Origin of the sequence: Amycolatopsis jejuensis (assembly GCF_000717335.1) — a bacterium.
GTDB classification, from domain to species: Bacteria; Actinomycetota; Actinomycetes; order Mycobacteriales; family Pseudonocardiaceae; genus Amycolatopsis; species Amycolatopsis jejuensis.
Window position 1 is genome coordinate 1 of the sequence record NZ_JNYZ01000048.1, and the last position, 51,649, is coordinate 51,649.

42 protein-coding genes are annotated in these 51,649 nt (G+C 69.3%); 25 read left to right on the forward strand and 17 right to left on the reverse strand.

The window, feature by feature from the left end; translation table 11 throughout:
* Positions 1-344 precede the first annotated feature (344 nt).
* The 6 genes from pyk (at position 345) to OO71_RS42165 (ending at position 8,308) form a co-directional block, all read left to right on the forward strand.
* Positions 345-1,769, forward strand: a complete 1,425-nt coding sequence (pyk, locus tag OO71_RS42140) for a pyruvate kinase (protein ID WP_033295692.1) — start codon at positions 345-347, stop codon at positions 1,767-1,769.
* Positions 1,770-1,803: 34 nt separating this feature from the next.
* Positions 1,804-2,706: an acyl-CoA thioesterase II gene (gene tesB / locus OO71_RS42145; protein ID WP_033295693.1), complete on the forward strand. Its 903-nt coding sequence runs from the start codon at positions 1,804-1,806 to the stop codon at positions 2,704-2,706.
* Positions 2,707-3,118: 412 nt separating this feature from the next.
* Entirely contained in the window at positions 3,119-4,033 is a 915-nt protein-coding gene (locus tag OO71_RS42150) for a helix-turn-helix domain-containing protein (RefSeq protein ID WP_033295694.1), read from the forward strand.
* Positions 4,034-4,046: 13 nt separating this feature from the next.
* Positions 4,047-4,256: a DUF397 domain-containing protein gene (locus OO71_RS42155; RefSeq protein WP_033295695.1), complete on the forward strand. Its 210-nt coding sequence runs from the start codon at positions 4,047-4,049 to the stop codon at positions 4,254-4,256.
* A 176-nt stretch (positions 4,257-4,432) separates the two neighbouring features.
* Entirely contained in the window at positions 4,433-4,642 is a 210-nt protein-coding gene (locus OO71_RS42160; protein ID WP_051793045.1) for a hypothetical protein, read from the forward strand.
* 648 nt (positions 4,643-5,290) lie between these two features.
* Positions 5,291-8,308: a helix-turn-helix transcriptional regulator gene (locus OO71_RS42165; RefSeq protein WP_033295697.1), complete on the forward strand. Its 3,018-nt coding sequence runs from the start codon at positions 5,291-5,293 to the stop codon at positions 8,306-8,308.
* A gap of 39 nt (positions 8,309-8,347) precedes the next feature.
* Here the strand turns inward: OO71_RS42165 and OO71_RS42170 are convergent, their stop codons facing one another.
* Both OO71_RS42170 and OO71_RS42175 read right to left on the reverse strand, forming a co-directional pair.
* Positions 8,348-9,961 (reverse strand): succinic semialdehyde dehydrogenase, encoded by a 1,614-nt coding sequence (locus OO71_RS42170; protein ID WP_033295726.1) that lies wholly within the window; start codon positions 9,959-9,961, stop codon positions 8,348-8,350.
* Between the two features lie 135 nt (positions 9,962-10,096).
* Positions 10,097-10,705 carry a TetR/AcrR family transcriptional regulator gene (locus OO71_RS42175; protein WP_033295698.1) on the reverse strand — a complete coding sequence of 203 codons (609 nt, stop codon included), beginning with the start codon at positions 10,703-10,705 and terminating at the stop codon, positions 10,097-10,099.
* Between the two features lie 97 nt (positions 10,706-10,802).
* Between OO71_RS42175 and OO71_RS42180 the strand changes: the two genes are divergently transcribed.
* Together OO71_RS42180 and OO71_RS42185 are read left to right on the forward strand one after the other, a co-directional pair.
* Entirely contained in the window at positions 10,803-11,954 is a 1,152-nt protein-coding gene (locus OO71_RS42180) for an acyl-CoA dehydrogenase family protein (RefSeq protein WP_033295699.1), read from the forward strand.
* 28 nt (positions 11,955-11,982) lie between these two features.
* On the forward strand, positions 11,983-13,125 hold the full coding sequence (locus OO71_RS42185; protein WP_033295700.1) for a CaiB/BaiF CoA transferase family protein: 1,143 nt from the start codon (positions 11,983-11,985) through the stop codon (positions 13,123-13,125).
* Here OO71_RS42185 and OO71_RS42190 read toward each other — a convergent pair.
* Entirely contained in the window at positions 13,099-13,650 is a 552-nt protein-coding gene (locus OO71_RS42190; protein WP_033295701.1) for a GNAT family N-acetyltransferase, read from the reverse strand. The genes OO71_RS42185 and OO71_RS42190 overlap by 27 nt on opposite strands.
* A gap of 212 nt (positions 13,651-13,862) precedes the next feature.
* Here OO71_RS42190 and OO71_RS51105 point away from each other — a divergent pair, with 212 nt between their 5' ends.
* The 5 genes from OO71_RS51105 (at position 13,863) to OO71_RS42210 (ending at position 16,813) form a co-directional block, all read left to right on the forward strand.
* Complete coding sequence (locus OO71_RS51105) at positions 13,863-14,018, forward strand: hypothetical protein (protein ID WP_162186176.1); 156 nt, start codon at positions 13,863-13,865, stop codon at positions 14,016-14,018.
* A gap of 312 nt (positions 14,019-14,330) precedes the next feature.
* Positions 14,331-14,813, forward strand: coding sequence for a helix-turn-helix transcriptional regulator (locus OO71_RS42195; RefSeq protein WP_033295702.1), 483 nt, complete (start codon positions 14,331-14,333; stop codon positions 14,811-14,813).
* A gap of 126 nt (positions 14,814-14,939) precedes the next feature.
* Positions 14,940-15,842, forward strand: coding sequence for a lytic transglycosylase domain-containing protein (locus OO71_RS42200; protein ID WP_033295727.1), 903 nt, complete (start codon positions 14,940-14,942; stop codon positions 15,840-15,842).
* Positions 15,843-16,055: 213 nt separating this feature from the next.
* Positions 16,056-16,436 carry a hypothetical protein gene (locus OO71_RS42205; protein ID WP_425388746.1) on the forward strand — a complete coding sequence of 127 codons (381 nt, stop codon included), beginning with the start codon at positions 16,056-16,058 and terminating at the stop codon, positions 16,434-16,436.
* 26 nt (positions 16,437-16,462) lie between these two features.
* Complete coding sequence (locus OO71_RS42210) at positions 16,463-16,813, forward strand: DUF3817 domain-containing protein (protein ID WP_033295704.1); 351 nt, start codon at positions 16,463-16,465, stop codon at positions 16,811-16,813.
* Positions 16,814-16,815: 2 nt separating this feature from the next.
* Here the strand turns inward: OO71_RS42210 and OO71_RS42215 are convergent, their stop codons facing one another.
* Both OO71_RS42215 and OO71_RS42220 read right to left on the reverse strand, forming a co-directional pair.
* Positions 16,816-18,414, reverse strand: a complete 1,599-nt coding sequence (locus OO71_RS42215) for a solute symporter family protein (RefSeq protein ID WP_033295705.1) — start codon at positions 18,412-18,414, stop codon at positions 16,816-16,818.
* A complete protein-coding gene (locus OO71_RS42220) occupies positions 18,411-18,851 on the reverse strand; it encodes a DUF485 domain-containing protein (RefSeq protein ID WP_033295706.1) in 441 nt (146 codons plus the stop codon). The genes OO71_RS42215 and OO71_RS42220 overlap by 4 nt, the downstream gene beginning before the upstream one ends.
* A 981-nt stretch (positions 18,852-19,832) precedes the next feature.
* Between OO71_RS42220 and OO71_RS42225 the strand changes: the two genes are divergently transcribed.
* From OO71_RS42225 to OO71_RS42240, 4 genes are read left to right on the forward strand one after another with little or no spacing between them, the layout of a single operon-like run.
* Positions 19,833-24,095 (forward strand): sensor histidine kinase, encoded by a 4,263-nt coding sequence (locus tag OO71_RS42225; protein WP_033295707.1) that lies wholly within the window; start codon positions 19,833-19,835, stop codon positions 24,093-24,095.
* Positions 24,092-24,544, forward strand: coding sequence for a roadblock/LC7 domain-containing protein (locus OO71_RS42230; protein WP_033295708.1), 453 nt, complete (start codon positions 24,092-24,094; stop codon positions 24,542-24,544). Before OO71_RS42225 ends, OO71_RS42230 begins: the two co-directional genes overlap by 4 nt.
* 7 nt (positions 24,545-24,551) lie before the next feature.
* Positions 24,552-25,319: a DUF742 domain-containing protein gene (locus OO71_RS52735; protein WP_245633954.1), complete on the forward strand. Its 768-nt coding sequence runs from the start codon at positions 24,552-24,554 to the stop codon at positions 25,317-25,319.
* Positions 25,300-25,914: a GTP-binding protein gene (locus OO71_RS42240; RefSeq protein WP_033295709.1), complete on the forward strand. Its 615-nt coding sequence runs from the start codon at positions 25,300-25,302 to the stop codon at positions 25,912-25,914. The genes OO71_RS52735 and OO71_RS42240 overlap by 20 nt, the downstream gene beginning before the upstream one ends.
* A 45-nt stretch (positions 25,915-25,959) precedes the next feature.
* Here the strand turns inward: OO71_RS42240 and OO71_RS42245 are convergent, their stop codons facing one another.
* From OO71_RS42245 to OO71_RS42255, 4 genes are all read right to left on the reverse strand, one after another.
* On the reverse strand, positions 25,960-26,520 hold the full coding sequence (locus OO71_RS42245; protein WP_033295710.1) for a dihydrofolate reductase family protein: 561 nt from the start codon (positions 26,518-26,520) through the stop codon (positions 25,960-25,962).
* 63 nt (positions 26,521-26,583) lie between these two features.
* Positions 26,584-26,868, reverse strand: coding sequence for a DUF899 family protein (locus OO71_RS49700; protein ID WP_425388747.1), 285 nt, complete (start codon positions 26,866-26,868; stop codon positions 26,584-26,586).
* A 120-nt stretch (positions 26,869-26,988) separates the two neighbouring features.
* Complete coding sequence (locus OO71_RS42250; protein WP_033295711.1) at positions 26,989-27,429, reverse strand: SRPBCC family protein; 441 nt, start codon at positions 27,427-27,429, stop codon at positions 26,989-26,991.
* Positions 27,426-27,770, reverse strand: coding sequence for an ArsR/SmtB family transcription factor (locus tag OO71_RS42255; protein ID WP_033295712.1), 345 nt, complete (start codon positions 27,768-27,770; stop codon positions 27,426-27,428). The genes OO71_RS42250 and OO71_RS42255 overlap by 4 nt, the downstream gene beginning before the upstream one ends.
* A gap of 125 nt (positions 27,771-27,895) precedes the next feature.
* On the opposite strand from OO71_RS42255, the gene icmF reads away from it, so the two are divergent.
* On the forward strand, positions 27,896-31,135 hold the full coding sequence (gene icmF, locus OO71_RS42260; RefSeq protein ID WP_033295713.1) for a fused isobutyryl-CoA mutase/GTPase IcmF: 3,240 nt from the start codon (positions 27,896-27,898) through the stop codon (positions 31,133-31,135).
* 3 nt (positions 31,136-31,138) lie between these two features.
* Here the strand turns inward: icmF and OO71_RS42265 are convergent, their stop codons facing one another.
* Entirely contained in the window at positions 31,139-31,834 is a 696-nt protein-coding gene (locus OO71_RS42265; RefSeq protein WP_033295714.1) for a class I SAM-dependent methyltransferase, read from the reverse strand.
* 107 nt (positions 31,835-31,941) lie between these two features.
* Between OO71_RS42265 and OO71_RS42270 the strand changes: the two genes are divergently transcribed.
* Entirely contained in the window at positions 31,942-32,772 is an 831-nt protein-coding gene (locus OO71_RS42270) for an LLM class F420-dependent oxidoreductase (RefSeq protein ID WP_033295715.1), read from the forward strand.
* A gap of 76 nt (positions 32,773-32,848) precedes the next feature.
* Here the strand turns inward: OO71_RS42270 and kstR are convergent, their stop codons facing one another.
* Positions 32,849-33,481, reverse strand: coding sequence for a cholesterol catabolism transcriptional regulator KstR (kstR, locus tag OO71_RS42275; RefSeq protein WP_033295716.1), 633 nt, complete (start codon positions 33,479-33,481; stop codon positions 32,849-32,851).
* A gap of 151 nt (positions 33,482-33,632) precedes the next feature.
* Between kstR and OO71_RS42280 the strand changes: the two genes are divergently transcribed.
* The 3 genes from OO71_RS42280 (at position 33,633) to OO71_RS42290 (ending at position 39,790) form a co-directional block, all read left to right on the forward strand.
* On the forward strand, positions 33,633-35,618 hold the full coding sequence (locus tag OO71_RS42280) for an acyl-CoA dehydrogenase family protein (RefSeq protein WP_033295717.1): 1,986 nt from the start codon (positions 33,633-33,635) through the stop codon (positions 35,616-35,618).
* Between the two features lie 291 nt (positions 35,619-35,909).
* Positions 35,910-38,633 carry a DEAD/DEAH box helicase gene (locus tag OO71_RS42285; protein WP_245633955.1) on the forward strand — a complete coding sequence of 908 codons (2,724 nt, stop codon included), beginning with the start codon at positions 35,910-35,912 and terminating at the stop codon, positions 38,631-38,633.
* Positions 38,633-39,790, forward strand: a complete 1,158-nt coding sequence (locus tag OO71_RS42290; protein WP_033295719.1) for an SWIM zinc finger family protein — start codon at positions 38,633-38,635, stop codon at positions 39,788-39,790. The genes OO71_RS42285 and OO71_RS42290 overlap by 1 nt, the downstream gene beginning before the upstream one ends.
* 484 nt (positions 39,791-40,274) lie before the next feature.
* On the opposite strand, the gene OO71_RS42295 is transcribed toward OO71_RS42290, so the two are convergent.
* Genes OO71_RS42295 through OO71_RS42315 form a run of 5 tightly spaced genes read right to left on the reverse strand, consistent with a single transcriptional unit; the run spans position 40,275 to position 42,909 of the window.
* Positions 40,275-40,610 (reverse strand): DUF1048 domain-containing protein, encoded by a 336-nt coding sequence (locus OO71_RS42295; RefSeq protein WP_033295720.1) that lies wholly within the window; start codon positions 40,608-40,610, stop codon positions 40,275-40,277.
* 1 nt (position 40,611) lies between these two features.
* On the reverse strand, positions 40,612-40,968 hold the full coding sequence (locus OO71_RS42300) for a DUF1048 domain-containing protein (protein WP_033295721.1): 357 nt from the start codon (positions 40,966-40,968) through the stop codon (positions 40,612-40,614).
* A 41-nt stretch (positions 40,969-41,009) separates the two neighbouring features.
* A complete protein-coding gene (locus tag OO71_RS42305; protein ID WP_033295722.1) occupies positions 41,010-41,777 on the reverse strand; it encodes an ABC transporter permease in 768 nt (255 codons plus the stop codon).
* Positions 41,774-42,577, reverse strand: a complete 804-nt coding sequence (locus OO71_RS42310) for an ABC transporter ATP-binding protein (protein WP_211260827.1) — start codon at positions 42,575-42,577, stop codon at positions 41,774-41,776. The genes OO71_RS42305 and OO71_RS42310 overlap by 4 nt, the downstream gene beginning before the upstream one ends.
* Before the next feature lie 2 nt (positions 42,578-42,579).
* Positions 42,580-42,909: a PadR family transcriptional regulator gene (locus OO71_RS42315; protein WP_033295724.1), complete on the reverse strand. Its 330-nt coding sequence runs from the start codon at positions 42,907-42,909 to the stop codon at positions 42,580-42,582.
* A gap of 127 nt (positions 42,910-43,036) precedes the next feature.
* Between OO71_RS42315 and OO71_RS52740 the strand changes: the two genes are divergently transcribed.
* Together OO71_RS52740 and OO71_RS42325 are read left to right on the forward strand one after the other, a co-directional pair.
* Positions 43,037-43,528, forward strand: a complete 492-nt coding sequence (locus tag OO71_RS52740) for a hypothetical protein (RefSeq protein WP_245633956.1) — start codon at positions 43,037-43,039, stop codon at positions 43,526-43,528.
* A complete protein-coding gene (locus OO71_RS42325) occupies positions 43,525-43,995 on the forward strand; it encodes a hypothetical protein (protein ID WP_033295725.1) in 471 nt (156 codons plus the stop codon). Before OO71_RS52740 ends, OO71_RS42325 begins: the two co-directional genes overlap by 4 nt.
* Positions 43,996-44,121: 126 nt before the next feature.
* On the opposite strand, the gene OO71_RS42330 is transcribed toward OO71_RS42325, so the two are convergent.
* Positions 44,122-45,717 carry a hypothetical protein gene (locus tag OO71_RS42330; protein WP_063740188.1) on the reverse strand — a complete coding sequence of 532 codons (1,596 nt, stop codon included), beginning with the start codon at positions 45,715-45,717 and terminating at the stop codon, positions 44,122-44,124.
* 297 nt (positions 45,718-46,014) lie between these two features.
* Between OO71_RS42330 and OO71_RS42335 the strand changes: the two genes are divergently transcribed.
* Positions 46,015-51,649: PA14 domain-containing protein (locus OO71_RS42335; RefSeq protein ID WP_245633957.1), on the forward strand; the 5,635-nt coding region annotated here is incomplete at its 3' end.

The following is a 51,649-nucleotide window of genomic DNA, read 5'->3' on the forward strand; positions in this document are numbered from 1 at the left end:
CCCCGCCCCGACCCGCCCCGACCGACCTGCCTGACCCGACCTGACTCGACCGACCCGACCCGACTCGGCCCGCCCCCGACCGACCTGCCCGACTCGACTCGACCTGCCTGCCTGCCCTGCCCGGCCCGGCCCAACCCGGTCTGCCCGCCCCAGCCAGCGCACCCCCGCCACCACGCCAACCCGCCCGCTCCATCCCACCCCCACGTGGCATGGTCCCCCACCCGAACCCGACACCCCCAACCCCGTAACACCGGTTACCTCAACTGAATCCTTCCCGAACTCTTCCCCCGGAGTTTCGGGATCGGTACAGACGTGGGCGCTCCGACCGACTACGCTCTCCTCACGTGAGCCGACGCGCGAAGATCGTTTGTACGCTGGGTCCCGCCACCTCCACGCCGGAGAAGATGCGGGCACTCGTCGACGCCGGGATGGACGTCGCGAGGATGAACTTCAGCCACGGCAGCCACAGTGACCACAAGCAGGTCTACGACCTGGTCCGGTCCGCGGCCGCCGAGAGTGGGCGGGCGGTGGGGATCCTCGCGGATCTCCAGGGTCCGAAGATCCGGCTCGGCACGTTCGCGAGCGGGTCGGCCGAATGGCACACCGGGGACGTCGTCCGGATCACCGTCGAGGACGTCGCCGGCACGCACGACCGGGTGTCGACCACGTACAAGGGCCTCGCCAAGGACGCCAAGCCCGGGGACCGCCTGCTGGTCGACGACGGCAAGGTCGGCCTCGTGGTCAAGGACGTCGAGGGCCAGGACGTCGTCTGCGAGGTCACCGAGGGCGGTCCGGTCAGCAACAACAAGGGCGTCTCGCTGCCGGGGATGGACGTCTCCGTTCCCGCGCTCTCCGACAAGGACATCGAGGACCTCGAGTTCGCGCTCCAGCTCGGCGTCGACTTCATCGCGCTGTCCTTCGTCCGCTCGCCCGCCGACATCGACCTCGTGCACCAGGTCATGGACCGCGTCGGCCGGGGGCGGCTGCCGGTCGTCGCCAAGATCGAGAAGCCGGAAGCGGTCTACAACCTCGAAGCCATCGTGCTGGCTTTCGACGCGGTGATGGTCGCCCGTGGTGACCTCGGCGTCGAGCTGCCGCTCGAGCAGGTGCCGCTGGTGCAGAAACGCGCCATCCAGATCTGCCGGGAGAACGCGAAGCCGGTCATCGTCGCCACGCAGATGCTGGAGTCGATGATCAGCAACTCCCGTCCCACGCGCGCCGAGGCCTCCGACGTCGCGAACGCGGTCCTCGACGGCGCGGACGCGGTGATGCTGTCCGGCGAGACGAGCGTTGGCCGGTACCCGATCGAGACGGTGCAGACGATGGGCCGCATCGTCGAGGCCGTCGAGACGGACTCGCCGGTGGTTCCGCCGCTGTCGCACGTGCCGCGTACCAAGCGGGGCGTGATCTCGTACGCCGCCCGCGACATCGGCGAGCGGCTCAACGCCAAGGCGCTCGTCGCATTCACCCAATCCGGCGACACTGTGCGCCGTCTCGCGCGGCTGCACACGCGGTTGCCGCTGATGGCCTTCACACCGGAGCAGAGCGTGCGCAGCCAGCTGGCGCTCACCTGGGGTACCACCACCCAGATCGTGCCGCGCGTGGACTCCACCGACCAGATGATCCAGCAGGTCGACCACGCGATGCTCGAGATGGGCAAGTACCAGCGCGGTGACCTCGTGGTGATCGTCGCCGGGTCCCCGCCCGGCACCGTCGGCTCCACGAACCTCATCCACGTGCACCGGCTCGGTGAAGACGACCACGCCTAGCCCTTTCCGGGAGCTGCCACGGTAGCTTCTCGGCATGACCGAAATGGCCAGGCAAGCCGCCACCGGATTCGACGCGTTCCCCGGTGGCGGCGGGCAGCCGGTGCTCGACAACCTCGTCGCCCTGCTCGACCTGGAGAAGATCGAGGAGAACATCTACCGCGGCGTCTCGCCAGCGCAGTCGCCGGTGCGGGTGTTCGGTGGGCAGGTCGCGGGACAGGCGCTCGTCGCGGCCGGGCGCACGGTGCCCGAGGAGCGGCGGGTCCATTCGTTGCACGCGTACTTCATCCGCGGCGGTGACCCGAGCGTCCCGATCGTGTACGAAGTGGACCGCATCCGCGACGGCCGCTCGTTCACCACCCGCCGCGTGGTCGCGGTGCAGCACGGCAAGGCGATTTTCTCGCTGTCGGCGTCGTTCCAGAAGGACGAGCCGGGCATCGACCACGCCGAGACCATGCCGGACGTCCCCGCGCCGGAGACGCTGCCCACCTTCCTCGAGCGCGCCGAGGGTTTCGGCCTGGAGCGCTTCACCGAACGCCCGCGGCCGATCGACGTCCGCTACATCGGCGAGCCGCCGTGGATCACCCGCTCCACCGGCGCACGGCCGACGAGCAGCCGCGTCTGGATGCGAGCCGACGGCACCCTGCCGGACAATCAGCTGCTGCACGTCTGCGTGCTCACCTACGCCTCGGACATGACGCTGCTCGACTCCGTGCTCGCGCGGCACGGCGTCTACTGGGACGTCGACCAGGTGCTCGGCGCCAGTCTCGACCACGCGTTGTGGTTCCATCGCCCGTTCCGCGCCGACGAGTGGTTCCTCTACGACAGCACCTCGCCGAGTGCTTCCGGCGCGCGCGGGCTGGCCACCGGACGGTTCTTCACCCGGGAAGGCACGCATATCGCCACTGTGGTCCAGGAAGGTCTGCTGCGCGTCCGCTAGAAGTGCCACTGAGAGTGGTTATCGGCCGGGAATGGGCGGGAAAAGGCCACGCTTTCGGGGAGAAATTGCGGCGGAAAAGCATGTCTGCGTAATGTTCGCGCGACGGGGAAGGTGCCCGGGACCGGTCGGGGGTCGGCCCCGGACACCGAGATCGCCCGTCGGCGCCGGTTCCCCGCGCGAGGCTCGGACGGTCGTCGTCTACGCTGCTCAGAGCCACCGGCACGACAGGATTCGCGACCGGGCCACCGCGATGTCAGAGTACAAGCGCACTCTGCACAATGCAGGTCGGGAACGCACGCCGGGAACCCCTTGCCGATCCGGCAGGAATTCCCCGGTGTTAATACTCCACTGACTAGTCGTGCAGCTGGTTAGATATGCAGTGCGGGCAACAACACGGACCGGAGGTGCTGCCGTGGCGAGAGGCCAGGGACCGACCGTTCGCCGCCGGCGCCTTTCGAGCGAGCTGAGGAGGCTGCGGGAAGCGGCCGACCTCACGATCGACGAGGTCGGCGAGAAACTCGAGTGCTCCGCGTCGAAAGTGAGCCGGATCGAGACCGGCCACGTCGGCGTCACCCCGCGCGATGCCCGTGACATGCTCGCGCTGTACGGGATCACCGGCGACGAGCAGGAAGCGCTCGTCCAGCTGGCGCGGGAAGCGCGCAAGCGTGGCTGGTGGCACGCCTACAACGAGGTTTTCACCGGCACCTTCGTGGGGCTCGAAGCAGACGCGACTTCGCTGCGGGCGTTCCAGGCGCTGCTGGTACCGGGGCTGCTGCAGACCGAGCGCTACGCGCATGCGGTGATCCGCGCGCTGCGTCCGGACGCCGAGGACGCCGAGATCCGCCGCCGCGTGGCTGCGCGGATGGCGCGTCAGCAGCTGCTGAACGAGAACCCGCCGCCGGAGTACTGGGCGGTCGTCGACGAGGCGGTGCTGCATCGCGTGGTCGACACTCCCGAGGTGATGGCCGAGCAGTTGTTCCGGATGACGGCCATGGCCGAGAAACCGAACGTGACCATCCAGGTGGTGCCCTTCGGCGCGGGGGCGCACCCCGGCATGGAGGGCCCGTTCCTCATCATGGGCTTCCCCGAGCAGGCCGACCCCGACGTGGTGTACGTCGACGACAGCACCTCCAGCGGCCTGTACCTCGAACAGCCCGACGACGTCCGGCGCTACGCGCTGATGTTCGACCATCTCCGCGCAGCCGCGCTGAAACCGGACGATTCGGTGGCGCTGATCACCGACGCAGCCGGCCGGTTCGCCGAACAGGCGGCCGGTTCTGCCGCGGTGCATCACCTGCCGAGGACCACGCAACCGAGAAAAGAGTGAGGAAGTGGGGACCATGATGCCGGACGCGGACCTTTCCCTGGCCCAGTGGCGCAAGAGCAGCTACAGCGGCGGCGGCAACGACTGCGTCGAGGTCGCCTTCGTCGAGGGCGGCGCCGCGGTACGCGACTCGAAGGACCCCGAAGGGGGTGCCTTCCGCCTGCCCGCATCGGGCTGGCAAGGCCTGCTGGACGCCGTCCGTGCCGACGGCCCGGCAGGCGCTTGAAACGCACGCCCGACTGAGACCCCTTACCCCCGCCGACCTGGCTTTCTCCGGCAGTCGCCGCGGGTAAGGGGTCTTTTCGCGCCCGGGTGTAGGTGATCACCTGATGCCGGGGGCGGGCCCTCAGCACGAAAGTGGACGTCACGAAGGAAGACGACCGGAGAGCTGGGGAGAAACCGATGAGCGACCTCAACTGGGACGCCACCCGCGCCGAGGTGGACTACCGCATGGCCGAACTCCGCCGCACCGCCCAGGCGGCCCGCATGAGCCGGGCGAACCGGGTGGTCCGCTGGGTCCGCGCCCACCGGATGACGAACGTCGAAGTACCGGAACAGGAACGCCGAACGGGGGCGGTGGTGCCGGAAGCCCGCGCACGGCACACCGCCTGACCCTGCTTGGTTCGGTGGGCTGGCCGGACGGTTGGGCCGGGGTTGGGCTGGCCGGACAGCTTGGGTTGGTGCCGGGAATGGCCGGGGCCGGTTGGGCCGGGGCAGGTCGGCTGCGGTTGGCGGATCGGGCCGGATGGCGCGGGGCTGCTCGCTAGCCTGGCCGAGCGGCTTGGGGTGGTGACCCCATCCCGGGCCGGGCGGAAGCTCGGCTGCCGGGCGGTGGCCGGGGCAGGGCAGTTGCCGGGTTGGGCTGCCGTGCCTGGCCGGAAAAGCCGGAACACGCGAGGCCGGACCGGGCGAGCCGGGGCCGACGGGCCACAAGGCAGCCAGCGCTCGCAGGGACCCCGCGGCTCGGCCTCGACCGGTTGATCGGCGGGCCACCTGCCCGAGCCGGTCGGCCAGGTCAAGCCCGCAAACCGCATCCCGCCCGACAGGGAACCCGAGCCGAACCCGAGCCGAACCAGAACCCGAGCCGAACCAGAACCCAAGCCCAAGCCGAACCGGGAACACCCCACCGAGCCACAACCACAACCAGCCCGCAAAAAGCCGTCAACTCGAGAAAAACCCGTCCCCACGCAGGAGATCACCCTCCTGGGCCCGGGGGCCGGAGCGAAATGGATGCCGGAACTGTCGGGGGTGTGAGTGAGAATGCATCTCGTGCCTCGTCTTGGTTCTGGTATTCCTCTCGTGGCCCGTACGCAGGAGATGCGGCGGCTGCGGGCGGCCTTCGCGCGTGCCGAGCGTGGGGAAGCCGCTGCGGTGCTGATCTCCGGTGATGCCGGGGTCGGCAAAACGCGGTTGCTCACTGCGCTTCGTGAGCACGTCACGGCCTGCGGTGGGCTCGTCCTCACCGGCGGGTGCATCGACGTGCGGGACGGCGGGTTGCCGTACCTGCCCTTCGTCGAGGCGCTCGGGCCGCTCGGGTCGGCGTCCGATCCGGCCGTGTCCGCTGCGGTGCGGGCCCGGCCTGCGCTCGGGATGCTGCTGCCGCAGAACGGGGAGCCGCAGCCGGTCGGGTACGGGGACCACGGGGAGGTCTCGGCGGGGGAACGGGAAGGCGTCCGCCGGGTGCGTCCTGAGCAGGATCTCGGTCAGCTCCAGCTGTTCGACGCAGTACTGGGGGTGCTGACCGAAGTCGGCCAGGCGCAGCCGGTGGTCCTCGTCCTCGAAGACCTCCACTGGGCCGACTCCTCCACCCGCAACCTGCTGTCGTTCCTGCTCAGCCGCCTGCGTGCGCAACGGCTCCTGGTGGTCTGCAGCTACCGCGAGGAGGACGTCCACCGGCGGCATCCGCTGCGTGGCCTGCTGTCCGAGCTGGTCCGGCTGGCCACGGTCGAACAGCTGCCGCTCGCGCCGTTCGGGCCTGCCGACGCGCGGGCGTTCGTCGCGGCGCTGTCCGAGGAACCGCTGGAGCCGGACGTCGTCGCGGACATTGCCGAACGGTCCGAGGGCAATCCGTTCTTCGTCGAAGAGCTGCTCGCCACCGGCGCCGACTGCCGGGACTTGCCTGCCGGCCTCGCCGAAGTCCTGCTCGCCCGGCTGGAACGCTTCCCGGCCGAGACGCGGCGCGTGCTGCGTGTCATTTCGGCAGCCAACGAATCGGTGTCGCACGCCGCGCTCGCGCAAGTGGCCGGCCTCGGCGAGCTGGAGCTCGACGAGGCATTGCGCGAAGCCGTGCAGCACCACGTCTTGGTGATCGAGCGCGGCTTCTACACGTTCCGCCACGCGCTGCTGCAAGAAGCGGTGTACGCAGATCTGCTACCCGGTGAGCGCACGCGGATGCATGCCGGGTACGCGGCGCGAATCCAGTCGATGCCGCAAGGCCGCGGCCACGACGCGAAGCTGGCGTTCCACAGCCTGGAGAGCCGCGACTTCGCGACGGCCTTGCCCGCGTTGCTGCGCGCGGCCGACGAGGCGGAGAAACTCGGCGCGCCGGGCGCTGCGTTGCGGCACATCGAGCAAGCCCAGTCCATTTGGGACGCCGTCGCGCCGGAACACCGGCCAGACGGGGTCGACGAGCTGAAGCTGCTCAGCGATGCGTCGTACTTCGCGGGCACCTCAGGCGAGCCGGAACGGGCGGTGGCGTACGCGCGGTCCGCCACCGAAGCGCTGGAGCCGGGCGCGCCGCCCGAGCGGGCGTCGAAGGTGTGGCGCCGGCTGGCCGAAGCGCTGCTGGCGCTGGAGGGCACGTTCGACGAGGCGGTACAGGCGATCGAGCGGGCTTGGGAACTGGTCGCCGACCAGGAGCCGAGCGGCGGCCGAGCCTGGGTGCTCGCCTCGCGTGCCGGGTTCCAGCGGCTGCTCGAAACGCCGGAGCTGGCCCTCGACAGCGCGCTCACCGCGGTCGCCGACGCCCGGGCCGCCGGGGCAGCCGGGGCGGAGGCATCGGCGCTCGTCACGCTCGGCACGCTGGCCGACAGCGCAGGCGACCCCGCACAGGCACGCGAGCGGTTGCGCGAAGCCGAGAAGAAAGCACATGACTCGGGAGCTCTCAACGTCGAGATCCGCGCGATGTACTTCCTCGCCCTCAGCTACGACGATCAGGCCGAAATGGACCTCGCCCTCGCGCATGCCGCGCGCGGCGTGGCGCGGGCCGAGGAAACCGGGCTCACCTGGAGTGCGTATGGGCTCGAGCTGCGCGCAAGACTGCTGTACCTGAGATACCTCACCGGAGACTGGCCGAAGGAGGACGCCGCAGGCCGAGCCGGGCGTGGCGTGTCCAGCGCGGTCGCCGCCCGGATCCTCGCCAACTGGGTGCTGTTCCTGGTGGCGCGGGGCCGATTCGACGACGCCGCAACGATTTTGCCCGGGCTCCGCGAGCAGTGGATGGTAGACGTCCAGATCGCGCTCGCCGCGGGCGACGCCGCCATCGAGCTCGCTGCCTGGCGCGGCGACCACGCCGAGGCACTGCGGGTCACCGAGGAACTGGTGGGGTGGCTGGAAAAGGTCGAGGCGTCGCTGCTCGGCGGAATCCGGATCGTGGCGCTGGCCATGCCGTCGATCGCCGCGCTGGCCGCCGAAGCGCGGGCGAAAGGCGACCAGGCCGCGGCGGACGCGTTCGTGGCCACCGGCCGCCGCTTCCTGGAGCACGGCCGCCGCTGCGCCGAGGAAGGACATCCCCGCTCCGGTACGGTCGGCCCGGAAGGCCGCGCGTGGCTGGCGCGGCTGGAGGCCGGTGCGTCCGGGCTCGAAGGGCCGGGCGACCCGGATCTGTGGGCCGCAGCCGTCGAGGCGTACGCATACGGGGCGGTTTACGAACAGGCGATGTGCCGCCGGTATCAAGCCGAGGCGCTGCTGGCCAGTGGACGTCCGGGCGCGGCAGAAGCATTGGAGGCAGCGCACGCTCTCGCGGTGAAGCTCGACGCAGTCCCGCTTCGCGACGCAGTACGCGACCTGGCGCATCGGGCCCGCGTTGACCTCGCTGGCGTCGACACCCCGCCGCCGCTGCGGGCCCAGCCGAACCCGCTCACCGACCGCGAACGAGACGTCCTGGAACGCGTCGCGCTCGGCCGCACCAACCGCCAGGTAGGCGAGGAGCTGTACATCAGCGAGAAGACCGTGAGCGTGCATTTGTCCCGGGTGATGGCGAAACTGGGCGCCAGCCGCCGCGCAGAAGCCGTGGCGATCGCGTACGACCGGGGGTTGCTCACGGCGCCATCGGAGTGATTGTCCGGCTCGCCGTGTGCCGGAGCCTCGTCAGCCGAGCTACCGCCCCGGAAGTCGTCGCAGCAGCTTCAGGCTTGACGTCATCAGGCGGGCCCACAGCGAACCCGGTACCCGCTTCGGCGGCCGCAACGCCAGCCCGCGCTGTACGGCGATCGCTTGCGGTTCCGTGTACTTCAACAGGCCCTCGGCGCCGTTACGTCGTCCCGCGCCGGATTCCTTCATGCCGCCCATCGGTACGCCCACCGTGCCGAACGTTGCGGCGTAACCCTCGTTCACGTTCACCGTCCCCGCCTTCAACCGGGCGCCGATTTCCCAGCCTGCGCGCCCATTCCGCGTCCACACGCTCGCGTTCAGCCCGAACAGTGTGTCATTCGCCCGCGAGATCGCGTCCGCAACGTCCGTGAAGCCGTACACCGACACCACCGGCCCGAAAGTCTCGTCCGCGAACGGCGCCATCCCCGGCCGTACGTCCGTGAGCACGGTCGGCTCGTAGAACAGCGGTCCGAGATCCGGGCGGGCCCGGCCGCCGGTCAGCACCCGCGCACCCTTCGCCCGCGCGTCCTCTACATGCGCCGACACCGTCTCCAGTTGACTCTTCGACGTCAGCGACCCCATCCCGGCGTGATAATCCAGCGCGCCACCCAGCCGTAAGGCGGCCGTTCGCGCCACGAACTCTCGCGTGAACTCCTCGCGGACGCATTCGTGCACGTAAATCCGTTCCACCGAAACACAAAGCTGCCCCGCGGACGAGAAACACGCCGTCACGGCACCGGCCGCGGCTTTGGCGACGTCGGCGTCCGGCAGCACGATCATCGGGTTCTTGCCGCCCAGCTCGAGCGAATAGCTGGTGAGCCGCCGCGCGATCCGGCCCGCGAGATCCTTGCCGGTCGGCGTGGACCCGGTGAAACACAGGTAATCGCATTCCTCCAGCAGTGCGTCGCCGATCCGCGCCCCGCGGCCCAGCACGACCTGCCACAACCCCGTCGGCAGCCCGGCCTCCTCGGCCAGTTCCTGCAGCCACAACGCCGAAAGCGCGGTCTGGTTGTCCGGCTTCTGCACCACCGCATTGCCCGCCACCAGCGCGGGGAACACGTCCATCGCGGTCAGCGCGAGCGGGTAGTTCCACGGCGAGATGATCCCGACGACCCCCTTGGGATGCCGCAGCTCACCCGCCCGCGTCAGCCCCGGGATCACCCCGGGCGCCCGCCGCGGGGACAGGATTTTCGCGCTGTGCCTGCCGTAGTACGCCGCGACCAGCGCGGTGGCGCTGACCTCGTCGAACGCGTCGATCCGGGCCTTGCCCGCCTCCACCTGCACGAGGTCGAGGACCTCCGCCTGCCGCGCGAGTACCAGGTCGTGCAGCCGGAGCAGGAACCGCTGCCGCTGCGCCACCGGCACCGTCGCCCACGCGCGCTGGGCCTCGCGGGCGGCGGAGAACGCAGCGCGTACCTCGGCGTCGTCGGCCTGGGGGAGCGACGCGATCGGCTCCCCGGTGAACGGCGCGGTCATCCGCACCGGCGCCGAATCGGCACCACCGGTCGCGCGTGCCACGAGCGCCGCCGCGCGAGCTGCGGACGGTGCGCCCGCCACCGCGCCGATCGTCGCAGGCAGGGGCTGGTCGGCAGGGAGCTTCGCCGGGGTCGTCCTCGTCACTGGGCGCACCTTCCTCGGTACCGGCCGGTTGTTACCGACGAGTACACCATACCGGCGGTATGGACACCACCGCGTCAGGTCCGTGAAGGGAACCTTCACGGAATCAGGTTCCGTGAAGGTGGCCTTCACGGAACGCTAGCCGCCCGAGTACAGCAGCACGGCAATCCGTTTCCACTCGTCCAGCAGCTGACGGCGCCGGCGGGGGTCGCCGCCCAGTTCGGCGTCGAGGGCGAGGCCGCGGGTGAGGTTCACAGTGAGCCAGAACAGCATTTCCGCCCGCTCTTTCGGCAGGTCACCGGCTACCTGGCGGATCTGCTCCAGAGTTGCCCGGCCCAGCGCGCGGTCCACCGGCCGGATCGCCGCGCGCAGCTCCGGGTCGGTGCGCGCGGCTACCCACAGCTCGGTGACGGCTGTGGACAACGTCCCCGAGTACCCGGTCCACAGCAGGTCGATCGCCGCCTCGACACCCGACGCCCCGCGCGGCAGCTCGCCGAGCGGGGCGGCGAGCTGCGTACGCAGCTTCGTGGTGAGGTGCTCGACGGCGGCCGCCATCAGCTCCGCCTTGGTCGCGAAGTAGTGCTGCACCGCCCCCTTCGACACCCCCGCACGGCTGCAGATCTCCTGCACCGACGCGCGGGAGTACCCGATCTCGACCAGGCAGTCGATCGTCGCGTCCAGCAGTGCGGTGCGCGTCTGCTCACGGCGTTCGGCCTGGGTGCGGTGCCCCCGGGCGACCTCGGTCATCGCAGCTCCTGCTTTACCTGCCGGACGGCTCGGATGTACATTCTGGATGTAACTTACCTGCCAAGCGTCATGTTTTCCAGCCGCGGGAGGCGTCGCCGTGCCGTTGCAGATCCAGAAGAGCTCGTGGAGCACCACCGAACTCGAGGACCTCCGGGAGCTCGCCCGGTCGTTCCTGCAGAAGGAGCTCGTGCCGCACCAGGAGCGCTGGGCGGCGGAGAAGAAGCTCGACCGGGAAGTCTGGACCAAGGCGGGGGAGCTGGGCCTGCTCTGCCTCTCGATCCCCGAGGAGTACGGCGGCGGTGGCGGCACGTTCGCGCACGAGGCCGTGCTGTACGAGGAGCAGGCGCGGGCGGGCGACAACGCGTGGGGTGTCACCGTCCACAGTGGAATCGTCGCGCACTACCTGCTGGCGTACGCGGCGGAGGAGAAAAAGCGCGAGTGGCTGCCGAAGATGGCCAGCGGGGAGTACGTCGGCGCCGTCGCGATGACCGAGCCGGGCACCGGATCGGACCTGCAGAGCATCAAGACCCGCGCGGTCCGCGACGGCGACCACTACGTGATCAACGGCGCGAAAACCTTCATCACCAACGGTTTCCACTCCGACCTCGTGGTGGTCGCGTGCAAGACCGACCCGGACGCGGGCGCGCAGGGCGTGTCGCTGATCGTGGTCGAGACCGACACGCCAGGCTTCCGCCGCGGCCGCGTGCTCGACAAGGTCGGGCTCAAGGGCCAGGACACCGCCGAGCTGTTCTTCGACGACGTCCGCGTGCCCGCCGCCAACCTCCTCGGCGACGCCGAAGGACAGGGTTTCGTCCAGCTGATGCTGCAGCTGCCACAGGAACGGCTGATCATCGCGGTGACCGCGGTGGCCGGTCTCGAAGCCGCGGTGAACCTCACCATCGACTACACCAAGGAACGCACGGCATTCGGCCGTCCGATCTTCAACTTCCAGAACACGAAGTTCAAACTCGCCGAAGCCGCAACGGAAGCCGCAGTTTCACGCGCATTCCTCGACCAGTGCATCGAACGGCATCTGCGCGGCGAGCTCGACGTGCAAGGCGCGGCCATGGCGAAGCTGTGGACCACCGAGCGCGTGAACAAGGTCGTGGACGACTGCGTACAGCTCTTCGGCGGCTACGGCTACATGACCGAGTACCCGATCGCGCGGGCCTGGGCGGACGTGCGGATCTCGCGGATCTTCGGCGGTACCAGCGAGATCATGAAGGAGATCATCTCCCGCACGCTCTGAAACCCCTTGCGGCGAAAGGATTTTTCCGGTGAAGCAAGGCCCACTGGGCGGACTGCGGGTGGTGGAGCTCGCCGGGCTCGCCCCGGCCCCGTTCGCCTGCATGATCCTCGCCGACCTCGGTGCCGACGTGATCCGCATCGACCGCGCGGCCCCGGGCGCCGACGTGCTCGGGATCCCCGGCGACCCGCTCGCGCGCGGGCGGCGCTCGGTCGGCGTGAACACGAAAACCGCCGAGGGCGTAGAGCTGGTCCTGCAGCTGGCCGAGCGCGCCGACGTGCTGATCGAGGGTTTCCGGCCCGGCGTCGCGGAACGCATGGGCCTCGGCCCGGAGACGGTGCACGCCCGCAATCCGCGGCTCGTGTACGGCCGGATGACCGGCTGGGGCCAGGACGGTCCGCTCGCGCAGGCGGCCGGGCACGACATCAACTACATCGGCGTCGCCGGTGCGCTCGAACCGATCGGCCGCGCCGGCGAACGTCCGGTACCGCCGCTCAACCTGATCGGCGATTTCGGCGGCGGTGGCCTGCTCCTCGCGATGGGCGTGCTGGCTGCGTTGCAGGAGCGCACGACCTCGGGGCTCGGACAGGTCATCGACGCGTCCATGGTGGAGGGTGCCGCGCTGCTCACCACGAGCCTGCACGGGATGCGCGCGGCGGGCGTGTGGCCGGGGGAACGCGGCGCGAACCTCCTCGACGGCGGCGCGCCGTTCTACGACACCTACGAGACGGCCGACGGCAAATACGTCGCCATCGGCGCGATCGAAATGCGGTTCTGGGCCGACCTGGTCAAGGTCCTCGGGCTCGACGGCGAAGACCTGCCGATGCACATCGACCAGACCCAGTGGCCGCGGCTGCGCAAGATCATCGCCGAAGCGGTCAGCCGGTTCACGCGCGACGAGCTGGTCGCCCGCGCCGACGGTACCGACGCATGTCTCACCGCTGTGCTGTCGCCGTGGGAAGCCGCTGCGCACCCGCAAAACGCAGCGCGCGGAACGTTCGTCGACATCGGTGGCACCGTGCAGCCCGCACCGGCGCCGCGGTTCGGCCGTACCCCGCCGGAGACACCCGAAGCACCGCACGAGAGGGGCGCCGACACCGCGGATGTGTTGGCAGAACTGGGATACGACCCCGCCGGAGTGGAAAACCTACGCGCGGCCGGTGCCATCGTCTGAAGCCAGGTCGGAGCGGACCACCGCGTAGAGGACGTGGTCGCGCCATTGGCCGTCGCGGAAGTCGAAGCCGCGCAGGATTCCTTCGCGCGTGAACCCGGCCTTCTGCAGTGAGCGTTCCTCGGCCCGGTTTCCGGCCTCGGTACTGGCTTCGACGCGGTTGAACTGCGTGTGCGCGAAGAGGTAGCGCACCAGCTGCCGTTGCGCCTCGGTGCCGAGGCCGTGCCCGCGTGCTTCGGGCAGCAGCACCATGCCGATGTTCCAGCAGTACGTGTGCGGGCCGGTGCGGGTGCGATGCCACGACACCATGCCGAGCGGGCGTTCGCCGAGCGTGGGGACGAGCATGCCGCCGTCGGTGGTGAGCATGCCGTTGTCGTGCCAGCGGCGCCGCAGGTAGCCGGGATCGTGCCAGCCGAACCACTGGTACTCGCCTGCCGTGTCCGGGTCGTTGGTGAGTGCCTCCAGCAAGTCCAGATCGGACTCGCGCACCGGGCGGAGGGTCACTGCACCGTCTGCGCCACCGTCCATCGCGGGAGCCTATCCGGGACGGCCGGGGCAGCGGCAGCCGTCACCCGATGGTGGATACCATCCCCCGGTCGTGATCTTTCCGGCTGGATCTTGCCCGGAAACGGGCCTTCCGGGCGCCGCGACACTACAGTGGGACGGGACCTTGCGGGGGCAGGGCCGGCGTCCGACCGGGCCGCCGGGGGAGCGGATCGGATGGAGCTATGTCGAGCGGCATGAAGAAGATCATCGTGGTCGGAGTGGTCGTGCTCGTGCTGTTCTTCCTGATCACGCAGCCCACCCACTCCGCGGACCTCGTGCACCGCGTGCTCGGCTGGCTCAAGGACGGCGCCGAGGCGATCGTCACCTTCTTCCGGAGCCTCTTCTCCTGATCTTCCCGGGCGGCTTCCGGCAGGGTAATCACGCACTGTCACCGGATCCCGGGATTCGGGCGCATCGCTCGACCATCCGGGTGGATTGCCCCCTGAAACCGCCTGGTCACGGAATTTCCGGGGTCCGGGGTATGGCGGAGAAACCCGGCTCCGCCCTACGGTGCTCACATTGCGTGATCAGCCGGTTCTCCGGTCCCCCGGGAACCGGGTCACGGCGGTCTTCCGCCCGGTCACGCGTGGGGTGCAAGTCGTGGACGCGCAGCGGGGCAGGCGGTCAGGGCCTGTCCGTCGGGGACCGATGAGGAGGCAGGGATGACCGGAGATCCCGGAGTGGACGCGTTGATCCGGCAGTGGGCGGCCGAGCGCGAGAAGACCCCCGAGGAGCAGGAGGTCGACCGCATCGCCTCCGCATGGCTCGCCGATGCGCCGGCCGCTCCGCCCGGCATTCCCGGCCAGCGTGCCCGGTCCGGACCCGCCCGCTGGGCGCCCGTGGAGGCCGCCGACCCCGGCTACCTCGACGCGATGCGCACCCGGCTGCCGGACGTCCCGGAGGAGCTGCTCGTCGCCGCCGCGGGCTGGTGGCAGATGGTCGGCGACGTCGCCGAGGCCGAGCAGTGGTGGGACGCCGGCCTCAGCCCGCTCGACCAGCGGGCACTCGACTACCGCGCCGCGGGGCTCGCGCCGTCGGACCTCGCGCGCCGGCTCGGCCCGATGACCGTGCTGCAGCACCTGCGCCGCGGCAGTGCGCCGGCGTGGTGCGTCGCGCGGCTCGCCCGGCAGCAGAAGTCCGCCTGACGGGATCTGCCTGACCCGGCCGGGTGAACCGGCGTGGCGGGGCTCATGACGAAGTACGCGTAACGCTAACCTGCGCGGGCTCGTTGTGTGATCGAACCCCAAGCCACGCTGGAGGACCGGAGTTCCGTGCCCGCCACCGGACAGACCCCCGACACTGCGCAGTCCGGGGACGAGGCGCCCGCCGCCCCGTCCCCCGCCCGGCGCGGACCTGCCGCCGCACTCGCGGTCCGGCTCGCCGTCGTCGTCGCAGTGCTGGCCGTCGCGGGTGGCGGAGTGTGGATCGTGACGCGGGCGGCGTCCCCGGACGCCAGCCCGACCACCACGGACATCCCCGCGCTGAGCGTCAAGGCGGCCGACGTCAAACCCGGTTCGATCGCGCCGGTGAACGCCGTGGCCGCGGGAGGCGCGGCCGAACAGGGCACCGCGCCGCAAGCGGCCCGCCCGTCCGGCGGCGACCCGCTCGAAGGCTGGGCGAACAAGGTCGCGGGCGTCACCGGGATCCCGGCGCGGGCGCTGCGGGCGTACGGCAATGCCGAGCTCGCGATGCGCTCCGCCGACGCCGGATGCCACATCTCCTGGGCCACGCTCGCCGGGATCGGCCGGATCGAGTCCAACCACGGCCAATACGGCGGAGCGGTCCTCGGCGCCGACGGCCGCCCGTCGAAACCGATCATCGGCGTCCCGCTCGACGGCTCGGCCGGGGTCCGCGCGATCAGCGACACCGACGGCGGCCGGTTCGACGGAGACCCGGTCGCCGACCGCGCGGTCGGTCCGATGCAGTTCATCCCGAGCACGTGGCGCAAGTGGGCGTCCGACGGCAACGGCGACGGCCTCGGTGACCCGCAGCAGATCGACGACGCCGCGCTGTCCGCCGCCCGTTATCTGTGCGCGGGCGGGCGGGACATGGCCAGCCCCGCCGGGTGGTGGGCGGGGATTCTGTCGTACAACAATTCGACGGAGTACGCGCAGAAGGTCTTCGGCCTTGCCGACGGGTACGCCAAGGCGGCTCGGCAAGTGCAGACCGGCTGACGCCCGCCCCGGGCACCTGGCCGGATCGGGCTGCCCGGGTGCGGCAAGGCGGTGGGTTCAAGTCCGTGAAGGGAACCATCACGGAATCTGATTCCGTGATGGTGGCCTTCACGGACGGGCCGCCGGTGTGAGCAACCGATGCCGCATGGGGCGCAGGTCACGACCTCGACGCCTCCCGGCAGCGTGGCGGCCGGTCAGTGCTAGCGTCGGTATGTGCCTGCAGATCCCGGCCCGGCCGTTTCCCCTCTCGGGCGGCGGCTCCTGATCGTCGCCACGTGCCTCGTGAGCCTGGCGATCTGCTGCGGGCTGGCCTGGTGGCAGTGGGACCGGTTCACGTCCGCGGCCGGCACCTTCCAGAATCTCGGCTACGTGCTGCAGTGGCCGCTCTTCGGGCTGTTCCCCGCGTTCATGTTCTGGCGCATCAGGAAGCTGCGCGAACGCGAAGAGGCCGCCGGAGAGCCCGTCGTCGCGGCGCCGGTGAGCGTGCCCGCCCCCCGGCGGGCCGCCGTCGTGCCGCCTGCCGAGGAGGACGACGAGCTCGCCGCCTACAACCGTTACCTTCGCGAGCTCAATGCCCGTGACCAGCAGTCCTGAACGCCCGTGGAAGTGAGGACGCTCCCATGTCGACCAGCACCGACGGTGCCGCCGAAACCCGACAGGCCAAGGTGGCCGGATCGCTGATCCGGTTCCGCACCGCCGCGTATGTGACCGGGGTCGGCCTGCTCGCCCTGTGCGTCACGATGATCATCAGGTACGGCTTCGGCAACGCCACGCCCGCCCAGGTGTACTCGCCGATCCACGGCGTGCTGTACATGATCTACCTGGTGCTCGCCATCGACCTCGCGATCAAGACCCGCTGGTCGATCAAGAGCACGGTGCTCGTGCTCCTGGCCGGATGCGTGCCGTTCGTGTCGTTCGTGGTCGAACGCCGCGTGACGCACCGGGTCCAGGCGTCCCGCGACATCTTCTGAGCTCAGGACCCGATGCCGGTCAGCGACCGGACCTCCATCTCCGCGTGCTTGGCCGGGTCGGCCTTCGAGCGGCCCACGAACGTGCCGATCGCGCCGCACAGGAACGACACCGGGATCGACACCAGGCCCGGGTTCTTCAGCGGGAACCAGTGGAAGTCCACGCCAGGGAAGATGGCGTCCGGCGCACCTGAGACCACCGGCGAGAAGAACACCAGCAGCACGCACGCGATCAGCCCGCCGTAGATGCTCCACAGCGAGCCGGTGGTGTTGAACCGCTTCCAGAAGAGCGAGTACAGCAGGGTCGACAGGTTCGCCGACGCGGCCACCGCGAACGCCAGCGCCACCAGGAACGCGATGTTCTGCCCGTTGGCGAGGATGCCGCCGAGGATCGCGAGCACGCCGATCACGATCGCGGTCAGCCGGGCCACCCGCACCTCGTCCTCCGGCTCGGCCTTGCCGCGCTTGACGACGTTCGCGTACACGTCGTGCGCGAACGACGCCGACGCCGTGATGGTCAAGCCCGCGACCACGGCGAGGATCGTCGCGAACGCGACCGCCGCGATGATCCCGAGGAGCACCGTGCCGCCGATGTGCAGGGCCAGTAGCGGCGCGGCGGAGTTCTCGCCGCCCGGCGCCGCCTTGATCTCGTCGGCGCCCACCAGCGCGGCCGCGCCGAAACCGATGACCAACGTGCACAAATAGAAGACGAACATGCACGCCGTCGCCCACACGACCGAGCGGCGGGCTTCCTGCGAGTTCGGCACGGTGTAGAAGCGCATCAGCACGTGCGGCAGCCCGGCGGTGCCGAGCACCAGGGCGACCGCCAGCGACACGAAGTCGAGCTTCGTCGTCCCGTTCTTGCCGTACGCGCCGCCCGGTTCCAGCAGCTGCGTGCCCTTCGGGCTGCGGTCGGTGGCCGCGGTGAGCAGGTTCGAGAAGTTGAACCCGAACTTGCCCAGCAGGAACACCGTGATCAGCACGGCCGACACGAGCAGGATGGTCGCCTTGATGATCTGCACCCACGTGGTGCCCTTCATGCCGCCGACCAGCACGTACGCGACCATCACGAGCCCGACCACGGCGATCACCAGCGCCTGCCCGAGCTTGGAGTGCACGTCGAGCAGGAGGGCGACCAGACCGCCCGCGCCCGCCATCTGCGCGAGCATGTAGAAGAACGAGATGACCAGCGTGGACGTCGCCGACGCGGCCCGTACCGGACGTTGCTGCATCCGGAAGCTCAGCACGTCGCCCATGGTGAACCGGCCGGTGTTGCGCAGCAGTTCCGCGATCAGCAGCAGGTCGACGAGCCAGGCGACGAGGAAGCCGATGGAGTACAGGAAGCCGTCGTAGCCGTTGATGGCGATCGCGCCGGCGATGCCGAGGAACGACGCGGCGGAGAGGAAGTCGCCGGAGAGGGCGATGCCGTTCTGCCGTCCGGTGAAGGCGCTGTCGGCGGTGTAGTAGCCCGAGCGCGACGAGCGGCGGTTGCCCGCGCGGTACACGACGTACAGGGTGATCGCGACGAAGAGCGCGAACACGCCGGTGTTGATCAAGGGGTTGCTCGCCTGGGTGGCTTCGGCGGCGAGCGCGGTGGTGGTCACTGGGGAGTTCCTTCCGTGGCGGAGGCCCGTTCGCGGATCTCGGCGGCCCGCGGGTCCATCTCGCGGTTGGCGAAGCGGACGTACAGCACCGTGATCACCGCAGTGGTGACGAACTGGCCGAGCCCGAGCAGCATGCCGACGTTGACCAGGCCGAACACGCGGGTGCTCATGAAGTCGCCCGCGTAGGCGGCCAGCACCACGTAGACGAGGTACCAGACGAAGAACCCGATGCTCATCGGGAACACGAACCGGCGGAACCGGCCGCGCAGCGCGCCGAACTCGGGGCTGCGCTGGATCCGCTCGTAGTCCGGGCCGGTGCGGCGGGGACGGGTGCCGTCCGGTGCGGGCTCGCCGTCGCGGTCGAACAGGGCCGGCATCCGGCCGGTCTCTTCCACGGCACTGACGGGCTGTCCCGGCGTGCGCGCGACGTTGTGCATGGATGCCTCCGGCAACTTGCGCCAGTGGTGGCGGGGGAGCGGGCGCCTCGTTCGGGTGGCACCCGGTTCGCCCTTGCGGACTGGGAGGCGGCCATAGTAACGACGCCGCCGATCGGTGGAAAAAGCCGGTTCCCGAGGCCCGCGAAATTCCTTTTCGGACCGGAAATTGCCGGTAATCGAGAAGTCTCCGCAGATCACGGGCGGATCACTCGGAATAGTGAGCACTTATGTCACGGGGAGTCGCCGGTGCCCTTCCCGGTTGCGGCAGACGGCGGAGTGACGGGCCGGTCAAGATCCACTACGGTGACCGGTCGTAGTCGCCGGGCGGGGTGCTGTCCCCGGACCGGCACTCCGGGCCGGCCCCGGACGGGGATTCCCAGGCAGGGAAGGAGGGTTGGCAAAAATCACCGGGTCGTGCGGCGAGTCGCTGCATCTCCACAACATCGGGTTCATCTTCCCCCGTATCCCACCCGAAGGGGGCACAGAGCGTAGTCCCATCGAGGGGTCCGGCTACCCTCCGTGGGCTGATCGGGTGACCGCCGGACGCCGGATGCCGGAGCACCGGGTAACCGGAATTCCCCGATGCGGCGTTCCCCGGCGAAACCGTGGCTCCGAGTCCGCGTGTTTCGGCTATTTTCGCTGGTCAGCCATCTCAACTGGAACGCAATAACAGGAGCGGCGATTGGTGTACGATTCTTTGGCCCCAGCCGCCCGCACCGATCGATAAGGCTCAGACAAGTTGATCTCGACCACGGCCGTGCAGTACGCAAGTTGCGTGATGCACGTGCATAGTCCCGGGAAGCCGCACGGCTTCCGGGCAGGTGCAAGATCGATACTGTCGCGTCCGGATCCGGTCGGACGTGCGGGCAGGCGGACCGCGGCGGGCCGCACCGGGAGCGAGGGGAGCTACCGGAACCGCCGACGGGCAGCCACGACGCCGGACAGGGAGTCACTTTCGTGACCGTTGCAGGAGAAGGCCAAGTGCCTGTTGAGAAGCTGCTCGGCCGCCCGCCCCGGCGGTCGCGCCGCTCATCGGGCTGGCGCGCGGCGATGCGCTGGCGGGACTGGAGCCTGCCGGTCAAGCTTTCCGCGGTCACGCTGGTCCCCATCGTGCTCGCCCTCGTCCTCGGCATCACCGCGATCGCGGGCCAGGTCGGGCGCTCGAGCGACTACCAGAGGATCGACCGGCTCGTCGCGCTGAGCACCCAGCTGCGCGCGCTCACCGACGGGCTCCAGCGGGAGCGCACCCAGACCGCCGCGCAGCTCACCGCGGGCACCGCCGGGGTCACGCCCGAGCTGAAGGCCGCCCGCGCGGCCACCGACGCCGCCGTCGCGCCGTTCACCGAGGCAGCCGCCCGGGTCGGCGGCGACGGTTCGAGCGTGTCCGGCGCGGTGAACTCGGCCACCGCGCAGGTCAACGAGATCGCGGTGATCCGTCAGCAGGTCGGCGCCGGGCTGCTGAACGCCGCCGAGGCGGTCGGTGACTACAACGCCGTCACCAGCGCGCTGATCGCGGCCGACACCGCCGTGTCCGCGGGCGCGAGCGCCAATGCGCTCGGCAGCTCCCCGAGCGCGCTGCACGACCTCGAAGCGGCGAAGGAACAGGCGTCGGTCACCCAGTCGCTGGTCGCCTACGGCATCTCCACCGGCACGCTCACCGGGCGGCAGCTGAGCGACGTCCGGGATGCGGAGCTGCGCTTCGACGACCGGATCGCCGACTTCAACGCCGCCGCCACCGCGCCGCAGCGCCAGGACCTCGAGAGCACCCTCAAGCCGGACACCGCGTACGACCGCAAGCGGATGCTCGGCACCGTGCTCGGCGGACAGGGGGTGTCCACCGACGACGCCCTCAAGCGGGTGCCGGCGCAGGAGTGGAACACCGCGTCGAACGCCGTCGTGTCGCAGCTGACCGAGGTCGGCAAGCGGATGAGCGACGACCTCACCTCGTCGTCGGCCGAGCTGGTCGAGGACGCCGGCAGCAGTGCCGGGCTGCTCGCCGTGCTGCTGTTCGCCGCGCTGGCCGCGGCCGCCGCGGTCGTGTTCGTCATCTCCCGTCAGCTGCTTCGGTCGCTGAAGATCTTGCGGCGCAGCGCATTGGACGTCGCGGAGAAGGATCTGCCCGAGGCGGTCCGCAACATCCAGGAAGGCCGGGCGCAGAGCGTCGAGGTCGAACCCGTCCCGGTGCACGTACAGGACGAAGTCGGCGAAGTCGCGCGCGCGTTCGAGAAGGTGCACAGCCAGGCACTGAAGCTGGCGACCGAGCAGGCCGCCATGCGCGCCGGGTACAGCAGTGTGTTCGTCAACCTGTCGCGGCGCAGCCAGAGCCTCGTGCAGCGGCAGCTGCAGCTGATCGAGCGGCTGGAGCGCGACGAGGAGGACGCCGACCAGCTGGCCACGCTGTTCCAGCTCGACCACCTCGCCACCCGGATGCGGCGCAACAACGAGAACCTGATGGTCCTCTCCGGCGCCGAGCCGGGACGGCGGTCCGGGCAGCCGGTGCCCGCGCACGACGTGCTGCGTGCCGCGGTGTCGGAAATCGAGCAGTACCAGCGGGTTTCGGTGCAGCATCCGCCCGCGGTGAAGATCGTCGGGTTCGCCGCGAGCGACGTCCAGCGCCTGATCGCGGAGCTGCTCGACAACGCGACCGCGTTCTCCGCGCCGGAAACGCAGGTGACCGTGGCGACGCGGCTCGCCGAGGACGGTTCCCTCAACGTCGACATCCTCGACAAGGGCATCGGCATGAACGAGTACGAGGTGGTGGAGGCCAACGGCAGGCTCACCGACTCGGGCTCGGTCGACCTCGCGACCTCGCGCCGGATGGGCCTCTTCGTGGTCGGCCGCCTCGCCGGGCGGCACCGGATCGGGGTCTCGCTGCACGGTGGCAAGGACATCGTGGGCGTGCGGGCCACCGTGGTCGTGCCGCCGGAACTGGTGATGACCGGTGCGGTGCCGGTCGGCCAGGGTCCCGCGGCGAGTGTCGCGGCGCCGCCGACGGCCCCGGGCGGCCTGCCGCGGCGGCAGCGTCCGGTGAACGGCTCGGCGCGGCCGGGACTGGTGCCGCAGCAGGGTTCCAGCGCCGACGACACGCAGCGCTGGCCGTCGGCTGGTGACCTCGCGGGCTTCTCGTCCGACGTGCGCCCGCCGTCGGACCTCGAGGTCTCCGGTACCGCGTTGTTCAGCCCGATCCCGCGCGACGACGCGGCCACCCCGCCGCCCCCGCCGGCGCCGAAACTGCCGCAGATCGTCAACGTCCCGCCGCCGCGGCCGGAGCCTGAGCCTGCTGCTCCCGCCCCCGCCGAGCCGCCGCGGGACGAGCGGGACAGCGAGCTGCCCTCGGGCAAGGACCTCTTCTCCGCGGCCAACGCGACGACGCTCAGCGACTGGTGGAACCAAGCCGCGCAGCAGGTCCCGGAGGTCCCGCCGCCGTCGGCCGCCGAGACGACGATCGAGAACACGCCGATCTTCGACGAGATGCTGTCGGCGTGGTTCCGGTCGCCCGCCCCGCCGGCGCCTTCGCCTGCTCCGTCCACTTCGGACGAACCGGAGACGCCGGACGAGGACCGGCGCAACTGGGACTTCGCGAGCGACGAGAACTGGCGCACGGTACAGGCGCTGTCGCAGGTGGAGCCCACGGCGTTCACGAAGTCGGGGCTGCCGCAGCGGCGTCGCGGTGAGCAGCTCATGCCGGGCAGCGCCACGCCGGAGCGCGCGCTGCCCGCCGCCGAGCCGCCGAGCAGCGACCTGCCGGTCCGCGACCCGATCGACGTGCGCGGCAGGCTGAACAGCTTCCAGCGCGGGGTGACCCGGGGACGTCAGGAAGTCCGCGAATCGGCCGAATCGCCGGAGGCGACCGGTACCGCTGCCGTCACCGACGGCGGGACCGGCACTGCGGCACCTCCCGGCACCACGGCAGAACACCCGCCGGGTCACGAAACGGCGATCCGGCGGCGGCAGACGGTCGCCGGTGCGTTCGGCGGGCCGACCGATCCGGCCCGCGCCGACGGGATGCCGCAGCGCACCCCGGGTTCGGCCGCGGCGTTCGCCGGCCCGAACTGGGGAGAAGCCGGAACCGACGAGACGGCCGTACCTCCGGCCTTCGACCCGAACGGCGGCTGGCCGCAGCAGCCCGCCGGTGCGGTGAGCGCGGAAAGGCTTGCGCCGCAAGGAGATCTGACGGTCCGCCCGGACAAGCCGGACAGCCTGCCCACCCGCCGCAAGGGCGCGAGCAGCCTGCCGCCCGCCCCGCCTGCCGACCCGGACCAGGTCCCGGCCGCAGTCGCCGGGCTGGAGGCCGCGGTGGCGGGTACCGCGCAGACCCCGGCTGCGGCGCAGGCCGCAGCTCAAGCGCAAACCCAGGCCGCGCAAGGAAAGACTGCCGCCCCGGGACAGCCTTCCGGCGCCGAGACCGACCAGACCGGTACGCCGGGACAGCTGCCGGGCGCTACGCCCGGCCAGCCCGTCCTGCCGGGGCAAGCCTCCGGCCTGACGACCGGCCAGACCCCGGCTCCGGGGCAGGTTTCGAGCACCACCGGCCAGACCGTCACGCCAGGACAGCCGGGCACTGCGGCCGACCGGACGGCGCCGGGTCAAGCCTTGCCAGGCCAGACTGCGCCGGGTCAGACCGTGCCTGGCCAAGCTGCGCCGGGTCAGACCGCGCCAGGCCAGACCGCGCCAGGCCAGACCGCACCGGGCCACACTGCGCCTGGCCAAGCCACGCCGGGTCAGACCGCACTGGGACAGACCGCGCCTGGCCAAGCCACGCCGGGACAGAACGTGCCGGGACAAGCGGCGGCGCAAACCACGGCTGCGGGTCAGGCCGTGGCGCCAGTGGTGCCCGGTCCGGCGAGCCCCCCCGGTGTCGCGCCGCCCGGGGTCCCGGCGCAAGGTACATCGCGCTCCTCGGCGGGCCAGCCGCAGAGCACCCCGGCCGATGCCACCGCACCCGGTCCCGATGACGCCGCTGAGTGGAACTTCGGCTCGGATGACGGGTGGCGGACGGTCCAAGCCGTGTCCCAGTCGGCACCTACGTCGTTCACTTCGGCAGGATTGCCCCGGCGCCGCCGTGGAGAGCAGCTTCTCCCCGGGAGCGCACCGGCGCCTTCCGGGGCGGCGAGTCCCCGTCCGTCCCGCGACGCGCACGACGTGCGTGGTCGCCTGAGCAGTTTCCAGCAGGGCATCCAGCGCGGCAGGCACCGCACCGCGCAGGCCGCCGAGACGAACCACGAAACACTGGAGGGTGAATGACCTCGCCGAATGCGGCCCAGCCGCAGCAGAACCAGTTCGGCTGGCTGGTGAACGACTTCGCCGAGCGCGTCCCTGGCGTCGCGCACGCCGTCGTCGTGTCGGCCGACGGTCTCCTGCTGACGGCCTCCAACCGGCTGCCGCTCGACCGCGCCGACCAGCTCGCCGCCGTGGCGTCCGGGCTCGTCAGCCTCACCCAGGGCGCCGCGCGGTGCTTCGAGGCGGGCACAGTGCGCGAGACCGTCGTCGAGATGGAGCTCGGCATCATGGTGCTGATGTCGATCAGCGACGGATCGTGCCTCGCCATCCTCGCCGCGCCGAACTGCGACATCGGGCAGGTCGCCTACGAGATGACGATGCTGGTCGACCGGGTCGGCCAGATCCTCACCCCGGAACTGCGCGCCCAGCTGCAGGGTGCCGGTGGCTCGCTGATCGGCGAACCGGTGGGATGATGGCGCGATGAGCCAGGGGTCCGGATTGTTCGGCGGAGAGCCGGGAGACGGCGGCGAGCCCCCGCGCGGGGAGGCGCCCGGCGCCGGTGACGACGGCACTTTTGCCGACGTCCTCAACGGTTTCAGCCTCGATTCGGGCCGTTCCCGGAGAAAACGGAAGAAGAGCGGCAAGGAAACGAAGGAATCCCAGTCCCCCGTGCCGCCCGTCGCAGGAGCACATGCGGCGGCGGACCCGCCGGCGGTACCTCCGCCGGCCGACCAAGGAGATGGTGTGACCTCTCTCGTCTCTCCACCGGGCAGTACGGACTCCGACGGCCCCAGACCAGGCGGGCTCTTCGACCCGGGACCGCCGAGCGGAGAGTTCTCGATGCCGTCGGCGTTCAGCAGGCCCGAGCGTCCCGAACGGGTGGACCCGGCCGAGGAGACGGCGATCGTGCGGCCGTACGCTCTCACCGGCGGGCGCACCAGGGCGAACTACGCGCTCGAGCTGGAGACCCTGATCTCCACCAAGGACCACGTGGCCGCGGGGGGTTTCCCCCAGGCGGCCGCGGAACAGATCGAGAGCATCTCGATCATGGAAGAATGCCGGACCCCGCGTTCGGTGGCCGAGATCGCGGCGGCGCTCAGGGTGCCGCTGGGGGTCGCCAGGGTGCTGATCAGCGACGCGGCCGACGCGGGCCTCGTCACCGTGCACCGGACGATCTCGGGCCAGGACGGCGCAGAAGCACACTTGATGTTGATGGAAAGGGTTTTGAGTGGACTCCGTCGGCTTTAAGGAACCGCGGGAAACCGCGCCCCCGACCATGACATCGGCGAAGATCGTGGTGGCAGGCGGTTTCGGGGCGGGCAAGACGACCTTCGTGGGTTCGGTGTCGGAAATCGTCCCGCTCACCACCGAGGCGATGATGACCGATGCCAGCCGGGGCATCGACAACCTCGACCAGACCCCGCACAAGACGACCACCACGGTCGCCATGGACTTCGGCCGCGTGTCGCTCGACGCGGACCTGATCCTCTACCTGTTCGGCACGCCAGGGCAGCAGCGGTTCTGGTTCATGTGGGACGACCTCGTGCGCGGCGCGATCGGGGCGGTCGTGCTCGCCGACACGCGGCGGCTGGCGGATTCGTTCGCCCCGATCGACTTCTTCGAGGACCGCGGCCTGCCCTACATCGTCGGCGTCAACACGTTCGACGGCGTACTGGAGCACGACATCAACGACGTGCGCGAGGCGCTCTCGATCGACCCGAGCATCCCGATCGTCCGCTGCGACGCCCGGGAGCGCGAATCGACCAAGCAGACGCTGATCACGCTCGTCGAGTACGCGATGCGGCAGTGGATCGCGCTGCGGGCGGCGAAGGCCAGCCACTGAGCGGCCGCCGGGTCACCGCAGCGTGACCCGGCGCCTCCCCGGTGGTCACCCTTTCCGGTACCGCAGCAGCACCACCGCGCCGTCGAACGTGCGCGTCTCCAGCAGGGTGAGTCCGATCCGGTCGGCGTCCGGCGCGAACGGGCGTTTGTCCCCGCCGAGCACCACCGGGTGCACGAACACCTGGTACTCGTCGATGAGCCCGCGCCGCCCCATCTCGGCGGCGAGGACGTGCCCGCCCATCATCACGATGTCCCCGCCCGCGGCGGCTTTCCGCGCGGCCACCTCCTCGGTGAGATCGCCGTTCGCCACCTCGGTTCCCCACTCCGCCGAGGTCAGCGTGCGCGAGAACACGAGCTTGGGCTTCTTCCGCCACACCGGCGCGAACGCGATGTCGTGCGGATGGTCCGAAATGGACTCGGCGTCGGGCCAGTAGCTCGCCATCATCTCCCAGACCCGGCGGCCGTAGGCGAACATCGCCGCGCGCTCGGACAGCTCATGGGAATAACCGGACAGCTCCGGCCCCATCTGTGGCCAGTCGAACTCGCCGGCGGGACCCTCGACGCAGCCGTCGAGCGAGGTGTGGACCATGAAGATCAGGTCGGCCATGACGTGCTCCTTCTCCGTGGTGGACGCCTTTCGCAGGCGCCGGTCACCAGGGGGTCGGAGCCATCATGGCCGACCGGACACCGCCGGGGAGAGTTTTTCAGTACTCTTTCCGGTATTCGTCGTGCCGCCGCCACCAGCTGCTCGGCGCGTCGCCGCCGCCGCGGCAGCGCAGGTTCGACACGAACTGGCCGCCACCGCGGCCGGACGTGAAGCAGGTGCGGAAGACGTCTTCGCCGGGGCGACGACGGTGAGCGTCACGTCACGGGCATGCAGGTGTGCCGGATGACCCATGCTGTCCACGAGCAGGGAACAGCCGGGGTAGCCCGCTTCGTCACCGGGGTACCGCATGAAGTGGTAGCCGATCAGCTGGCGGCGGCCGTCGAACAGGTCGAGCAGGCTGTGTGTCCTTTTCCTTGCGCAGCAAGGATTCCCGCGCCCGAGCCCACTCCTCCGGGGACACCACCGCGGTCATCGGACTGCCGCCAAGCTGCGTGTCAGGTCCTCGAAGGCCGACATCCAGCCGTACCGGTGGCCTTCCTGCTCGGCCTCGTTCGGGAACGGCGTCTGGTGGAACGTCATCTCGGTCTTGCCGTCCAGGTCGGCGAGCGTGACCGTGATGACCGTTTCGCCCACCTCGTCGTCCGGGACGTCCCAGCGGTAGGTGAACACGAGCCGCGACGGGGGAGTGACCTCGCGGTACACCCCGGACATCCGCCGGTCCACGCCGTACTCCTCGCTGCGGATCCGGCCCTTCCAGGCGCCGCCCGGACGCGGGTCGGTGACCACCTCCGAGGCCAGGAACTTCTCCGGGCCGAGCCAGTTCGCCAGCTGGTCGGCGTCGGTCCAGGCGCGGAACACGAGGTCTCGCGGCGCGTCGAACACGCGCACGATGGTGAGGTCCGAAGTCATTCCCCAGTCTCCTTTCGCGGAGCTTGCAGCTGCCGCAGATGCTCGTCCAAGCGGTCGAACCCGGCTTCCCAGAACCGGCGGTACTCCGCGACCCAGCCGGCGACGCCCGCGAGCGGCGCCGCCTCCAGCCGGCAGGGCCGCCACTGGCGCGTCCGGCCACGGCTGATCAGCCCGGCCTGTTCCAGCACCTTCAGGTGTTTCGACACTGCCTGCAGGCTGACCTCGAACGGGGCCGCGAGCTCGTTGACGGTGGCCTCGCCCTCGGTGAGCCGGGCGAGGATCGCGCGCCGGGTCGGGTCCGCCAGCGCGGCGAAGGTGGTGCTCAGCTGATCGGTCGCCATCGGTGCTCAATCACTTGGTTAATTAACTGACAGGTTGAATATAGAACGGCTGTCAACCCCCTGCTGAGAGCCGGGTCACCGCCGCTCGGGTTTCCAATAGTAGGAAGTCCTAGTATTTTGGAGGGATGAGCGCCAGCGACCTGTACCGTCCCGTGAACCCGGTCCGGTTCGTCACGGCTTCGAGCCTGTTCGACGGCCACGACGCCTCGATCAACATCATGCGCCGGATCCTGCAGTCGCAGGGGGCGGAGGTGGTGCATCTCGGCCACAACCGGTCGGTCGACGAGGTGGCCACCGCGGCCATCGCCGAGGACGTGCAGGGGATCGCCGTTTCCGCGTACCAGGGCGGGCACGTCGAGTACTTCAGCTACCTCGTGGAGCTGCTCGGCGAACGCGGGGCCGGGCACATCAAGGTGTTCGGCGGCGGTGGCGGCGTCATCGTGCGCGAGGAGATCGACCTGCTGCATTCCCGCGGCGTGGCCCGGATCTTCTCGCCCGAGGACGGGTACGAGATGGGCCTGCCGGGCATGATCAACTCGATGATCGAGGCCTGCGACAGCGACCTGTCCACCCAGCCGCCGGAGTCGGTGGACAAGCTGCTGTCGGGCGAGGTCCCGGCGCTCGCGCGGGTGATCACCCAGCTGCAGCGCGAAAACCTGCCCGCGGAATGGCTGTCGGCGATCACCGAGGCGGCGGGACAGCGGCAGGTTCCGGTGCTGGGCATCACCGGCACCGGCGGGTCGGGCAAGTCCTCGCTCACCGACGAGCTCATCCGCCGTTTCCGTCTCGACCAGGAAGACAAGCTGCGCATTGCGGTGCTCGCGGTGGACCCGTCGCGGCGCAAGGGCGGCGGTGCGCTGCTCGGCGACCGGATCCGGATGAACTGCCTCGACGGCTCTCCGGTGTACTTCCGTTCCCTCGCGACCCGGACGACCAGCGGTGAGATCCCGGCCGGGCTGCGCGAGTCGATCCTCGCGTGCAAGGCCGCCGGGTATGACCTGGTGATCGTGGAGACTCCGGGTATCGGCCAGGGAGACGCGGGCATCGTCGACTACGTGGACGAGTCGCTGTACGTGATGACGCCGGAGTTCGGCGCCGCGTCGCAGCTGGAGAAGATCGACATGCTCGACTTCGCCGACGCGGTCGCGATCAACAAGTTCGAGCGTCGCGGTGCCGAAGACGCGCGGCGTGACGTTGCGCGCCAGCTCGTGCGTAACCGCGAGGCATTCGGCTCCGCGCCGGAGGAAATGCCGGTGTACGGCACGAGTGCGGCGAAGTTCAACGACGACGGCGTCACGGCGTTGTACCAGCATTTGCGTGACGTGCTTGCCGAGCGCGGCCTGTCCGTGTCGGCCGGGGTGCTGCCTGCGGTGCCGGGCAAGGTTTCCACGGACGCCAGCACGGTCATCCCGGGCAGCCGCTCGCGCTATCTCGCCGACATTTCCGAGACCGTGCGCGGGTACCACGCGGAGACCGGAAAGCAGGTCGCCGCGGTCCGCAAGCACGAGCACCTGGCCGAGGCGCGGACGGCGCTGGCCGAGGTGGACGCGAGCACCGACGCGCTGGACGGCCTGCTCGCCGCCGCGGAGTCCGATGTGGACGGCGAGTCGACAAAGCTCCTCGAGAGGTTCCGGGCGCTGGCCGCGGACTACCGCGAGGAGGAGCTCGTGGTGAAGATCCGCGACAAGGAGCTGCGTACCCAGCTGTGGCGGGAAACGTTGTCCGGCAACCGGATCCCGCGTGTTGCGCTGCCGCGATACACCGACACCGGCGAGCTGCTTTCGTTCCTGCGCCGCGAGAACCTGCCGGGTTACTTCCCGTACACCGCTGGCGTGTTCCCGTTCAAGCGGGAGGGCGAGGACCCGGCGCGGATGTTCGCCGGCGAGGGCGACCCGTTCCGCACCAACCGCCGGTTCAAGCTGCTGTCGGCCGATTCCGACGCCAAGCGGCTGTCGACGGCCTTCGACTCGGTCACGCTGTACGGCCACGACCCGGCCACCCGCCCGGACATCTACGGCAAGGTCGGCACGTCCGGCGTCTCCATTGCGACGCTGGAAGACATGAAGGAGCTCTACGACGGCTTCGACCTCACCGCGCCGAGCACGTCGGTGTCGATGACGATCAACGGCCCCGCGCCCACGATCCTGGCGTTCTTCCTGAACACCGCGATCGACCAGAGGTTCGCCGCGTTCCGCGCGGAGCACGGACGGGAGCCGTCCGAAGCCGAGGCCGCCGAGCTGCGGGAATGGGCGCTGCAGAACGTGCGCGGCACCGTGCAGGCGGACATCCTCAAGGAGGACCAGGGCCAGAACACCTGCATCTTCTCCACCGAGTTCAGCCTGCGGATGATGGCCGACATCCAGGAGTGGTTCATCCGGCACGGCGTGCGCAACTTCTACTCGGTCTCGATCTCCGGGTACCACATCGCCGAGGCCGGGGCGAACCCGATCTCGCAGCTGGCCTTCACACTCGCCAACGGGTTCACCTACGTCGAGTCGTACCTGGCCCGCGGGATGGACATCGACGACTTCGCGCCCAACCTGTCGTTCTTCTTCTCCAACGGGATGGACGCCGAGTACTCGGTGCTCGGCCGGGTCGCGCGGCGGATCTGGGCGGTGGCGATGCGCGAGCGGTACGGCGCCAACGACAGGTCGCAGAAGCTCAAGTACCACGTGCAGACCTCGGGCCGCTCCCTGCACGCGCAGGAGATGAGCTTCAACGACATCCGCACCACGCTGCAGGCCCTGTGCGCGCTGTACGACAACGCGAACTCCTTGCACACCAACGCTTTCGACGAGGCGATCACCACGCCGTCGGAGTCGTCGGTGCGCCGGGCGATGGCCATCCAGATGATCATCAACAAGGAGTGGGGCCTGTCGAAGAACGAGAACCCGCTGCAGGGTTCGTTCGTGATCGACGAGCTCACCGACCTGGTCGAGGAGGCCGTGCTCACCGAGTTCGACCGGATCTCAGAGCGCGGCGGCGTGCTCGGCGCGATGGAAACCGGGTACCAGCGCGGGCGGATCCAGGACGAATCGATGCTGTACGAGGGCAAGAAGCACGACGGGTCGCTGCCGATCATCGGCGTCAACACCTTCCGCAACCCGAAGGAGGGCGAGGACGAGGTCGAGGTGGAGCTGGCGCGCGCGACCGAGGACGAGAAGCAGTCGCAGCTGCACCGGCTCGCCGACTTCCAGCACCGGCACCGCGAGGAAGCACAGCAGGCGCTCAAGACGCTGCGCGAAGCGGCAACCCGCGGCGGCAACCTGTTCGACGTGCTGATGGATGCCGCGCGGGTGTGCTCGCTCGGTCAGATCACCGACACGTTCTTCGAGGTCGGCGGGCAGTATCGGCGCAACGTCTGACGCTTACGCGCGGGTCGCGGCCAGGTGCCACATCGGGACGAGGACGCGGCCCTGCTCGTCGGTGTCGAGCGACGCGGTGTCCAGCTGCTCGTCGGGCGCTAAGGCGGCGAGCGCCTGGCTGAGGCTGTCGCGCGTCATTGCGGTGGTGTAGCTGACCTGCTCCAGTGTGCGGAACGTCCAGCTGGGTCCCACAGTCTCGCGAAGGTTCTGCTCGCTCACGCGGCTCGGCGCGGGGAAGCCGTCGGGCACAGTGTCCGCGAAGCAGAACAGGTGCAGCTGTGCGTCGGGTTTCGTTGCGCGCACCAGCGATGCCACGTACGCGTGCCGTGCGTCTTCGTCGAGACAGTGGTAGAGCGCGCTGTCGAGCACGGTGTCGAAACGGCCTTCGTAGCCTTCGAGGCGTGTTGCGTCAGCCTGCGCGAAGGTGATGTTCAAGCCTCGCTTCGCGGCGCCTTCACGTGCTCGCGCCAGCGCAGTCGGCGCGCCGTCGAGACCGGTGACGCGGTGTCCGCGGGACGCGAGGAAGATCGCGTTGTCGCCGAGTCCGCAACCGATGTCGAGCACCTCGCCCCGGAACCCGCCGGCCGCCTCGAGGGCGACGAGCGCGGGCTGTGGACCGTCGATGTCCCACGGAATCGTGTCGCCGATCGGGGACTTGCCCTGGTAGATCTCCTCGAAGTCGACGTCTGGCACGTTCATCGCCTGTCTCCTATTCAACGGTTGATGATTTTACGTTAGCCGACTCGTCCGGTGACCTGTCAACCGTTCCGGGAATACTGCACCCGGTCCGCGGAGTACAACGAGGTATGGACTTCGGGATCTCCACGTTCGTGACCGACGAAGGCATCCGGCCCGACGTGCTGGGCGAAGCACTGGAGGAGCGTGGTTTCGACTCGCTTTTCCTTGCGGAGCACTCGCACATCCCGGTGAGCCGCGAGACGCCGTACCCCGGCGGGGAGGACCTGCCCCGCGTCTACTACCGCACCCTCGACCCGTTCGTGGCCCTCACCGCGGCCGCGGTGAACACGTCGGAGCTCGTGCTGGCGACCGGGGTGGCGCTGCTGATCCAGCGGGACGTCTTCCACGCGGCGAAGGAGGTTGCGTCACTCGATCTGGTGTCGAGGGGCCGGGCCGCGTTCGGCGTCGGGGTGGGGTGGAACATCGAGGAAATGGTCGATCACGGCACGGATCCGCGTACCCGCGGGGCGTTGCTGGACGAGCAGATCGACGCGGTGAAGGAGATCTGGACCCGGGAGCAGGCGGAGTTCCACGGCAAGCACGTCGACTTCGATCCGGTGTTCTCGTGGCCGAAGCCGGTGCAGACGCCGCATCCGCCGATCTACGTCGGCGGGTCCAGCCGGGCGGCGTTGCGCCGGGTGTCCGAGCGCGGGGACGCGTGGCTGCCGACCGGGGTGGTGCGGCCGGAGAAGGTCCGCCTGATCCGCGAGTGGCTGGCGGAGCAGGGCCGTCCGGAGATGCCGTCGACGATCTTCGGCGGACGGGCCGACGCGGAGGTGATCCGGCAGTACGCGGAGGCCGGGCTGGATCGGTTCACGTTCCTGCTGCCGACCTTGCCGGAGGCGGAGACTTTGGTGGCGCTGGACGATTTTGCCCGTCTTGCCGCGGAGTCCCGCTGACGTCTGCCGCGTCTTCGAAGTCCGTGAAGGGAACCATCACGGAATCTGATTCCCTGATGGTTCCCTTCACGGACGGTTATTTGTCCAGCAGCAGGTGTACGGAGAGTTCCAGGCGGTTGGCCACGTCGGCGGCCGAGGCGCGCCGGGTGACCCAGGCGACCAGGTTGGCCATCCAGACGTCGGCGACCACGTGGAAGATGTCGCGGTCGGATTCGGTGGGCTCGTCGATGCCCATGGCGCTCGCGAACATGTCTTCCATGAGCCTGCCGACCTGTTCCACCTCGGCGGCCGCGGACGTGTCGGCGAACATGAACGCGCGCACCATCGCCTCGGTGAGATGCGGGTCGCGCTGCATGAGGCGGGTGTTGCGGCCCAGGACGAACATCAGGCGTTCGGCCGGGGTGTCGCCGGGGATCGCGCTGCGTTCGAGTTTCTCGTGCGCGCGCTCGAACTGCTGCGCCAGGCCCGACACGAGCAGGTGGATCTTCGACGGGAAGTAGCGGTACAACGTGCCCAGCGCGACGTCGGCCTTCTCGGCCACGGCGCGCATCTGCACCGCGTCGTAGCCGCCCTTGGAGGCGAGCGCGAGCGTGGCGTCGATGATGCGGCGGCGGCGGTCGCGCTGGGACGGGGACCCCAGCTCGTCGCCCATGGCGCCGAGGCCGTTCGCCCGCGCCTTCGCCACCGGAGCCTTCGCCTTCCCCGGCATCGGCACTCTCCCTGTTCGTGCGGAACTCGTTCCAGTTCGCCGTTCAGCCTACCTGCCCTGGAGAGCGGTTCCCCGGCCGACCCGCTGGCCAAAAAACTGTAACACGTTCTACACTCGCGAGTAGCTCCGTGACCACCCGCGAGGAGGGCCGATGCCGGTCGCACTCACCGAGGACCAGACCGCTCTCGCCGCCGCGGTGCGCGCTTGGGCGGCAGCCCACGATCCGATCGCGGCCGTGCGCGCGGCGGAAACGTCCGGTGCCGGGCTGCCGGACGGGTTCGCGGCCCTGGGGTTGACCGGGGTCGCGCTGCCGGCGTCGGTGAACGGCGCGGACGGGACAGTCGCGGACCTCGCCGCCGGGCTCGCGGCGGCGGCCGAAGCGCTGGTACCCGGGCCGCTGCTGAGCACCGCGCTGGCCGGGCTTCTCCTTGCCGGCCAGGCGAAAGACCTCGCGACCGAGATCGCCGACGGGACCGCGCGGGTCGCGGTGCAGCTGGCCGAATCGGACGTCGTACCCGGTGCCGACGCCGGGTCGTGGCTGCTGGTGCCGCGTGGCGAGCGGTACGTGCTGGTGCCGCCGGGGGCGGTGGAACCGTTGGCACCCTTCGATTTCTCCCGTCCGCTCGCGCGGGTCCGGCGTGGCGAGGGGGAGGTGCTGGACCTGCCGGACGTCCGCGATCTCGCCGCGACGCTCGCGGTCGCCGAGGCGGCGGGAGTGGCGCGCTGGTGCCTGACGACGACTGTCGAGTACGCGAAGGTCCGCGAGCAGTTCGGGCAGGTGATCGGGGCTTTCCAGGCAGTGAAACATTTGTGCGCGGAGATGTTGTGCCGTGCCGAAGCCGCGGAGGCGCTGGCCTGGGACGCTGCCAGCGCGGTCGGTGACCCACTGGCGGCAGCGAGCGCGGCGGCCGTGGCGCTGGACGCGGCGGTCGAGAACGCGAAGGACTGCATCCAGGTACTCGGCGGAATCGGGTTCACCTGGGAGCACGACGCACACCTGTACCTGCGTCGCGCGTTGGTGTTGCGGCAGTGGCTCGGCGGTTCGCGATGGTGGCGGAAACGGGCGGCTGACCTGGCATTGGCGGGGCGGCGACGGACGCTCGGGGTGGACGTCGGCGAGGATGCCCGTCTGGTTGCGGAAGTCGCTGCACTGCCAGAGGAAAACCGCCGCGTCGCGCTGGCCGACGCGGGACTGCTGGCACCGCACTGGCCGCGGCCGTATGGTCGAGGTGCGGACGCGGCGACGCAGCTGCGGATCGACGCCGCGCTGGCGTCCGCGGGCATCCGCCGCCCGGACCTCGTGATCGGCGGCTGGGCGGTCCCGACGATCCTCGCCCACGGCACTGAGGCACAACGCGAACGGTTCGCCGGTCCGACGTTGCGGGGCGAGCTGACCTGGTGCCAGCTGTTCAGCGAACCCGGCGCAGGCTCGGATCTCGCATCGTTGCGCACAGCAGCCAAGCGGGCCGACGGCGGCTGGCTGCTGACCGGGCAAAAGGTGTGGACGTCGCTCGCCCGCCAGGCAGACTGGGCGATCTGCCTCGCCCGCACCGACCCGGAAGTGCCCAAGCACAAGGGAATCACGTATTTTCTGGTCGACATGCGGTCGTCCGGAATCACCACGCGGCCACTGCGCGAGATCACCGGACGGAGCGTGTTCAACGAGGTCTTCCTGGACGACGTCTTCGTCCCGGACGCGGATGTCGTCGGCGAACCCGGCGCAGGCTGGAAACTGGCGCGCACGACGCTGGCGAACGAACGCGTCGCACTGGGCCGAGGCCCGGCAATGGGGGAGAACCTGGAGGCGCTGCTGGAATCGGTAGCCGAAGACATCGACCGCGACCGCCTGGGCGCACTGATCGGACAGGGAAGCGCAGCTTCGGTACTGGACCTGCGAGCAACCCTGCGGCAACTGGACGGCCTGGGCCCCGGCGCGGAATCGTCGGTCGCGAAGCTCCTGGGGGTACGGCACCGGCAAGAGGTAGCCGAATTCGCCCTCACCCTCGCCCCGACCCTGACCCCGGATTCCCCAGCAGCACAGGAGTTCCTGCTGAGCCGCTGCCTGTCCATCGCCGGAGGCACCACACAGATCCTGCTGTCAGCCACCGCAGAACGAATCCTGGGCCTACCCCGCTGACCGTCCGTGAAGGGAACCTTCACGGAATCAGATTCCCTCATGGTTCCCTTCACAGCCTTCCCCCACCACCCGAGCCGCACCCGCGCACCCACCGGGACCAGGCAGCCAGTCCAGGCCCTGCACCCCGATCCGAAGCCAAAACCGTCGTCACAATCCAGCTTCGGGGTGCCCCACCGCAACGCTCCGAGCCAGGGCACCTTCCCAGCGCTACACGTCAGCGTCCGCCCCGCGGCCAAGGGATGCGCAAAATTGTCGGGGGTCCACGCTACGGTGCGTGGCGTGGAGTTCGGCATGACCACCCAGGCCACCTACCTCCCCGCGGACCCACCGCGGGACGGGGTACTGGCACTCTGGGGAGACGAGATCGACGGGGACACCCCGATCCAGCTAATCCTGCCCGGCGGCGGAAAGTTCGCCCGCACCGAGGTGTCGGCACGGCTGGTGCCCCTTGCGCGCGCCATTCCGCGCCTGCTCGTCGTACCGGACGAGACAAGCCCCGCGATGGCAGCCTGGTCCGCGGTGGTCAATGCCGGTGTCAACCTCGTCGCGCGCGGCCGGCTACGGCCAGCGGCAACCGCGACCGGCCTGGGCACCTGGCGGGTCGGCCCGCTCGACGCCGCGGACGAGGAGCTCCTGCGCGGCCTGGCCGCCGCGCTGCCTCCGGAGGCACACGCGCTCCCGCTGTCCGGGGTGAAACGGATCCGGTTGCACTCGCCGGAATCGCTGGTACGGGCATTGTGGGACGCGGCGGCAGACGTGCTCGTCCGGAGTCCCGCGGCGGCGGTCGGCGCAGGTGGGGCGGCCTTCGCCGAACCGCAGCCCACCCTGCTGGATCCCGACGGAGCGGCGTGGCTCACCGAGATCGAGGCCCGCAGTCCCGACGGCGCGCAGCTGCTGCTGCGGATCGAGGCGAGTGACGAGGAGTTCGCCGGGGTACTGGCGGTGCGGTCCACGCTGGAACCGAGCCTGGTCGTGGACGCGGCCACGCTGTGGGACGCGCCCGAGGCGGTGCTGCATCGGCTCGGCGACCAGGTCGAAACGCAGGTGTTGCTGGGGTTGCGCCGAGGGGCGCGGGCGTGGCCGCCGCTCGGGCGGGTGCTGTCCGAACCGGCGCCCACCATGGTGGCGCTTTCCGACGACGAGGTGGTCGACCTGCTCGGCACCGGCACCCGCGAACTCGGCGGCGCGGGGATCGAAGTGTTGTGGCCCAAGGATCTTTTCGCGGGCGAGGTACGGGCGAAGGCGAGTGTCACGCAGGCGCCGGGCAGCGAGGCCGGGCCCGCGTTTCCGCTCAACGGCCTGCTGGAGTTCCGGTGGCGGCTCAGCCTCGGCGGCACGGAGCTCACCGACGAGGAGGTCGCGGCGCTGGCGGAAGCCAAACGTCCGCTGGTGCGGTTGCGGGGACAGTGGGTCAAGCTCGATCCGGCGTTGCTGGCGCGGATGCGGGCCCGGCGCGCGAAGCTCACCGGCGCCGAAGCGCTGGCCGCGGCGCTCACCGGGGAGCTGGAGGTCGACGGCGAACGGGTCGAGTTCGCGCCGCAGCCCGCGTTGTCCGGGCTCGCCGAACGGCTGCGGGAACGGGCTCCCGAGCCGGTGGCCGAACCGGCGGGGCTCACCGCCACGCTGCGGCCGTACCAGCGGGCCGGGCTCGGCTGGCTCGTCACGATGACCGGCCTCGGCCTCGGCGCCTGCCTCGCCGACGACATGGGACTGGGCAAGACGATCCAGCTCATCGCCCTGCACCTGCACCGGCGGGAGCTCGCCGCGGGGCCCACGCTGGTGCTGTGTCCCACGTCCCTGCTGGGCAACTGGGAACGCGAGTTCGCGAAGTTCGCGCCCGGCGTCCCGGTCCGCCGGTTCCACGGTGGCGGCAGGCATCTCGACGATCTGGCGCCGGACGAGGTAGTGCTTGCCACGTACGGAGTGCTGCGCCGGGATCGGGCGCTGTTGTCCGAAGTGGACTGGGGCGTGGTCGCCGCGGACGAGGCACAGCACGTCAAGAATCCGTTGTCCGCCACGGCGAAAGAGCTGCGGCAGGTTCCGGCGGCCGCGCGCGTGGCGCTCACCGGCACGCCGGTGGAGAACCGGCTCACCGAGCTGTGGTCGCTGCTGGACTGGACCACGCCCGGGCTGCTCGGTCCGCTGGAGAGGTTCCGGCGCACCGTCGCGCGGCCGATCGAACGGGACCGGGACGAGACTGTCACGGGTCGGCTGGCGGCCACCGTCCGGCCGTTTCTGTTGCGCCGCCGCAAAACCGACCCGGACATCGCGCCGGAGCTGCCGCGCAAAACCGAAACCGACCGGTACGTACCGCTCACCGCGGAGCAGACCACGTTGTACGAGGCGGTGGTGCGGGAGAACCTGGCGCAGATCCGCGAGGCGCAGGGTGTGCAGCGGCGCGGGCAGGTGCTGAAGCTGCTCACCGAGCTGAAGCAGATCTGCAACCATCCGGCGCAGTACCTCAAAGAAGGCGGCGGCGTGCTCGGCGGACGGTCGGGCAAGCTCGCCGCATTCGAGGAACTGCTGGACGTGATCCTCGACGAGGGCGAGAGTGTGCTGGTGTTCAGCCAGTACGTGCGGCTGTGCCGGCTGCTGGAGCGGCGGCTCGCCGAACGAGGGTTGCCCACGGAGCTGCTGTCGGGCGAGGTCGGGCCGAAACGGCGGGACGAGATGGTGGCGGCGTTCCAGTCCGGCGAGGTTCCGGTGTTCCTGTTGTCGCTCAAGGCAGGCGGCGTCGGGCTCAACCTCACCCGGGCCACGCACGTGATCCACTACGACCGGTGGTGGAACCCGGCGGTCGAGGACCAGGCCACCGACCGCGCGTACCGGATCGGGCAGGACCGTCCGGTGCAGGTGCACCGGCTCATCGCGGAGGGCACGCTGGAGGAACGGGTCGCCGCGGTCCTGGAGACGAAGCGCGGCCTGGCCGACGCGGTCGTCGGGGCAGGGGAGGACTGGATCACCGAGCTGTCCGACGACCAGCTCGCCGACCTCGTCCGGCTGGGGAGCGGCTGATGCCCCCGCGACGTACGTTCGGCCACCGATGGTGGGGCCGGGCGTGGGTGGAAGCGCTCGAGCAACGCGCGCGGCTCGACCCGAACCGGCTGCCGCGCGGGCGTACGTACGCGCGCAAGGGGGTCGTCGACGAGCTGGCGATCAGTCCGGGCGAGGTCACTGCGTGGGTACGCGGAAGCCGTCCGGACCCGTACCGGGTCGCCATCCGGATGCGGCAGTTCAGCCCCGGGGAATGGGACACGCTGCTCGACGTCGCCGGTCGCCGCCTTGGCCACGCCGCCGCCCTGCTCGACGGCGAGCTGCCCGAGGAACTCGCCGCCCAGTCCCGCGAAGCAGGCGCGGACCTGCTGCCCGGCCCCGGTGACCTGCGGCCGCGCTGCTCCTGCCCGGACACCGCGAACCCGTGTAAACACGTAGCCGCGGTGTACTACGTGGTAGCCGACGAGATCGACGCCGACCCGTTCGTGCTGTTCACCTTGCGCGGCCGCCCCCGCGACGAGGTATTGGCCCGATTGCGGGAATTGCGCACGCCGTCGAAGCCCTCGCGCCCTCCGGAAGTAGGCCTGACCCCGAAAAAGGCCTACGCCCGCCGCGTTGCGCCGCTACCGCCTTTGCCCGAAGTCCCGCACGAGCCGGGTCCGCCCGCAATCCTGGATCCGGACCCACCCGCCCGCACCGGCTGGACGTCCGCCGCCCTGACGACCCTGGCCGCCGACGCCGCGTCCCTGGCTTTCGCCCTGCTCTCCGGCGATCCCATGGCCGACCTGACGTTCGAGGAAGACCTGGCCCGCCGAGCCGCCGGCCGCGGCGCAGACCTCTTCGGCCTGGCCGAAGCGGCCTCCATGGCGCCCTCCGAACTGATCGGCTGGGCCCAAGCATGGCGCGAAGCAGGCCGCACGGGCCTGTCCGCCTTGCGCGACGTATGGACCCCAGGCCCCGGCCAGCTGACGGAAGCCCGCCGAGAACTGGCCGACGCGGGACTACCGGGCGAGCTGAAAGTGTGGCGAAACCGAGTGACGGTAGGTGGGGTACAGATCCGGTACGGCCAGGATCACCGCTGGTATCGCTTCGTGCGGGTCGCAGGCCAGTGGTGGCTGGACGGCCCACCTGCGGAGCAGCCGGTGGATCTGGCGTATCCGGCCGGGGAGGAGAGTTGACCGTTTCTCGGGCGGGGTTCGGGCATGGCCTGCGACGGCGACGTCCCCGGCCCTACCCTCACCCCCGGATGCCAGGTCGAGCCGCTGCGCACAGCACGTTGCTGATGCGTGAGATCTTGGGGGACTTCGTTACCATTTGGTCGTGCAATCTCGCAGGAAGCTCATTATCCACCTCCATGGGTAAAGTGAGAAATGCTGGAGACCAACTATTCGCCCCTGCCCTTTGTGGTCGCAGGAAAACCAGAGCCCCAGTCGGGGAACGCCGGTGGTCGGCGCTCATGTCATCTGACTACGAATCGGCGCTTGCTGGCGTGGAGTCGGCGCGTGTCCGCACCTGGCTGCCGACGTCACATGGTGGCTCGCTGTCGACGAATGCCGGAGCCCGCGAGCCGTGCGGATCGTCTTCCGTGACCCTGATCTGGGATTCGTCCGCTCCAAGACGGGAAAGTCCCTGTTCCGGCAGTGACCCGACGTCCGGAACACTTCATTCCGGTGACTTCTTGGCCTTGCCCGTTTTCCTACTGATGGACTCCTGGTAAATGTCCGCATACGTGGGCGAATCCTTCACCAGATCGTCGCAGAATGCTGCGACGTCGTCGCCGATCAGTTCCAGAACCCCCTTACCGGCCGCGGCACCTTCCTCGAAGAAGTCGACGATCCCCTGGAGGAGGGAGCCCTCGGTCAGCTCGACCGGGCCGACCTTGAAGAAGTACTTCTGCATTTCCTGGTAGACAACCTGGTAGTCCGGCGGGAGTTTCTTGACCCGTGCCAGGTGTGCCCGCCACTGTTTCTTGCCTTGGATGATGTCCTGGATACCCACGTCAATCTCCTAACTGGGCCAATTTCCGGGCGACATTCCGGTTGAGTTGCTTACGCCATCGGTCGCGATAGCTGCGGGCTCCTTCGCCGCCGGCCAGTGCTGCGCAGAAGGCTGCGATGTCGTCGCCGAGTACGTCGTGGATGTTCTGGCCGTCGGATGCGGTTTCTTCGAGCAGGCCGAGAGCGCCGTCGAGAATCGGCATCAGGTTGCGGCCGGTGAAGTCCGAATAGGGAGTGAGGTGGGCCTTGATCTTCTCCCACGCCGACCGGTAGTCGTCCGGTAATGCTTCCGCCCGTGTTTCGAACGTTTTCCATTCCCTGGTGAGATCGCTTCCCGTGATGGTCTCCCAGAAATTCATTTCCGTACCTCCTCGAGGCTTGTCGATCCGTGGTGGGACTGTCAGGAAATCTTGCGGCGGTAGACGACCATGGCGAGCGCGAAAGCGGCGACGAGGATTCCGGCCATCCAGGCGAGCGCGACCCAGATGTCGCCGGTGACCGGCTGCTCGGCGAACAGGGTGCGGATCGTGTTGACGATGGGGGTCACCGGCTGGTTGTCGGCGAACCAGCGCACCGGGCCGGGCATCGTGGCCGTGGGTACGAACGCCGAGCTGATGAACGGCAGGAAGATCAGCGGGTAGGAGAACGCGCTCGCGCCGGAGATCGATTTCGCGGTGAGGCCGGGGATGACGGCGACCCAGGTCAACGCGAAGGTGAACAGGAGCAGAATTCCGGCCACCGCGAGCCATGCGCCCACGCCAGCGCCGGTGCGGAAGCCCATGAGGAACGCGACGCCGAAGACCACGGCGACGGAGATGATGTTGGCGATCAGCGACGTCAGCACGTGCGACCAAAGCACGCCCGAGCGCGCGATCGGCATGGACTGGAACCGTTTGAAGATCCCCGTGGTCATGTCGGTGAAGAGCCGGAACGCGGTGTACGAGATGCCCGAGGCCACTGTCATGAGCAGGATGCCCGGCAGCAGATAGCCCACGTACGCGCCGCTGCTGGCGCCTTGGCTGATGGCTCCGCCGAACACGTAGACGAACAACAGCATCATCGCGATCGGGATGATCGCGGTCGTGATGATGGTGTCCATGCTGCGGGTGACGTGTTTCAGCGACCGTCCGGTGAGGACGGCGGTGTCGCCGATGACATGCGTGCTCATGCGCGGGTCTCCTGTCGGGTAGCGCCGGCTGCGGAGTCGCCGACGAGGGCGAGGAAGACGTCTTCGAGGCTCGGCTGCTTCTCGACGTATTCCACTTTTGCCGGCGGGAGAAGCTTTTTGAGCTCGGCGAGCGTGCCGTTCACGATGATCCGTCCCTCGTGCAGGATCGCGATCCGGTCGGCGAGCTGCTCGGCCTCGTCGAGGTACTGCGTGGTCAGGAGTACCGTCGTACCGCCCGCGGACAGGGTCCGGACGGCATTCCACACCTCGATGCGCGCCTGCGGGTCGAGCCCGGTCGTCGGCTCGTCGAGGAAGATGACCGGCGGGTTCCCGATGAGGCTCATCGCGATGTCGAGTCGGCGGCGCATGCCACCGGAGTACGTCGCGACCTTCCGCCCGGCCGCCTCGGTCAGCGAGAAACGCTCGAGCAGGTCGTCCGCGACCGACGCGGGTTTGGCGACGTGCCGCAACCGGGCCACCAGCACGAGATTCTCGCGTCCACTGAGGATTTCGTCGACGGCCGCGAACTGGCCGGTCAGGCTGATCGACTTCCGCACGTCCGCGGGACGGCGCGCGACGTCGAAGCCGTTGACCCCGGCGGTACCGGAGTCGGCTCGGAGCAGCGTGGACAGGATGTTCACGATGGTGGTCTTGCCCGCGCCGTTCGAGCCCAGCAGCGCGAAGATGCTGCCACGCGCCACTTCGAAGTCGACGCCGCGCAGCACCTCCAGCTTCCCGTACGCCTTCGTCAGGTTCTGCACCTGGATCACCGGCGCCTGCCGGGTTGATGTGTCGGACATGGTCATCTTCCCCCTTCTCGGAGTTGTTCGAGCCGTTCCACGAGGAAGCCCCAGGTCTTCCAGAACTCGTCGAGGTAGTCGCGGCCACGAGTGTTGAGCGAGTACACCTTCCGCGGCGGGCCCTTCTCCGACGAGACCTTCTCCACGTCGACGAACCCGTGCCGCTCGACCCGGACCAGCAGCGCGTAGATCGTGCCTTCGGCGATATCGGAGAAGCCCTGGTCACGCAGCCACGCCGTGATCTCGTAGCCGTACGCCGGCCGCCCGGACAGGACCGCGAGGACGATGCCTTCCAACGTGCCCTTGAGGATCTCCGTCATCTGCTTGCCCATGAAGCACCCCCTTCCTGCTACTCAGTGTCGTTGACTACTGGTACAAAGTATCACTGAGTACCGGCGGAGGGCAACCCCGGAATGGGTTCGCCCGCGAGCGCAGGTCCGGGATAGCCTCGAGCGACAGTTGATCGCATGGGGCGGTGGATTTATGGCAGCCGGGGCGGCGCTCCTGGATTTCCTCCGCGAGCTCCAGGCGACGACCACCTGGACGGTGGAGGTCACCGATGGTTCGCGACAGTGGCAGTTGAATGGGGCGACTTGGCAGGCCACGGTGAATGTCGATCCGGGCAACTGGCTCGGGCTGGAGTTCGAGTCAGCGGATCCGGTTCGCGACAGGTCCGTCATATACGAAATCGACTCCGATCTGTATGACATATCGCGGGAAGATCAGCAAGAATTCGTGACGGAGATCGAACGCGACATCATCGAATTCCTCGACAACCTGCGGAAGGGGCTGGTTCTGCGCGGGAACTACCGATCGAAGCCGGTGCTCGTCTTTCCGCTCGACGGTTCCTTTGTCCGGGTGGTCCAGGGTCTATTCGTGACCACGTCGTCTGTGCACGCCGATCTCGCCTCTGCTCGAGTCGGGGGTGGCTACGTCCCGGTGGAATCGTGACCTGGCTGACGGAAGAGGACCCGGTAATGGTCACTTTCCGGGAAAGCGCTGATGAGTTCGGGGAGAACGCCCCGTCGTTCTTGCTGAAGGAAACGGGTTCCATGCGTCTGGAATCGCTGGACTTGCAGTGGCCGGGTAACGCGACGACGGAGCAGAAGCGCCGAGTGCTCCGGTCCATGGCTGCGGCGACTGCGAAGGGACTCAAGCCGTGCCAGATCACCTGGCACCGGAGGAAAACTCGAATTGCGGCCGATGCTTTGGTCGAGTTCATGGCATCGGTCGACGAGGACATCTGGTGGCTGGGTCACGTTGCGCTCGTATTCGGGCCGGTTGATCGTCCGGAGATGATCTGGCTGCCCGGTTGTGACGGTACATTTCTGCACATCGCTGCTTCGGAAACGGATGGAATCCTTGAGGCCGTCCAGGAAATTTCCCTGGAGATCGGCTGGACGACGGAGGCTCAGTAGCCGGGAACGAGCTTCACGCAGCGACGCCCGTCCCCCGTCAGGAACCGTTCCGTCATCCCAGGTGCGGTGCGAGCGCCGCGACTACCTGGCAGTCTTCCGCCACTGCCCGTCCCGGCGCCTGCCCGGCTATTCCTTCTGCTGCAGACGGTAGAACCGCCCACCCAGTCCCGCGTAGACCGTGACCGGACCTGCGCTCTGCCGGGCGGTTGCTTGCCAACCCTGGCCGTCGGGGATTCCCGGTGCGGGGGAGGGAAGTCCGGTGACTCCGGCGCCCGTCACGGTGCCCATCGGGTCGGTGACGAAAATGCAGTCGGGGCGGGTGGCGGTCCAGCCGGTGAGGAGGATGCCGCCGACGGGATTCGGGGTGGTGATTGCACCGCCTGCGACCGGCAGGGCCGTCGCGGTCGCCGGGTTGAGGATGGTACCGAGTTCGGGTCCGTGGCAGCCGATCGTGAAGTGCGGCGTGAAGGGGTACGCGCCGAGTGCTCGGGCGGCCGGGATGACGTCGCGTTGGATGTGGAGCTGGTCGAGGACCTCGGGGGCGTCCACGCGCAGCGCGATGGGTGCCAGCGCGAGCGGCGCGTAACCGCGGCGGGTCAGATCCGCTTTGGTGGCACCGACGGCGTGGGTTGCCAGCGAGATCGCGACGATGCCGATCACCATCCCGGTCACCGGCCACTGTGGACGGACAAGTGCGGCCAACCCGAGCAGCGCGCTGGTGGCCAGTGCGCCGATCACGGCGTAGCGGCTGATCAGGCCTACGTTGCCGCCGGGGACGAGATTGCTCGTACGGCCGAGCGCGACCAGGGAGGCAAGGGTGACGGCGTAGCCCGCGAGCCCGATCCATCCGCTGGCTCGGCGGTCGGGTCGCAAGGCGACAGTGCAGGTCGCGAGCAGCGCCGTGGTGAGGGCGCCGGCGAGGATGGCGATCACGGCTTGGTCGCCGGACCAGAGACTGCCCAGTACTGCGGTGGCAACGGAAAGCCGGCCGTCCGGGTCGAACGCAGTCGTTGCCAGTGACTGCGCGCCGCTGGGTTTGGTGAGCAGCCACATGCCCAGGACTGCGACGCCCAGACCGGCCTGAATCAGGATTCTGCGCCAGTTTTCCCGGCGGAGCAGGAAGATTGCCGCTACCACCAGGAATGCGGGTAGTCCGGCGCCGAAGCTGAGTGCGGCGAGGAGGGCCGCTGCCGCGGCTGTCCGCCTGCGCCCATGGTGGGCACCGGCGATTGCCAAGGTGCTGAGGAAGACAGCCGGTATCCAGCTGATTCCATTGGTGCCCTGCAACCAGAGTTCGGCGGCGTGTGACGTGAACAGCAGCCATGCGAACCCGGCGGTCAGTGCAGCCTTGCGAGGCAGGGAAAAGGATTCCGGAAGCATCGATGACAGGCAAGCGACAATCCCGCCGACGAGGACGACTGTCAGCAACGTGAGCACCCGGTTGTCGCCTCCGAACCAGGCGGCGTCGGCGTAGAACAGCAGCGACGGGATGACAAAGGGCTGGTCGAGGTGGTAGGTGAACACCTGGCCCAGCAAGAGATGTCCGCGGTCGTCGGTGATTTTCGCGAGCACGTGCCAGTAGTCGAGCAGCACGTGCCCCCGCGGCGCGCGCCAGGCGGTCAGCAGTGCGAGCGCTGCGGGCAGCACGGCGAAGACGCCGAGCGCGACGACCCCGGCGGGCGATCTTCGCGCATGCGGAAGCGCGGGGGCGAGCGTGGTCAAGCCGTCTCCTCGGTGATTTCGTGCCATCCGACCGGCTGCTGTGCGCGGCAGATTGTTGCTGTGACCTGCTGCTTGTACTCCTTCGGAGATGGTCTGGACAAGCGTGACACAGGTCTCATTTTCGGGGGTAACGGTTGAATGGGGACGGCGCGATGATGTGTTCGCAGACCGGAGGATCGGGAGGTTTTCCGGGTGTCCCGGCCCGCGGGTTCGCCTGGCCGGAGTCGTGCGGTGCTGTCGGTGCCGTGCTTTCGGGTTGGCGTGAGCTGGTCTCGCGTTCCGGGGAGGGGCACCGTCGTGCGCCGGTTGTCGCATGCTGCTTCGGGCAGTGTGGTCAGAGCGGTTTTGGTCCTGTTGATTGCGGTGTTGCTGGCGGGCACGACCGAGGCGGTGGCTGCTCCGGCGAAGCCGCCGGAGCAGCCTGCGCGGGTTGATCCGCACGATGTTCCGTTGTTGCCGTCGGTTGCGCCGCGGGTTCCGCAGCCGGAGAAGCCGTCGACGGCGGATTTCTCGGGTCTGTCGCGTTTGGATGGTGGGGCGGGGTCGCATTTCGATGCGCAGCGGTCGAAGCCGGTGGCGCGGTCGATGTTCGTGACGGAGTACGAGAATCCGGACGGGACTCGGTCGGTGCGGCAGTCGAGTCAGCCGTTGAATGTCCAGGACGCCAAGGGTGTGTGGCTGCCGGTCGATACGACGTTGAAGCCTGATCCGGCGACGAAGCGGCCGGAGGCGGTGCAGCATCCGCTGAGTCCGTCGTTGGCGGAGAAGGCGAATGATCCGGCGGTGTTGCAGGTCGAGTCGGCCGGGCATACCGCGAGTCTCGCGTTGGATCAGGCTGCTCCGGCGCAGGCGGCGGTGAAGGGCGACTCGGTGACGTATCCCGAGGTCGCTGCCGGGACGGATCTGGAGTATGAGGTCACGCCGGGTGCGGTGAAGGAGACGATCAAGCTCAAGCGGCCGCCGGTGGATGGCCGGTCGAGCTGGCGGTTCAAGCTGAACACCGGTGGCTTGACGCCGAAGCTGGAGTCGAACGGGTCGATCTCCCTGTCCGATCGGGCAGGTGCGGCGAAACTGGTGCTGCCACCGGTGGAGACCTGGGATTCGGCCGGCCGCGGGGAGACCGCGCCCGCGATGACCGGTGGTGCCTACCAGCTTGAGGAGGCTGGTAGCGAGTGGTGGTTGACGGTCGCCGTCGATCCGGGGTGGCTGAAGGACCCCACGCGCGTTTACCCGGTGTCGATCGACCCGACATTCACCTATGGGGTAACCGAATCACATTCTTACCGCTCGGACGGTACGGTCTGCGATGCGTGCGGTCTGCGGATCGGTAACAGCCAGGCCAGCGGGGACACCTACAACCGCACTGTGTTCCACATGGATTATTCGCCGTTGTTCGGCAAGACCGTCGTCGGCGCGCGGATGGACCTGACGCGGAACACGAGTGTCGTCGGGTCGGTCAAGACGTGGAACACAAACCTTTATCACGCCTCGGGTTTCGACTTCAACGCCGTCGGCGGGTACCTGACCAGTGCGCTGGTCGGGGACGTCGGCAGCTTCGTCGGCGAGGGCTTGACCGGGTTCATCCGTGATCGGGTGAACGCCAGGGACGGCTCGGTGTTCTTCATGATGATCGGCGCGGAGAATCCGGGTGTCTGGACGTACAAGAACCTGAACGCGACGCTGACGGTCGACACGGGGAGTCCGGCTCCGGCGACGACGTTGGTGGCGCCGGTGGACAAGTCGGTGGTCACGACGTTGACGCCGACGTTGTCGGTGCAGCCGGTGACCGATCCGGATGGGGAGGCGGTGAAGTACTGCTTCCGGGTGGCGACGGGGTCGGATGCGAAGTCGGGGGTGGTGGTCGAGTCCGGGTGTCTGCCGACGCCGACGTGGGCTGTTCCGCCGGGGGTGTTGCAGGACGGGGTTGCCTATACGTGGCAGGCGATGACGTTCAGCGGCAGCACGACGATCACGCCTGGCTGGGTGGGGCATCTGAAGGTGGATCAGCGGATCGGTGACCATGGTCCGTCGCCGACGGATGATGCGGGTCCGGTGACGGTGAACCTGGCCAACGGCAACGCATCCCTGGGACAGCAGACGCCGTCGTTCACTACGGTCGGCGGTAACGCGGGGTTGAACTTCACGTTCAATTCCCAGCAGCGGGAACCCAAGGGGCTCAAGGCGTCCTACTTTGTCGACCTGTCGCACAACGGGTTGATCAGTGATGCGCAGCAGCCGGTGCTGGTGCGGACGGAACCGCAGGTGAATGTCGATTGGGGAACGGATTCCCCGTTCCCTCCAGCGTTGCCCGCGGATTGGTTCGTGACGCGGTGGGAAGGGTTCTTCCAGGCGCCGGTGGCCGGGACGTACCAGTTCGCCGGGGTGCATGACGACGGTGCGGTGGTGTGGGTCAACGGCGTCAAGGTGTATGACGTCGGCACGCCGAGTGATGTGAACTGGACCGAGTCAGCGAATGTGACGTTGACGGCGGGGCAGCGGGTGCCGATCAAGGTCGAGAACGCCGAGGCGACGGGTGCGGCGAGGATGCGCCTGTTCGTGCGGACGAGTGATAACACGACGGTGGCGCCGCAGATCGTCCCGGCGGATTGGCTGTTCACCAACGATCTCCCGGCGTTGCCGCAGGGCTGGACGCTGTCGGCTGACCTGGACGGTGACGGCACGAGCTACACCGAAGCCAAGGTCACGGATCAGAACATCGTGCTGACGGACGCGACCGGCGCGAAGCACACGTGGACGAAGAAGAGCACCGGCGGCTATACCGCACCGGACAACGAGGACGGTGTCCTGGCGCTGGACACGAGCGGGCGGGTGACGCTGCACGACGGCGGGGATGTGTTCACTTTCCGCACGGATGGGAAGCTCGATACCCAGGCATCGGCGGTGGATTCGCGGAAACCTGCTGCGCTGCAGAACATTTACACCGGTGCGCCGTCGCGGTTGAGCCAGATCAAGGATCCGGTGTCCGGGCGGGCGCACACGTTGCATTACCAGCGTGCGGGCGATGATTGTTATGGCAGCACGAGTGTCCCGCCGGGGGCGGATGCGGTGCCGCCGTCGCAGATGCTGTGCCGGGTCACGTATTGGGACGGGTCGCAGACGGCGTTGTGGTACGTGCAGGGCCGGTTGGCGCGGATCGAGGACCCGGGCGCGGAAAACAACGACTACCTGTATGACGAGGGTGGCCGGGTCACGGCGGTGCGCAGCCCGCTGGCGACGGACTGGGTTGCGGCGGATCCGGGGTCGCGGAACCTGATCGATTACTACACGACGATCGGGTATGCGGACCATAACGGGAAAACGCAGGTCACGAACGTGACCGAGGCGGCGCCTGGTCCGGGGCAGCCGCGGCCGAAAACGACCTACCGGTACGACCCGGCGAACCGGACCAGCTATACCGACACGGCGGGGTTGAGCCCGGCTGTCGGGTTCGCGAGCAAGGTCGTCTACGACGACGCGGACCGGACCCTGTCTGCCACGGACGCGGCGGGCAAGACCTCGCTGCAGGAGTGGGCGCCCAAGGACCTGCCGCTGTCGACCACGGATGCAGCCGGGCGGAAGACCACCACGGTCTACGACTACGCCGACCGGCCCACCGACGCCTACGGCCCAGCGCCCGCGTCGTGTTTTGCCGGGCAGGTGCCGAATGGCACGTGCGGGATGTCGCACGGCCACAGCGGGTACGACGAGGGCATCAACGGCCTGGCCGCTGCGTTCTATGACAACCCGACGCTGTCTGGTGCGCCGAAGGTGCAGCGCACGGGGATCGGCCCGGCGGATGGCACCGTCAAGAGCCCGTGGGAATACAGCAACGACGTGACCCCGGGGCTGAGCGCGGACGCGTTCTCCCTGCGGCTGACCGGTGATCTCGTCTTCCCGGCAGTGGGGGATTACAAGCTGCGGGCCAATGTGGACGACGGTATCCGGATGTGGGTCGATGACCAGCTGGTGATGGATTACTGGCAGGTCAGCAACCCGGCCTGGCGCGAGGCCACCGTCCACGCCGACGCCGCGGGGCAGGCGAAGCGGATCCGGATCGACTACTACGACAACGGCGGCTACGCGAAACTCGACCTCGACTGGATCGCGCCCGGCAAAGCCGAGGAACTGGTTCCGGGGACTGCGTTGCGTCCGCGCTACGGGCTCAAGACCTCGACGACCGCCTCGGAATCCGACGGCGTCCCGGACAAGGTCGCCACCACCCGCTTCGACGAAAACGGGGTCGACCCCGTGTACGGGCTGGCGACCTCGGGGCAGGGCAACCCGTCCGGGTTGAAGATCAACGGCTCGGTCGCGTATGAGGCGCCGGGTGCCGGGTATCTGCGTAAGACGAGCAAAACCATGGCGACCGGCGCGAAAACTACCTACGCGTACTACGGGGATACTGAAACCCGCGCCAACCCGTGCGTCCCCGGCAGCCCGGCGGTGGCGCAGGGCGGGCTGCCGAAACTGGTTACGTCGACCACCCCGGCCGCTGGGCCCGCGCGCGTGGATGAGCAGGTCTACGACGCGTCCGGGCGGGTGATCGCCGAGGCCACCGGCGGCGACTGGACCTGCACCACCTATGACAACCGGGACCGGCCGGTCGAGGAACGTGTCCCTGCGTCGGCGACCTCACCGGCGCGGACCGTGACGCACACCTACGCCGTCGGCGGCGACCCACTCACGAACACGATCGCCGACGACAAGGGCACCATCACCACCACCGCTGACCTGCTCGGCCGGGTGGTCGCCTACACCGACGTCCACGGTGTGCGCACCACCACCAGCTACGACCAGGTCGGGCGGGCGACCTCGAGCACCATCACCCCGCCGAACAGCGCGGACCTGCCGAGGACGCTGAGCTTCACCTACGACGACACCGGACGCGTCCAGACCCAGAAACTGGACAGCACAGTCCTGGCGAGCGTGGCTTACGACAACGCCGGTGAGCTCGCCTCGGTCACCTATGCCAACGGCAGCAGCCTCAGCGCTGTGGGCAAGGACAACGCCGCCCGCCTGCTGTCGCTGGACTGGAAAACCAGCGACAACCAGCACATCGTGTCCCAGGTCGGCCGCACCAGCGCCGGCACGATCATCGACGAAACCCTCGTCGGCACCGACGCCCGCCCCAACGCGCCGAACTATGTGTACGACGGCGCGGGCCGCCTCACCGAGGCCTACGTCACCGGGCATCACTACACCTACGACTACACCGCGACCGCGTCCGCGACCTGCCCGACAGGGACCCAAGCCAACGCGGGCCTGAACACCAACCGGATGCGGCTGCTCGACCAGACCGCCACCGGTACCGCGGAAACCCGCTACTGCTACGACGCCGCCGACCGCCTCCTGGCCACCGAAGGCGCCACCACCCTCACCGGGTTCACCTACGACACCAACGGCAACACCACCAGCTGGACCGGCTCCGACGGCAGCACCACGACACTGACCTGGGACGGTTCCGACCGCAACACCGGCGCCCGCACCACCGGCCTCACCCCCGCCTTGAACGCGGACATCGCCTACACCCGCGACGCCACCAACCGCATCATCCGCCGCGACCCCCGCGACTGCGACAACAACACCGTCACCCGCTACAGCTACACCAGCGACGGCGACACCCCCGACCTCACCCTCAACACCGACAACCGCCTCACCTCGCTCTCCCTCTCACTACCCGGCGGCGTCCTCTACACCAGCCGCCTCGGCACCGACGGCACCTTCACCCCTACCTACGACCACCCCTCCATCCGCGGCGACCTCGTCCTCACCACCGACACCACCGGACACCAAGCCGGAGCACTGCGCTCCTACGACCCGTACGGCCAACCCGTCGCGCCGTCGGGCGCGGTGGATACACAGAACGTGCCGGACAACTCACCGGGTTCGATGGACTACGGCTGGCTCGGCCAGCACCAGCGGCCCTACGAAC

Bases quoted from the DNA above. Each gene is read 5' to 3' on its own strand.
- OO71_RS42175 (WP_033295698.1), bottom strand. From the start codon at position 10,705: ATGACCGAGGTCGCCCGGGGGCACCGCACCCAGGCCGAACGCCGTGAG.
- OO71_RS42230 (WP_033295708.1), top strand. From the start codon at position 24,092: ATGACCTCGCCGAATGCGGCCCAGCCGCAGCAGAACCAGTTCGGCTGG.
- OO71_RS42255 (WP_033295712.1), bottom strand. From the start codon at position 27,770: ATGGCGACCGATCAGCTGAGCACCACCTTCGCCGCGCTGGCGGACCCG.
- OO71_RS42195 (WP_033295702.1), top strand. From the start codon at position 14,331: ATGACCGGAGATCCCGGAGTGGACGCGTTGATCCGGCAGTGGGCGGCC.
- OO71_RS42310 (WP_211260827.1), bottom strand. From the start codon at position 42,577: ATGTCCGACACATCAACCCGGCAGGCGCCGGTGATCCAGGTGCAGAAC.
- OO71_RS42305 (WP_033295722.1), bottom strand. From the start codon at position 41,777: ATGAGCACGCATGTCATCGGCGACACCGCCGTCCTCACCGGACGGTCG.
- OO71_RS42315 (WP_033295724.1), bottom strand. From the start codon at position 42,909: ATGGGCAAGCAGATGACGGAGATCCTCAAGGGCACGTTGGAAGGCATC.
- OO71_RS42220 (WP_033295706.1), bottom strand. From the start codon at position 18,851: ATGCACAACGTCGCGCGCACGCCGGGACAGCCCGTCAGTGCCGTGGAA.
- OO71_RS42210 (WP_033295704.1), top strand. From the start codon at position 16,463: ATGTCGACCAGCACCGACGGTGCCGCCGAAACCCGACAGGCCAAGGTG.
- OO71_RS42165 (WP_033295697.1), top strand. From the start codon at position 5,291: ATGCATCTCGTGCCTCGTCTTGGTTCTGGTATTCCTCTCGTGGCCCGT.
- OO71_RS42245 (WP_033295710.1), bottom strand. From the start codon at position 26,520: ATGGCCGACCTGATCTTCATGGTCCACACCTCGCTCGACGGCTGCGTC.
- tesB (WP_033295693.1), top strand. From the start codon at position 1,804: ATGACCGAAATGGCCAGGCAAGCCGCCACCGGATTCGACGCGTTCCCC.
- OO71_RS42190 (WP_033295701.1), bottom strand. From the start codon at position 13,650: ATGGACGGTGGCGCAGACGGTGCAGTGACCCTCCGCCCGGTGCGCGAG.
- OO71_RS42285 (WP_245633955.1), top strand. From the start codon at position 35,910: ATGACCACCCAGGCCACCTACCTCCCCGCGGACCCACCGCGGGACGGG.
- OO71_RS51105 (WP_162186176.1), top strand. From the start codon at position 13,863: ATGAAGAAGATCATCGTGGTCGGAGTGGTCGTGCTCGTGCTGTTCTTC.
- OO71_RS42300 (WP_033295721.1), bottom strand. From the start codon at position 40,968: ATGAATTTCTGGGAGACCATCACGGGAAGCGATCTCACCAGGGAATGG.
- OO71_RS42290 (WP_033295719.1), top strand. From the start codon at position 38,633: ATGCCCCCGCGACGTACGTTCGGCCACCGATGGTGGGGCCGGGCGTGG.
- OO71_RS52735 (WP_245633954.1), top strand. From the start codon at position 24,552: ATGAGCCAGGGGTCCGGATTGTTCGGCGGAGAGCCGGGAGACGGCGGC.
- icmF (WP_033295713.1), top strand. From the start codon at position 27,896: ATGAGCGCCAGCGACCTGTACCGTCCCGTGAACCCGGTCCGGTTCGTC.
- OO71_RS42155 (WP_033295695.1), top strand. From the start codon at position 4,047: ATGATGCCGGACGCGGACCTTTCCCTGGCCCAGTGGCGCAAGAGCAGC.
- OO71_RS42270 (WP_033295715.1), top strand. From the start codon at position 31,942: ATGGACTTCGGGATCTCCACGTTCGTGACCGACGAAGGCATCCGGCCC.
- OO71_RS42160 (WP_051793045.1), top strand. From the start codon at position 4,433: ATGAGCGACCTCAACTGGGACGCCACCCGCGCCGAGGTGGACTACCGC.
- OO71_RS42265 (WP_033295714.1), bottom strand. From the start codon at position 31,834: ATGAACGTGCCAGACGTCGACTTCGAGGAGATCTACCAGGGCAAGTCC.
- kstR (WP_033295716.1), bottom strand. From the start codon at position 33,481: ATGCCGGGGAAGGCGAAGGCTCCGGTGGCGAAGGCGCGGGCGAACGGC.
- OO71_RS42280 (WP_033295717.1), top strand. From the start codon at position 33,633: ATGCCGGTCGCACTCACCGAGGACCAGACCGCTCTCGCCGCCGCGGTG.
- OO71_RS42250 (WP_033295711.1), bottom strand. From the start codon at position 27,429: ATGACTTCGGACCTCACCATCGTGCGCGTGTTCGACGCGCCGCGAGAC.
- OO71_RS49700 (WP_425388747.1), bottom strand. From the start codon at position 26,868: ATGCGGTACCCCGGTGACGAAGCGGGCTACCCCGGCTGTTCCCTGCTC.